31 protein-coding genes, 1 tRNA gene, 12 pseudogenes and 1 other annotated feature are annotated in these 49,717 nt (G+C 39.4%); of the genes and pseudogenes, 37 read left to right on the top strand and 7 right to left on the bottom strand.

All coding sequences use genetic code 11. The features are described from left to right. Positions 1-152 precede the first annotated feature (152 nt). The 7 genes from JCM21531_RS08115 to JCM21531_RS08085 all read left to right on the top strand — a co-directional run bounded on the left by JCM21531_RS08115 (position 153) and on the right by JCM21531_RS08085 (position 6,076). Positions 153-1,280: a P-loop NTPase family protein gene (locus tag JCM21531_RS08115; protein WP_038288939.1), complete on the top strand. Its 1,128-nt coding sequence runs from the start codon at positions 153-155 to the stop codon at positions 1,278-1,280. Then, on the top strand, positions 1,280-2,608 hold the full coding sequence (locus JCM21531_RS08110) for a TadA family conjugal transfer-associated ATPase (protein ID WP_243467425.1): 1,329 nt from the start codon (positions 1,280-1,282) through the stop codon (positions 2,606-2,608). Before JCM21531_RS08115 ends, JCM21531_RS08110 begins: the two co-directional genes overlap by 1 nt. Next, positions 2,542-3,348: a type II secretion system F family protein gene (locus JCM21531_RS08105; protein ID WP_038288937.1), complete on the top strand. Its 807-nt coding sequence runs from the start codon at positions 2,542-2,544 to the stop codon at positions 3,346-3,348. The genes JCM21531_RS08110 and JCM21531_RS08105 overlap by 67 nt, the downstream gene beginning before the upstream one ends. Positions 3,349-3,361: 13 nt before the next feature. Further along, positions 3,362-4,231: a type II secretion system F family protein gene (locus JCM21531_RS08100; RefSeq protein WP_038288934.1), complete on the top strand. Its 870-nt coding sequence runs from the start codon at positions 3,362-3,364 to the stop codon at positions 4,229-4,231. A 59-nt stretch (positions 4,232-4,290) separates the two neighbouring features. Beyond that, the gene (locus tag JCM21531_RS08095) at positions 4,291-4,512 is read left to right on the top strand and encodes a Flp1 family type IVb pilin (RefSeq protein ID WP_038288932.1); all 222 of its coding nucleotides are present in this window, start codon (positions 4,291-4,293) and stop codon (positions 4,510-4,512) included. Between the two features lie 181 nt (positions 4,513-4,693). Beyond that, entirely contained in the window at positions 4,694-5,395 is a 702-nt protein-coding gene (locus JCM21531_RS08090; protein ID WP_038288929.1) for a TadE/TadG family type IV pilus assembly protein, read from the top strand. 51 nt (positions 5,396-5,446) lie between these two features. Then, positions 5,447-6,076: a prepilin peptidase gene (locus JCM21531_RS08085; RefSeq protein WP_038288927.1), complete on the top strand. Its 630-nt coding sequence runs from the start codon at positions 5,447-5,449 to the stop codon at positions 6,074-6,076. Between the two features lie 32 nt (positions 6,077-6,108). On the opposite strand, the gene JCM21531_RS08080 is transcribed toward JCM21531_RS08085, so the two are convergent. Then, positions 6,109-7,674: a DUF6382 domain-containing protein gene (locus tag JCM21531_RS08080; RefSeq protein WP_038288925.1), complete on the bottom strand. Its 1,566-nt coding sequence runs from the start codon at positions 7,672-7,674 to the stop codon at positions 6,109-6,111. A 249-nt stretch (positions 7,675-7,923) separates the two neighbouring features. Next, positions 7,924-8,153 (top strand) — a binding site (T-box leader). A 70-nt stretch (positions 8,154-8,223) separates the two neighbouring features. Here JCM21531_RS08080 and hisS point away from each other — a divergent pair. From hisS to JCM21531_RS08060, 4 pseudogenes are all read left to right on the top strand, one after another. Then, a pseudogene (hisS, locus tag JCM21531_RS08075) lies at positions 8,224-9,476 on the top strand (histidine--tRNA ligase). Between the two features lie 52 nt (positions 9,477-9,528). Beyond that, positions 9,529-11,309: pseudogene (gene aspS, locus JCM21531_RS08070) on the top strand (aspartate--tRNA ligase). 320 nt (positions 11,310-11,629) lie between these two features. After that, positions 11,630-12,102, top strand: a pseudogene (gene lepB, locus JCM21531_RS08065) (signal peptidase I). Between the two features lie 247 nt (positions 12,103-12,349). Then, positions 12,350-16,647, top strand: a pseudogene (locus JCM21531_RS08060) (acyl-CoA dehydratase activase-related protein). Positions 16,648-16,749: 102 nt separating this feature from the next. On the opposite strand, the gene JCM21531_RS08055 reads toward JCM21531_RS08060, so the two are convergent. Continuing rightward, entirely contained in the window at positions 16,750-16,959 is a 210-nt protein-coding gene (locus tag JCM21531_RS08055) for a hypothetical protein (RefSeq protein WP_038288923.1), read from the bottom strand. A gap of 409 nt (positions 16,960-17,368) precedes the next feature. On the opposite strand from JCM21531_RS08055, the gene spoIIP reads away from it, so the two are divergent. The 18 genes and pseudogenes from spoIIP to JCM21531_RS07965 all read left to right on the top strand — a co-directional run bounded on the left by spoIIP (position 17,369) and on the right by JCM21531_RS07965 (position 36,008). Continuing rightward, positions 17,369-18,646, top strand: coding sequence for a stage II sporulation protein P (gene spoIIP, locus JCM21531_RS08050; RefSeq protein ID WP_038288920.1), 1,278 nt, complete (start codon positions 17,369-17,371; stop codon positions 18,644-18,646). A 61-nt stretch (positions 18,647-18,707) separates the two neighbouring features. After that, the gene (locus tag JCM21531_RS08045) at positions 18,708-18,989 is read left to right on the top strand and encodes a hypothetical protein (RefSeq protein ID WP_038288918.1); all 282 of its coding nucleotides are present in this window, start codon (positions 18,708-18,710) and stop codon (positions 18,987-18,989) included. A 155-nt stretch (positions 18,990-19,144) separates the two neighbouring features. After that, positions 19,145-20,953, top strand: a pseudogene (gene lepA, locus JCM21531_RS08040) (translation elongation factor 4). Positions 20,954-20,972: 19 nt separating this feature from the next. Further along, entirely contained in the window at positions 20,973-22,115 is a 1,143-nt protein-coding gene (hemW, locus tag JCM21531_RS08035; RefSeq protein ID WP_038288945.1) for a radical SAM family heme chaperone HemW, read from the top strand. A 143-nt stretch (positions 22,116-22,258) separates the two neighbouring features. Next, positions 22,259-23,313 (top strand): annotated as a pseudogene (hrcA, locus tag JCM21531_RS08030) (heat-inducible transcriptional repressor HrcA). A 100-nt stretch (positions 23,314-23,413) separates the two neighbouring features. Continuing rightward, a pseudogene (grpE, locus tag JCM21531_RS08025) lies at positions 23,414-24,069 on the top strand (nucleotide exchange factor GrpE). An 85-nt stretch (positions 24,070-24,154) separates the two neighbouring features. Further along, entirely contained in the window at positions 24,155-25,981 is a 1,827-nt protein-coding gene (dnaK, locus tag JCM21531_RS08020) for a molecular chaperone DnaK (RefSeq protein WP_038288916.1), read from the top strand. Between the two features lie 183 nt (positions 25,982-26,164). Further along, positions 26,165-27,319 (top strand): molecular chaperone DnaJ, encoded by a 1,155-nt coding sequence (dnaJ, locus tag JCM21531_RS08015; protein ID WP_038288914.1) that lies wholly within the window; start codon positions 26,165-26,167, stop codon positions 27,317-27,319. 17 nt (positions 27,320-27,336) lie between these two features. Further along, entirely contained in the window at positions 27,337-28,278 is a 942-nt protein-coding gene (prmA, locus tag JCM21531_RS08010) for a 50S ribosomal protein L11 methyltransferase (RefSeq protein WP_038288913.1), read from the top strand. Continuing rightward, positions 28,260-29,000 (top strand): annotated as a pseudogene (locus JCM21531_RS08005) (16S rRNA (uracil(1498)-N(3))-methyltransferase). Before prmA ends, JCM21531_RS08005 begins: the two are co-directional and overlap by 19 nt. Continuing rightward, positions 28,997-29,368: a response regulator gene (locus JCM21531_RS08000; protein WP_038288911.1), complete on the top strand. Its 372-nt coding sequence runs from the start codon at positions 28,997-28,999 to the stop codon at positions 29,366-29,368. The pseudogene JCM21531_RS08005 and the gene JCM21531_RS08000 overlap by 4 nt, the downstream one beginning before the upstream one ends. A gap of 243 nt (positions 29,369-29,611) precedes the next feature. After that, positions 29,612-30,499: a YicC/YloC family endoribonuclease gene (locus JCM21531_RS07995; RefSeq protein WP_038288910.1), complete on the top strand. Its 888-nt coding sequence runs from the start codon at positions 29,612-29,614 to the stop codon at positions 30,497-30,499. A 19-nt stretch (positions 30,500-30,518) separates the two neighbouring features. Further along, positions 30,519-30,797 carry an extracellular matrix/biofilm regulator RemA gene (gene remA, locus JCM21531_RS07990; protein WP_038288908.1) on the top strand — a complete coding sequence of 93 codons (279 nt, stop codon included), beginning with the start codon at positions 30,519-30,521 and terminating at the stop codon, positions 30,795-30,797. A gap of 12 nt (positions 30,798-30,809) precedes the next feature. Further along, positions 30,810-31,419: pseudogene (gene gmk, locus JCM21531_RS07985) on the top strand (guanylate kinase). 40 nt (positions 31,420-31,459) lie between these two features. After that, positions 31,460-31,696, top strand: a complete 237-nt coding sequence (gene rpoZ, locus JCM21531_RS07980; RefSeq protein ID WP_094184763.1) for a DNA-directed RNA polymerase subunit omega — start codon at positions 31,460-31,462, stop codon at positions 31,694-31,696. Between the two features lie 139 nt (positions 31,697-31,835). Further along, a pseudogene (coaBC, locus tag JCM21531_RS07975) lies at positions 31,836-33,030 on the top strand (bifunctional phosphopantothenoylcysteine decarboxylase/phosphopantothenate--cysteine ligase CoaBC). 93 nt (positions 33,031-33,123) lie between these two features. Beyond that, complete coding sequence (locus tag JCM21531_RS07970) at positions 33,124-34,512, top strand: glycine--tRNA ligase (protein WP_038288906.1); 1,389 nt, start codon at positions 33,124-33,126, stop codon at positions 34,510-34,512. 164 nt (positions 34,513-34,676) lie between these two features. After that, positions 34,677-36,008, top strand: a complete 1,332-nt coding sequence (locus JCM21531_RS07965) for a sensor histidine kinase (protein WP_038288905.1) — start codon at positions 34,677-34,679, stop codon at positions 36,006-36,008. A 79-nt stretch (positions 36,009-36,087) separates the two neighbouring features. Here the strand turns inward: JCM21531_RS07965 and JCM21531_RS07960 are convergent, their stop codons facing one another. Genes JCM21531_RS07960 through JCM21531_RS21380 form a run of 4 tightly spaced genes read right to left on the bottom strand, consistent with a single transcriptional unit; the run spans position 36,088 to position 38,022 of the window. Then, positions 36,088-36,315 carry a cyclic lactone autoinducer peptide gene (locus JCM21531_RS07960; RefSeq protein WP_243467422.1) on the bottom strand — a complete coding sequence of 76 codons (228 nt, stop codon included), beginning with the start codon at positions 36,313-36,315 and terminating at the stop codon, positions 36,088-36,090. Further along, positions 36,305-36,904, bottom strand: a complete 600-nt coding sequence (locus JCM21531_RS07955; RefSeq protein ID WP_038288902.1) for an accessory gene regulator AgrB — start codon at positions 36,902-36,904, stop codon at positions 36,305-36,307. The genes JCM21531_RS07960 and JCM21531_RS07955 overlap by 11 nt, the downstream gene beginning before the upstream one ends. 45 nt (positions 36,905-36,949) lie before the next feature. Then, on the bottom strand, positions 36,950-37,510 hold the full coding sequence (locus JCM21531_RS21385) for an SPASM domain-containing protein (protein ID WP_243467421.1): 561 nt from the start codon (positions 37,508-37,510) through the stop codon (positions 36,950-36,952). An 11-nt stretch (positions 37,511-37,521) separates the two neighbouring features. After that, positions 37,522-38,022 (bottom strand): radical SAM protein, encoded by a 501-nt coding sequence (locus tag JCM21531_RS21380; protein ID WP_243467420.1) that lies wholly within the window; start codon positions 38,020-38,022, stop codon positions 37,522-37,524. 489 nt (positions 38,023-38,511) lie between these two features. On the opposite strand from JCM21531_RS21380, the pseudogene ppdK reads away from it, so the two are divergent. The 5 genes and pseudogenes from ppdK (at position 38,512) to JCM21531_RS07930 (ending at position 45,177) form a co-directional block, all read left to right on the top strand. Continuing rightward, positions 38,512-41,160 (top strand): annotated as a pseudogene (gene ppdK / locus JCM21531_RS07945) (pyruvate, phosphate dikinase). A 209-nt stretch (positions 41,161-41,369) separates the two neighbouring features. Next, positions 41,370-41,879, top strand: a complete 510-nt coding sequence (locus JCM21531_RS23655; RefSeq protein ID WP_279379007.1) for an MFS transporter — start codon at positions 41,370-41,372, stop codon at positions 41,877-41,879. Next, positions 41,876-42,622 carry an MFS transporter gene (locus tag JCM21531_RS23650; protein ID WP_279379006.1) on the top strand — a complete coding sequence of 249 codons (747 nt, stop codon included), beginning with the start codon at positions 41,876-41,878 and terminating at the stop codon, positions 42,620-42,622. Before JCM21531_RS23655 ends, JCM21531_RS23650 begins: the two co-directional genes overlap by 4 nt. A 384-nt stretch (positions 42,623-43,006) precedes the next feature. Next, positions 43,007-44,929 (top strand): S-layer homology domain-containing protein, encoded by a 1,923-nt coding sequence (locus JCM21531_RS07935; protein WP_038288900.1) that lies wholly within the window; start codon positions 43,007-43,009, stop codon positions 44,927-44,929. 174 nt (positions 44,930-45,103) lie between these two features. After that, positions 45,104-45,177, top strand: a tRNA-Gln gene (locus JCM21531_RS07930). Between the two features lie 141 nt (positions 45,178-45,318). On the opposite strand, the gene JCM21531_RS07925 is transcribed toward JCM21531_RS07930, so the two are convergent. Further along, complete coding sequence (locus tag JCM21531_RS07925; RefSeq protein WP_243467419.1) at positions 45,319-45,717, bottom strand: hypothetical protein; 399 nt, start codon at positions 45,715-45,717, stop codon at positions 45,319-45,321. Between the two features lie 215 nt (positions 45,718-45,932). Between JCM21531_RS07925 and JCM21531_RS07920 the strand changes: the two genes are divergently transcribed. From JCM21531_RS07920 to JCM21531_RS07905, 3 genes and pseudogenes are all read left to right on the top strand, one after another. Continuing rightward, positions 45,933-46,280 carry a cupin domain-containing protein gene (locus JCM21531_RS07920; RefSeq protein WP_038288897.1) on the top strand — a complete coding sequence of 116 codons (348 nt, stop codon included), beginning with the start codon at positions 45,933-45,935 and terminating at the stop codon, positions 46,278-46,280. 417 nt (positions 46,281-46,697) lie between these two features. After that, a pseudogene (locus JCM21531_RS07915) lies at positions 46,698-48,070 on the top strand (PhoH family protein). Positions 48,071-48,284: 214 nt separating this feature from the next. After that, the gene (locus JCM21531_RS07905; RefSeq protein ID WP_038288892.1) at positions 48,285-49,511 is read left to right on the top strand and encodes a glycosyltransferase family 4 protein; all 1,227 of its coding nucleotides are present in this window, start codon (positions 48,285-48,287) and stop codon (positions 49,509-49,511) included. Positions 49,512-49,717 lie beyond the last annotated feature (206 nt).

Below are 49,717 nucleotides of genomic sequence, written 5' to 3'. Positions count from 1 at the left end.
ATATTTTATCTTAGTATTTTTCGCCTAATTTTAGACAAAAGTTTACAACCAATGATAAGATTACAATATACTTTAAATATAGAATCAGAAAGAATTGTACATTACTGCGAAGCGCATTAATTATTAAAAGGTAATAAAATGGGGGTAAATCGATGGCGGTAATTCATCTTGTAATTGCTGACAAGGATCGTGCTTATCTTGACAGTGTGGTCGACTTCATTTATTCAAAATACAATAACAGATTTTATGTCCAGGCTTTTTCCGCTGAAGAAACTTTTAATGACTTTTTTAATAAGACGGACAAAATTGACATACTTCTCATGAGTCCTGACTTTTACAGTGATGAGCTTGATTTGGGGAAGGTAGTTGCTCCTATTGTGTTATCGGCAGGTATTCTCACGAAGGATATAAAAAACTGCGAAATAATCAGTAAATACCAGATGGGTGACAAGCTTATCGGCAATATATTAAATATTTTTTCCGAGAAAAGCAACTGCGAGTTTATAACAGGGGACGGTAAAAAGAAGACTCGTCTTATTACCTTTTATTCTCCATGCGGCGGTGCAGGTACATCTACATTAGCTGCCGGCGTGAGCGCAAAATGTGTACAGAACGGATGGAATGCTTTTTATCTCAATTTTGAGAGGTTTCCTACCACTACAGCTTTTTTTGATGCCTATGGCAGCGGAGAGAATCTTTCGAATATTTTGTTTTTTCTAAAAGAGAACAATAAAAACCTGACACTTAAAATAGAAGGAAGCAGGTCCATAGACAGTTCGACAGGGGTACATTATTTTCTGCCTCCGGAGAATGTTTTTGACCTTGATGAGCTGACATCCGGTGAGATTATGAGGCTTATCGGACAGTTCAGGGCAATGGAGAGCTATGATGTTATTATAGCCGATATAGGTGCACAATTAAATGAAGTATGTATATCGCTGTTGGAGTGCAGTGATTTGGTTTTCTGCGTTTTGCCCTATGACACTACGTCGAAGATTAAGTTGGCAACACTCCAAAAGGCTTTTGAGATTCTTAGCAAAAGAAAAGGCTTGAACTTTATGGACAAGGTGGAGCTTATTCTAAATAAATGTTTGAGTTTTGGGCATCCCGATGTTGAAAATCTTAATTTTAACGGAAAAAACGCTTCTATCAGAATACCTTACATGAAAGGACTGGATGCGAGTTACGGCATAGAGCATATAATTGGAGATTCAACTCCCTTTGGACCTGCTGTAAGGCAGATAATTGGCATATTACAAGGAAGTACGGGTGATTGCTAGTGGAGATGGAAGAAAAAGAAAGGCTTATTGCCCAGATAAGAAAACATATAAGCGATAGCATAGATTTGAGAAAGGACTTTTCGGATGAAGAAATAAAAGATATTATCACAAACGTTGTATTTGAAAGGTCCAAAGATTATTACCTCAGTGTCGGAGAAAAGAAGGAAATTGCCGATGCAATTTTTAATTCCATGAGAAGGCTGGATGTTCTCCAACCCCTCATTGATGACAAAAGTATTACTGAAATAATGATAAACGGTCCTGATTCCATTTTTATTGAAAGAGACGGAAGAGTTTCCAGGATGGACGTTAAATTTGAAAGCCGCCGAAAGCTTGAGGACGTAATCCAGACAATTGTGTCGAGGGTGAACAGGACAGTAAATGAGTCATCCCCGATTGTTGATGCAAGGCTGGCGGACGGTTCCCGTGTAAACGTGGTTTTGCCTCCAATAGCCTTAAATGGGCCTGTGGTTACCATAAGAAAGTTTTCGGAAAAACCGATGACGATAGAGCAGCTTATAAAATACGGTTCGATTACCGAGGAAGTTGCCGACGTGCTGGAGAGGATGGTCAAGGCAAAATACAACATATTTATCTGCGGTGGTACTGGCTCGGGAAAAACCACATTTTTAAATGCTCTTAGCAATTTTATTCCCAAAGATGAGAGGATTGTCACAATAGAAGACTCTGCGGAGCTTCAGATTGTCGGGATAGAAAACATTGTCAGGCTGGAGACAAGGAATGCCAATACTGAGGGAAAAGGAGAGATTACCATTAGGGATCTCATAAAAACATCTCTTCGTATGAGGCCGGAGAGAATTATCGTGGGTGAGGTGCGCGGGAAAGAGGCATTGGACATGCTTCAGGCGATGAATACCGGACATGACGGTTCCCTTTCCACCGGACACGCAAACTCTACCAGGGACATGCTGTCAAGGCTTGAAACAATGGTATTAAGCGGCGCTGAAATGCCTTTAGAGGCAATAAGACAGCAGATAGCTTCTGCAATAGATATAATTATTCACCTCGGAAGGCTCAGGGATAAATCGAGAAGGACCCTTGAGATTACAGAGGTTGTGGGATATAAGGACGGACAAATTGTGTTAAATCCGCTTTATGAGTTTGTAGAAGAAGGAGAAACTCCGGAAAAACACATAATTGGTTCTTTAAGAAGGACAAAAAATGAAATGATTAGCAAGCTCAAATTCAAAATGTCAGGTATATCGACAAGTTTTAGATTTAGTACAAGGGGGCTGTACGAATGGATCTGGAGCTACAAAACAGCGAATTTGAAGAAGTGGTTGTTGAGAAAAATTATAGCGGCTTAATTGATTATGATATATATGTCATGAGTTTTAAAGAGAAATCTCTATATTTTTTGCTTGCAGCAGCGGTATTGTTTGTTATAGGGTATATTTTCTACCACAATATAATACTGTCATTGCTTCTTACGCCTTTTGCGCTTTTATATCCAAAGAGAAAAACGAAAGACATAATCGAGAAGAGAAAGAATGAACTTAATCTGCAGTTTAAAGATCTGCTTTATTCGCTTTCGTCTTCCCTTACTGCGGGAAAGTCGGTGGAGATGTCTTTTAAAGAAGCGCTTAAGGATCTGAGTATTTTATACCCGGATCCCGACACATATATTATTCGTGAAGTAGAGTACATAATAAGAAGACTTGAAATGAACGAAACTGTTGAAGATGTTTTGGAAGACCTGGCAAGGAGGTCGCATTTGGAAGATATACAGAACTTTACCGATGTTTTCAAGACCTGCAAGAGGACAGGCGGAAATCTGGTAAATGTAATAAGAAACTCAACTAACATAATCAACGACAAAATTGAGATAAAAGAGGAGATAAACACTTTGCTGGCAGCAAAGAAGTTTGAACAGAAGATTCTGTCTTTTATGCCTCTTGTTATGATAGTTATTCTATCTCTAACCACTGATGATTATATGGCTCCTGTGTTTGATACAATCATTGGCAGAATAGTGATGACTTTCGCAATTATTATTATAACTGCGGGATATTTTATATCGAAAAAAATTATGGATATAAAGATTTGACAGTGGAGGGCATATGATTATAGGTGTTATAGTTTTTGCTGTATTTTTGCTGCTTTTTATCCTGTTGTTTTTCTTGTCGAGAGGCAAGTATAGCGATTATATTGAGCCTTTGGATAGCAATGAGTACAAATTGAGAGGTTTGCTGCCCATAGGGCTGTTCATTCTTGATGCGGTGAAATATAAGTATTCTTCCAAGTATGACAGGATGCTTCAGGCAAAAATTGCCGAATTAAAGGGAATTAAGTATTCAATGTATTATTTGCAGATTCATCATGCCAACAAGATTGTTCTTATGTTTTTAATACTGCTTTTATTTACTTTGTTTTCTGCTGCAACACGGGATGTTGCAACCGTGGTGTTTGGAATTGTAATAATGCTTGCTATTCCGTTTTTTATGGACAGGGAGCTTAGAGAGAAGGTTAATAAGAGGAGACTTAGCATACAGATTGATTTTCCGGACTTTTTAAACAAGCTTATTTTGCTTGTAAATGCAGGTATGACAGTCTCGAGGGCTTTGGAGAAGTCCATAACCGAAAATGACAAGGATACTGTTTTGTATAGGGAGCTAAGGACGGTTTTGGCAGATATCCGGGGCGGCAAATCGGAGACCGGTGCATTTGAAGATTTTGCAAATAGGTGCAGAATTCCTGAGATAACCAAGTTTGTATCGGTTCTTTTGCAGAATTTTAACAAAGGCAATGCAGAAATGGTATCTATTTTAAGGCTTCAGGCTACAGAGTGTTGGGAAATGAGGAAGCATGCAGCCAAAAGGCTTGGAGAGGAAGCATCTTCAAAGATGTTGTTTCCGATGATGCTTATGTTTATAGCGGTGATTCTAATTGTTGCCACTCCGGCGATTTTGGCGCTGATTGATAGTATGTAATTTACTGCAGCAATGGACTGCGATAGTATAAAATTTACTTGTGAAAGGAGGTGAAATAGATGCTTAAGTTGATAAAAAACTTTATAAAAGAAGAAGATGGTTTGGGTACAGTTGAGATAGTAATAATTGTAGCTGTTTTGGTTGCAATTGCTCTTATCTTCAGAAAGGCTATATTTGGCTTTGTGGATAGCATGGTGAAGAAAATATTCAGCGATGAAGTTCAAAAGGAATCTACAAAGGGACTACCAGGGTCATCTTCACCAGCTCCAGGTCCTACATAATTTGTGTTGTAGTTTTTGGTTGTTGATTAGCCTCTTTAAGTGAAATGAAAGAGGCAAAAGCGAAGGGACTTGGTGTCCCAAGCTTCTAATGTTATTAGGGCATGGGCTTATGCCCTAATAGACTCTTTTTTTGCTTTATTAAATACTTTTTATTATACCATCGAACAAGAGGGCAAGTTGTATGAGCTGTAAGAAAAGTTGGAAAAACTGCAAAGGGTTTATTAAGGATAATAGAGGGAGTTTTACAGTTGAGGCGGCTATAATTGTTCCTACTGTCATTCTGACCATGTTTGCATTGATATTGATTAGCGAGTTTTTGTATCAAAAATCATGCATACAGGCTATTGCAGACAGGACGGCGCAGCGTGGAGCCGAAATCTGGAATTCTCCGTCCAAGGATATGATTTTCGGACAGATCACCCTGGATAATATGGATGACATAGATCTGTATTGGCGAATATGGGAGATGAAAAAACGTAAAAAGAAAAAGGAAGAAAAAATTGAAGGGTATGTAGGATACTTATTGAAAGATTCACCCGTCCTTGGTGAGCCCATTGATTTGGAAATAAATGCAGGTATAGTGGAAGATTATATAGTATATAAAAAGCTGAGGGTTAGCGTAGAAGCCAAGTATAAAAACCCTTTTTTGTCGCTGCTTAAAGTTTTTGGAATAAAGAACACCATAACAATTAAAGCCCATTCGGATGCTATAATAAACGAACCGGTTGAATTTATCAGAACAACGGATTTTGCTCTTGATGTGGTCAAGGAAGTGGACAACAAGCTGTTTGAAGGCAAGGGCGGCGAGATTGTAAAAGATGTAAGAGAGGGAGTATCCAATATTTTCTTAAAAGTTAAGGAGTTTTTAAACAATGAAAAGTAAGACGCCTATAAGAAAAATAGAGCTAAACACTGATAACGGGGAAATGTGCAAATGATATATGTATTATTGTTTATTTTGGGGCTTGTCTCAGCGGTTGTAATAAATCTTACTACAGATTTTGAAAAGTGTACGGATGCCAAAAGGCTGAAGTGGTTTGCCGGCTATATGTATAAAAAGCCCCAATACATAGCTGTAATGGTGCTTACACCCCTTACTTTTATGCTTTTATACCATAAATCCCAAACCAATCTTGAAGTGATTCGATATTCTGTTCTGTACATATTACTGGCATCTTCTTCTCTGAAAGACTACAATGAAAGGTTAATATCCAATAAGCTGGTTATTGCCGGAATCGTTTTGGGACTTATCGCAGCTGCTTTGGATGCCGAACCGGCAAAAATTATTCAATCTATAATTCTTTTTATTGCAATCGGTCTGATTATGTCATTGGTCACCTTTGCCACAAAAGGAGGAGTCGGTATGGGTGATACCAAACTTATTGCCGTATCAAGTCTTTATGCCGGACTTGCGGGAATAATATCCATTTTATTTTATTCTTTTATACTAAGCGGTATAGCAGGAATAGTGCTTCTTGCCTTAAAAAAGGCAAATTCAAAATCCAGAATACCTTTTATACCCTTCTTGACCTTGGGATTTTTGATTTACCTGTTGTTTTTGTAGTAACTCCTCCCGTGATCAATACAGCTTTTTCTTTACGGAATTATAAAAGTATATTCACTGTTGGCAAAAGTAATTTTGTCGTTGTTTTTAATTTCATGTTCTGTGTTTGCGGCAAGTCTTATGCCGTTTACAAATGTTCCGTTTCTGGAATTCAAATCTTTTACAAAGTAACGTCCGTCCCTTGATATTATCTCGGCATGTACCTTTCCCACTGCGTTATTTTGGCTTATATAGTCCACTTGGCTTTTAAGCCTTCCTATTACAAAGCTGGGCTTGTTGATTATTATTTGCTCCATCACACCGTTCATTGTTCCCTGCAAGTAGGGATATGAATTTGAGGTGCCCAGATAAACGGTTTCTTCAAGAGGAGATGGGAAAATTACGGTTGTTTCGTTTAAAGAATTGGGAGTACTTGCTGCGTTGTTGAAATTAGATTCCGGCTGCGAAGGCGCTTTATTTATTGGAGGAATGCTTTGATTGTTCGAAACAGTGGTAAAATTCCTTTTCTCCATATTTATTTGAGGTTTTGCAGCAGGTCTTTCCCTGACTGTGGAGACGGTCTCGACTTTGTTTTTTTCATTCAAGACTGTTTTCCAGACAGCATAGGATAAGGCTCCTGCCAAAATACCGATACCCAGCATGTTGACAATCGGTTCGTTTCCGAGAGAATCCATGGCTCCTGACGCTAAAAGGGCAATGGACCCAATAATAATAACTGCCTGCAATATAGCGCCGGCTATTAATACGCCGGTTTTATACTTTATCCTGACTACAGTTTTTTCTGCTGTATTTACTGCCGGTTTTGCAGGTGCTGCGGAAACAGGTCCCTGTGGAGCAGGACGAGGTACATTGGGTTTCGGTATGCCTGATTTTGGAACGTCCGGCTTTGAAACAGGCGCCTTGGGAATGTTCGGCCTTGGAGCACTCGCTTTTGGTGCTGCCGGTGCCGGTGCAGGCTGAACGGGTACATTATGTTCTTGAATAACCGGTTTTTGTACTTCCGGTTTCGGTATATCCGTTTCCAGCTTCAAATCATTTAATAATTTGCTAAATTCTAAAATACTAAAAGTATCGGATTTCAAAAGATTTAAAATCCTTTGAAGGAAGTTGTCGTTGTTGGTTTCATCTATATTTGCACTGAACATTATGAAGTTCATGGTGAAGTTTTTCAACTGGTCATTTACATTGATGTCAATGTTCAACGGCAGATAGGCCAGTGAAACTTCCATGGTGTTTGGAACTATGTAAATATAATCTTCGTTTAAAATGTATGATCTGTCTGACAATAAATAGTCTTTTGAGCTGAGTATCGTTTTTAGTATATCTTTGAATATGTTTATAAAGTCGTCCCTTTTTAGCTTGTTGCGCCTAAGGTACTGGGATAAAGCCAGTTTGGATGTGATATTGTAGTAAAAATTGTGCTTTGAATCTTTTTGTCTTATATCCAAGGGTAAAATATTCCTATTGGGATTGTTGGCAAGCATTTCAACCTGATATAAAAGCACATTCTCACCAGCATCTGTGCTTACAACAAGAAAGCTGCCTGTGGCACTGCTTTCGTAATTGAATTCAAATTTCTTGAGATAATCATTGACCATTGAATTATATCCCCCTTGTTTACCAAAAAAGTTGTTGTGATGATTATTTTGAATATTTTATCTTTTGTTTGAAGATTATTTTACATTTTTTATTAAAATTCTACATGGGCATATCACTATTTTATCAGTTGATTGGGTAATTTGGCAACTATTGATTTTTATTGTTAAATATTATTTAAACTATTGACAATTGGGCTTTGGGCAATTAAAATTAAATAATAAATTGTAAATTAGATGATTTAAAATACTGTAATGGCTATGAAGGGGAAAAGTAGCCAATACTTCCTTAAGGGAGAGAGTGTCGTGACTGAAAGCACTCTTAGGAAAAAGGTTGGTGAAAGGACACCTTGGAGCTGGCAGATTGAAAGTTTGCATGCGATTAGGTCTGTCCGCAGATTCTTGCGTTAAAGAATTAATAAGTGGGCAATTTTACTGCCTATTAGGGTGGCACCGCGGGAAAACAGCCTCTCGTCCCTGACACTGGTCAGACGGGAGGCTTTATTAATTTAATATATTTTAGGATAAAACATGGAAAACTGGAGGTTTATGATGTTAACACAGGCACCGAAAGGAACAAAGGATATTTTACCGTCAGAAATTCACAAATGGCAGTATATAGAAAAGGAAATAGCAAAGCTGTGTCATGACTTTGGCTATAAGGAAATTCGCATTCCTGTATTTGAACATACTGAATTATTCCAACGGGGAGTTGGGGATACTACAGATATTGTGCAAAAGGAAATGTACACTTTTCTGGACAAGGGACAGAGAAGTATTACATTGCGGCCTGAAGGGACTGCGGGCGTTGTGAGGAGCTACATTGAAAACGGCATGGCATCGCATCCTCAGCCCGTGAAGCTATATTACAACATTACGGCTTACAGGTATGAAAATGTGCAAAAAGGCCGTTACAGGGAGTTTCACCAGTTTGGGGTTGAGGCTTTTGGAGCTGCAGGACCTTCAATAGATGTAGAAATAATAAGCATGTTGAGGTTGTTCTTTGACCGGCTGGGGATAAACCAGGTTAGTCTTAATATAAACAGCATAGGTTGTCCTGTCTGCAGGGCCGAATACAATAAAAAGCTTAAGGATTATCTGAGTCCAAACCTTGATAAGCTGTGCGAGACATGCAATACACGGTTTGAAAGAAATCCCTTAAGGATTATTGACTGCAAGGAGGAAGCTTGCAAAAAAATTACTGCCGGTGCACCTGCGCTTATAGAGAATTTGTGCGGAGAATGCCACAGCCATTTTGAAGGACTCAAGGCAGGACTTGAAAACCTTGGTATTGATTATACTGTTGATAAAAATATAGTAAGAGGACTTGATTATTACACTAAAACCGTATTTGAATTTGTGTCGAGTAATATAGGCGCACAGGGACGGTATGTGGCGGCGGAAGATATGACGGATTGATTGAAGCATGTGGCGGCAAACCTACACCGGGAATAGGTTTTGCAATAGGACTGGAAAGGCTTTTGATGGTTATGGAAAACCAGGGTATTACATTCCCGGAACCGAAGGGTTTGGATATTTTCATTGCTACAATAGGAGAGAAGGCCGACAGGTATGCGGAGAAAATGGTTTATCAGTTGCGAAAAGAAGGCCTTAGCGCACAAAAGGATTTGATAGGAAAAAGTGTTAAAGCCCAAATGAAGTATGCGGACAAACTCGGAGCAAAGTACAGCATTGTTTTAGGCGATGATGAGATTGATTCGGGTAAAGCGGTACTTAAGAATATGGAGACAGGAGACCAAAAGGAAATAAGTCTTGATACTTTGATATGCAGACTAAAAATGTAATTACTTCGATTAATATAAATTAAAAGCAATTTTTAAGTGGAGGGTAAAATATATGGGAGAATCTATTTACGGATTAAAAAGGACACATATGTGTGCCCAGCTTAGTGTGGCCGATGTCGGAAAAACCGTTACGGTTATGGGATGGTGCAACAAAAGCAGGAATCTTGGAGGAGTAATTTTCGTTACATTAAGAGACAGGACCGGTATAATCCAAGTGGTGTTTAACGACACAACCGATCCCGAGATTTTTGCAAAAGCTGTGCCAATCAGAAGCGAATATGTGCTGGCCGTGGTGGGAGAGGTTGTAAAAAGAAGTCCCGAAGCAGTAAATCCCAATCTTCCCACTGGAGAAATTGAGATTATTGCAAAGGAATTGAGGGTTTTAAGCAGCGCTGAGACTCCTCCCATATACATTGAAGAGGATTCCGACGTAAACGAAGCTACCAGGCTTAAATACAGGTATCTTGATTTGAGAAGGCCCGATATGCAGAGAAACCTCATTTTAAGGCATAGGGTAGCAAAAATTGCCAGAGACTACTATGATGAGAACGGTTTTATTGAGATTGAGACTCCGATGCTTACCAAAAGCACTCCTGAAGGAGCAAGGGACTATCTGGTGCCTAGCAGGTTCATCCAGGAAAATTCTTTGCACTGCCCCAGTCACCCCAGCTTTTTAAACAGCTGTTGATGGTTTCGGGTTTTGACAGGTATATCCAGATTGTAAAGTGCTTTAGAGATGAGGACCTTAGAGCCGACAGGCAGCCTGAGTTTACACAGATAGACTTGGAAATGTCCTTTGTGAATGTTGAGGATGTACTTACAATAAATGAAGGGTTTATTAAAAAGGTGTTCAAGGAGGCTATTGATGTTGACCTCGAGACTCCTTTCTTAAGAATGCCGTACAAAGAAGCCATGGAGAGGTTTGGAAGCGACAAACCGGACATCAGGTTTGGATTTGAATTGGTAAACTTATCGGACCTTGTAGAAAACTGTGGATTTAAGGTATTTGCCGATGCCGTCAAAAATGGAGGAAGTGTTCGGGCAATAAATGCAAAGGGCTGCGGCAGCAAATTCAGCAGAAAGGAAATAGATGCCCTTGGTGAATTCGTAAAAACCTATGGAGCAAAAGGATTAGCTTGGATAGTTGTGGGAGAAAACGAGCTTAAATCTCCGATTACCAAGTTCTTCAGCGAGGACGAAATCAAGGCTATTTTGGAAAGGGTGGAAGCAGAGCCGGGAGACCTTATATGTTTTATTGCCGATAAGAATGAGATTGTGTTTGACTCATTGGGTCAGCTGAGGGTTGAGATAGCAAGAAAACTGGGCTTACTGGACAACAAGGAATTCAAATTTCTGTGGGTGACCGAATTCCCGCTTCTTGAATATGACGAAGAAGAAAAGCGCTATGTGGCAAAGCATCATCCTTTCACATCCCCTATGGATGAGGATATTGAATTGCTGGATACCGACCCGTTAAAGGTTAGAGCAAAGGCATATGATATTGTGCTAAACGGTACGGAAATTGGGGGAGGAAGCATCAGAATCCACAGTCAGGAGCTTCAGTCAAAAATGTTTAACCTTCTCGGCTTTAGCGAAAAAGATGCATGGGACAGGTTTGGATTCCTTCTTGAAGCTTTCAAATACGGTACACCTCCCCACGGAGGAATGGCCTTCGGACTTGACAGGTTGGTAATGCTTATGGCCGGAAGAAACAGCATTAGAGATGTTATTGCATTCCCTAAGGTGCAGAATGCATCCTGTCTGATGTCAAATGCGCCGGATGCCGTTGAACCGAAGCAGCTTGAGGAGCTCAAAATAAAATTGGATTTATGATATTATATGATATTATATGGTAAATGAAGTAATAAGAGCATGGGTATAAAAATGATTTATGTCCCATGCTCTTTTGTATTTATTTTTATTAAGTGGTATCATCGTAATATCGTCACTTGAAAAATCGGCTTAAATTATATACAATTTAATAATACGGTATTTTGAGAAATAACAAGGTAATAAATGACCCCTACTTATATTGGTGGTTATAACTATATATCAGCAAGGGAGGAATAATTACGAAAACGAATCCTTTTATTAGAGAAGTTTTAGATTGGACAGTTCACATAGTAATAGCCGTACTGATTGGTTTGTTTATTGTGACTTTTGTCGCACAGATAACTATTGTGAACGGAAGTTCCATGGAGACGACACTTCAGGACGGTGACCGTCTTATTATCGAGAAAATCAGTCCCAGATTTGGATGGCTGAAAAGAGGAGATATTGTAACTATAAACGATTATCCCGGACTGGACTCCGAGAGAAAGCCTATAATTAAAAGGGTTATCGGTGTGGAAGGAGATAGGATTGAAATCCGTGGCGGAAAAGTGTATGTTAATGGTGAAGCACTTGATGAAGATTATATAAACGTTGATGCGCAAGGTACCTTGGAAGTAAACGTAAAATTTAGTGAACTCAGTGTCCCCAAAGGCATATATATGTATTGGGGGACAACAGGCTTCCGGGTCAGAGTAAAGACAGCAGAACCTTTGGAACTGTAGAGATAAAAGATGTTGGCGGCAAAGCTATATTCAGATTTTTTCCTTTTAATAAAATAGGCACTCTTAAATGATATGGAATTATGTGTAGTTTTATAGTATATTTAGGGTATAATGGATAAAACGACCGTTTACTAATTATAAAATTTATTTAATAATACAATAGTATTGGGTATTTATCGATAGAGATAATTTTAGAGATAATATTGGATTTTTTTGTGTATATATAGTTTGAAGAGGTGAGTTTAATTTTGTTTATTTCGAGGGTTGAGGTGTAGATTGAAAGGGGCGTGAAAGTAGCTGTTACAAGCTACGTTAGCTATGAAAAGACTATTGAATGTAGGATTGGATGTTGGATCGACCACTGTAAAACTGGTTGTACTTGACAAACAAGACAGAATTATATTCAGTAAATATCAAAGACATTATTCGGACATAAAGAAAACGATATATTCTCTTCTTAGTGAAGCTTACGGTCTTTTTTCCGATGATGATATAACGATAATGGTTACGGGTTCGGGAGGTATTTCGGTTTCCGAATGGCTAGGACTTGATTTTATTCAAGAGGTTATTGCAAGCACGAAGGCCATAGAGACCTTTATTCCCCATACGGATGTTGTGATTGAGCTGGGTGGGGAGGATGCAAAAATAACCTACTTTGACGGCGGTATTGAGCAGAGGATGAACGGAACCTGTGCTGGAGGAACCGGTGCCTTTATTGACCAGATGGCATCGCTTTTAAAAACCGATGCGGCAGGCCTTAACGAACTGGCAAAGAACTACAAGGTTATTTATCCTATTGCGGCAAGATGTGGAGTTTTGCAAAACGGATATACAGCCTCTTATAAATGAGGGAGCTTCACGGGAAGATATAGCTGCATCTATTTTCCAGTCAGTGGTCAATCAGACGATTAGTGGGCTTGCATGCGGCAAACCCATAAGGGGTAATGTTGCGTTCTTGGGCGGACCGCTGCAATTTTTATCGGAGCTTAGGACCAGGTTTGTTGAGACTTTGAAGCTTGAAAAGCATCAAGTTATATCTCCTTCCAATGCACAGCTTTATGTGGCTTTGGGAGCTGCCTTGTCTTCGAAAAAATCCAAAGTGATACCCTTTAAATCTCTTGAAGAAAGGCTCTCGGTTTTAGACAGTGTAACAGTGCATGAAGTTGAAAGGCTTCAGCCTTTGTTTAGGGATGATAAGGAGCTTGAGGATTTCCGGGCAAGGCATCGGAAAAGTGCTATTCCAAGGCGGGATATAAAGAGCTTTGAAGGAAAGTGCTTTCTTGGCATTGATGCCGGTTCAACAACCACCAAGGCTGTGCTGATTGATGAGAATGGAGCTATTTTATACTCATATTACGGAAGCAATAATGGAAGTCCTTTAAAATCAGCGGTCAAAATATTAAAAGATATTTACAGTCAGCTTCCGGGTACCGCAGTAATTGCCAATTCGGCTGTTACAGGCTATGGGGAAGGGCTTATAAAAACGGCTCTTGATATTGATATTGGAGAAATTGAGACAATAGCCCACTATAAAGCTGCTGATGCTATTTTACCGGGGGTTGAATTTATACTGGACATCGGTGGGCAAGACATGAAATGCCTTAGAGTGAAAAATGGTGTAATTGACAGTATTATGCTTAATGAGGCTTGTTCTTCCGGTTGCGGGTCCTTTATTGAGACTTTTGCCCATTCTCTGAATATGGATGTAAAGGATTTTGCAAATGAGGCCCTCCTGGCCCAAAAGCCTGTTGACTTGGGTTCCAGGTGCACTGTATTTATGAATTCAAGAGTAAAGCAGGCCCAAAAAGAGGGGGCATCTGTTGGAGATATATCGGCAGGGCTTTCATATTCTGTCATAAAGAATGCTCTTCAGAAGGTTATCAAGATCAGAGACCCGAGGGAGCTGGGCGAGAAGGTAATTGTTCAGGGCGGTACGTTTTATAATGATGCGGTATTAAGAAGCTTCGAACTTATAGCAGGCAAAGAAGCGGTAAGACCTGATATAGCAGGACTTATGGGAGCCTATGGAGTAGCCCTGATTGCAAAGGAAAGATTTGTAGACGGACATTTAAGCACCGTTTTAAAGACTGATGAGCTTGATAAATTTAATATTGAAGTGTCAATGAGAAGGTGCGGCCTTTGCGGCAATAACTGTCTCCTTACGATAAATACTTTTTCGGGGGGCAAAGAGTTTATATCCGGAAATAGGTGCGAAAGAGGTGCGGGAATTGAGATAAAGAGGGATGATGTTCCCAACCTTTTCGACTATAAATACAGGCGTCTGTTCTCATACAAGCCGTTGGACAGAAGCCAGGCTACAAGGGGTACTTTGGGCATCCCAAGGGTGCTGAACATGTATGAAACTATCCTTTCTGGTTTACGTTTTTCACGGAGCTTGGGTTTAGGGTGGAGCTCTCTTCCAGATCTTCAAAGAAGATATATGAGCTGGGAATGGAGACGATACCGTCAGAGTCTGCGTGCTACCCTGCCAAGATTGTTCATGGGCATATAATGAATCTGATAAACAAGGATGTGGACATGATTTTCTATCCATGTCTGCCATATGAAGTGAAAGAGTACGAAGACTGCACAAATCACTACAACTGCCCTATGGTGACATCCTATCCCGAAGTAATTAAAAACAACATGGATGTCTTAGAAGAGCAGAATATACGGTTTATGAATCCTTTCCTGCCGTTTGATGACAAAAAGAGACTTGCCAAAAGATTGTATGAAGAGTTTAAGGACTTTGATATCAGTTGGCGCGAGATAAAGAGAGCGGTAGAAAAGGCTGTAGAGGAGGACGAAAAAGTTAAGGGGGATATAAGGCAAAAAGGGGAAGAGACACTTAAATACCTTGAAGAAACAGGCAAAAAAGGTATTGTGCTTGCCGGACGTCCCTACCATATTGACCCGGAAATCAACCATGGTATTCCAAATATTATTACGGGCTTTGGCATGGCGGTTCTTACAGAGGATTCAATAGCCCATTTGGGAAAAATTCAGCATCCTTTGAGGGTTGTTGACCAATGGACCTACCATTCAAGGCTCTATAGAGCGGCAAGCTTTGTGAAGGATAAGGCCAATCTCGAACTGGTGCAGCTAAACTCTTTCGGATGCGGCCTTGATGCCGTGACTACGGACCAGGTGGAGGAAATACTGTCCAGTTGCGAAAAAATATATACGGTTTTGAAAATAGATGAGATTGACAACCTTGGTGCAGCGAAAATCCGTATAAGGTCTTTAAAGGCCGCAATGGACGAAAGGGATAGAAACGGTTTTACGATAAAGAAGGGCGATGCAAGCTGCAAGAAAGTTTTATTTACCGAGGAAATGAGGAAAAAGCATACCATATTGGTACCGCAAATGTCTCCTATACATTTCCAATTATTAGAGGAAGCCTTTAATGTATCGGGATACAACCTGAAAGTGCTGCCTTACGTTGATAAGAAGGCGATTGATGAAGGCTCAAGCATGTAAACAATGACGCCTGCTATCCTTCTATAATCGTTGTGGGACAGTTGATGGAAGCACTGAAATCGGGAGAATACGACCTTAACAATACTTCCCTAATGATAACCCAGACTGCAGGAGGATGCAGGGCTACAAACTATATTGGATTTATAAGGAAAGCTTTAAAGGATGCCGGCTTGTCCCATGTTCCGGTAATATCCTTGAATTTTGCAGGTCTTGAAAAAAGTCCGGGATTTAAGATGTCTTTAGGGCTTATAAACAAGACTCTTATTGCCCTTGTTTACGGAGACCTCCTTATGAGAGTGTTGTACAGGGTAAGACCATATGAGAGAGTAAAAGGCTCCGCCAATGCGTTGTATCAATCCTGGGTGGAGAAATGTAAGGAGTCTATCAGAACAGGAAGTCATAGGAAGTTTAATGAAAATATTAAGAAGATAGTAGAAGATTTTGACAATCTGGATATTTGTGGAATAGAAAAACCCAAGGTAGGACTGGTGGGTGAGATTTTGGTGAAATTCCATCCTCAGGCAAATAACAACATTGTTGACATTATCGAAAGAGAAGGGGCAGAGGCGGTGATGCCGGATTTAACCGACTTTTTGCTGTACTGTGCCTACAACCAAAACTTCAAATACACCCATTTGTCGGGCAAAAAGATTGACTGCATGATTAACAATGCGGCAATTGCAGGAATTGAGTATTATAGGAAGACCATGAGAAAAGCGCTGAACCAAAGCAAACGCTTCCATGCTCCATGTACGATATATGAATTGGCCGATATGGCATCGGAAGTTTTGTCAATAGGTAACCATACGGGTGAAGGATGGTTCTTGACTGCTGAAATGATAGAGCTCATAAAGAGCGGCGCAAAAAATATAGTATGTATGCAGCCGTTTGCATGTCTTCCGAATCATGTTACCGGAAAGGGAATGATAAAAGAACTAAAGAGACGGTATCCGGATTCGAATATTGTTGCCGTGGATTATGACCCGGGAGCGAGTGAGGTAAATCAGCTTAACAGAATAAAACTGATGCTGTCTGTGGCATTTAAAAATCTCCAGAAGAGTGCATCGGATTCAAGAGATGAAGAAAATATACGTGATTACGATAGTGAAGAGAAAAAAATCAAGACTTATGTGTAAGGCCTTTTGGTGTAAAATTTAATAAAATATATAATTTTATAAAAAACTACTTTGGCATGACCAAAGTAGTTTTTTATGTAAAGTCCGCAATAAAGCAACCAGTTATAAAATCATAGAGTCCACGCTCAGAATATTAATATAGGGGTCATTGGTATTAATACTTTTAGAAAACTTGTTCTTCGTGAGAAGATTCTGATGTCCGCAACATTCACACATAAAATTCAATCCGTTTAGCTTTGAGATTTCCACTTCGGGAAGGTTTAGCATAACAGACTTACAGTTGTAGCAAATTAATGTTTTAAAGTTATACATGAGTATACCTCCTTGTTAGTATGTAGATTGTGTATTAAAAAGAAGTTAGGGCATAATTAGAAAAAGTAAAAAGGATTGCGACACTAAAGCTCCTTAACACAGATAATTTAAATTTTATAACGAACTTAAAGATATTTAAAGCATACGACTGCAATATTTATTAAACGACAAAAAGCCAAAAGAACAAACACTATTTTTATGCAAAATACATGAAAAAGTAAGATTGGAATCAATTCGTTTACATATTACTAGACTATATTTCCATTATATAATTATTGTGGATAAAAATCAATAGTTATCATTAAAAAACTTTTCATGAATATAATCAATATATGATATATGGGTTCTTTAAACATACAAAAAAATTTGCATTGTCTATACTAAAAACCTTGGATTAACGGAGGATAAGATGAAAGGATACGGTTTGAGAAAAAGAAAGCTTGTTTTTGGCAAGTTGCTTAAGATTGCCCTTATAATGTTGCTTTCAATTGGGGCAATAAAGATTGGAACAATTGCAGGGGATATGCTCTACAGGTCCGATAAAAAGATTATAGAGAAGATTGATGTTGAAACCTTAAGGGCCGCTCTCAATGTTTCAATGCCTATCATTGATACCATTTACAATAGCGGAAATATTAGTATTTCAATTTCGGGACAGATAAAAGAAATTGTCAATCTTGTTTTCTATTTTGATCTTAGCAATCCTGTTACCATTCTAGGAGCGCAATCACCGATATTCTACAGCTATTATACCGGTGAATACCAAAAACTGCTGGCCCAAAATCAGAACTGTGAACCTTATTTCTACATGGCAGATCTGGGAACTTCCGAAGAAAACAATGACAAAAGTAAAAAATCCGATAGTGCTGTACCTGAGCCTACATATCCTGCCAGCAGCATAACTTACAACGTAAACGAATTGGACAGAAATACCACTCCCGAGAATACTACCACCATTACGGCTGAGAAAATAGCAATTAACAGCCATGAAATTGAACGTGAAATTGATATTGAAAAGCTTCTTAATGAGCCTTTGAACATCAACTTTGACAAAAAGGGACCAAAGGTATTAATATACCATACTCACACTACAGAAGGATTTATTAAGGACCTTAGCGAGCTAGATAAAAGCGGTATTCCCAGCAGAACCACAGATAACAGATACAATGTGGTAAGAGTAGGAGAGGAGCTGGCCCAGACATTAAGGAAAAAGTACGGTATTGAAGTGATTCACAATGCCACTGTTCACAATCAACCTTCGGATACGGGTGCTTACGGAAGGTCCCTCAATACTGCAACCAATATTTTAAAAAGCTATCCTTCAATAAAAATAGTTTTGGATATCCACAGGGATGGATTGGGTGAAAGCAAACTAAGAGTGGCAAGTAAGATTAATGGCAAGGATACGGCAAAAATAATGTTTGTGGTGGGAACCGACGGAACAGGACTTGAGCATCCAAATTGGAGAGAAAATTTGAAATTGGCTCTTAAGCTTCAGCAAAAGCTTAATGAAAAGTACCCCGGTATCACAAGACCGGTTTATATGAGCCGAAACCGTTACAATCAGCATCTTACCAACGGTTCCTTGATTGTTGAAATTGGAGGAGACGGCAATACCATAAATGAGTGTCTGGAAAGCGCAAAATATCTTGCTGAGGTTCTCAATGAAGTGATTAATAATAAATGAGGGGATTTTGGGAATAATATTAATGGGTTTTTACAATTAATGCATAGGAAAGGACTTTTTAATGAACAGATTGGAAAAGTTTAGGTACATAAGAAGTGTAAGAAGAAGATACAAACTTGCCATTATTCTGTCATTTTTAATTTTGTTTTCGGGAATAATTGTTGCCGACAGCTCTATGAATAATCTTATGAACAGGAAAAGCGGTCTGGGTATGATTTGCATAACACCTTACGGGGACAACCATTATTATGTAAAATTTCTCAATGAGGACATTTATATTAATGTAAAGTATATAAAGGAAGATATTAAAAGGTTAAAAGATTGGCTGTCTCAGGTGCTTTAAAATTGCAAAATATTATTCACGGATTTCGAATAAAGTTTTATTCCTGCCAAAAAAATTCTTCTGTTCACAAAAAAAGTGTGTTATAATTATATGCTGATAATTTATATGCTGCTTGGAAGACAAATGACTTCCTAATTTTGCAGGAGGATGGATAAATGGCAAGTGAAAGACAAAAGAAGATTAGAAATTTTTGCATTATTGCTCATATAGATCATGGCAAGTCGACCCTTGCAGACAGATTGCTGGAGATGACCGGTGTTCTTACCCAAAGGGAGATGGAAGACCAGGTTTTGGATACCATGGAAATTGAGCGTGAGCGGGGTATAACAATAAAAGCCCAGGCTGTAAGAATGGTTTACAAGGCAAAGGACGGGGAAGAGTATATTTTAAACCTGATAGATACCCCCGGGCATGTGGACTTTAACTATGAAGTTTCCAGAAGTCTTGCGGCATGCGAAGGAGCAATACTGGTGGTTGATGCTGCCCAGGGAATAGAAGCCAGACCTTGGCCAATGTTTATCTTGCTTTGGAGCACAATCTGGAGATTCTGCCGGTTATTAATAAAATTGATTTACCCAGCGCCCAGCCGGATGTAGTTAAAAAAGAGATTGAAGACGTAATTGGGCTGGATGCAAGCGAAGCACCTTTGATATCGGCAAAAAACGGTATTAATATTGAAGAGGTGCTGGAGAGCGTTGTAAAGAATGTTCCGCATCCTGAAGGGGATGAAAATGACTCCCTTCGTGCACTTATATTTGATTCGTATTATGACAGTTACAAGGGTGTTATTGTATATATCAGGGTTAAAGAAGGCAGCCTCAAATTGGGCGACAAGGTCAGAATGATGTATACCAACAAGGAATTCATGGTTACCGAGGTTGGTTATATGAAGCCCGGAGGACTTGTTCCTTGCTCGGAGCTTTCTGCCGGTGAGGTAGGTTATTTTGCGGCAAGTATTAAAAACGTAAAGGATACAAGAGTGGGTGATACCGTTACACTGTCGGACAATCCTGCAGATGAGCCTCTGCCGGGCTATAAAAAAGTAAACCCCATGGTATTCTGCGGAATTTATCCTGCCGACGGTTCCAAATACGGGGATTTGCGCGACGCATTGGAAAAGCTTCAGTTAAATGACGCATCCCTTACTTTTGAGCCCGAATCTTCGGTGGCTTTGGGATTCGGTTTTAGGTGCGGATTTTTGGGATTGCTTCATATGGAAATAATTCAGGAGCGCCTTGAAAGAGAATATGATTTTGACCTTGTAACTACTGCTCCAAGCGTTATATACAAAGTTACAAAGACAGACGGTGAGATGTTATACATAGACAACCCTACCAATTTGCCGCCGACAGCGAAATTGAAATTATGGAGGAGCCTATTGTAAAGGCTACCATAATGTCTCCAACGGAGTTTGTTGGAAATATAATGGAGCTGTCCCAGGAAAGAAGGGGTATTTACAAGGATATGACCTATATCGATGAAGAAAGGGTTATGCTTACTTATGAGATGCCCCTCAACGAAATAATTTATGATTTCTTTGATGCTTTAAAATCAAGGACAAGGGTTATGCTTCATTGGACTATGAGATTTTAGGATATAGGGAGTCGGATCTTGTTAAACTGGATATTATGTTAAACGGAGAGATTGTTGATGCTCTGTCCTTTATAGTTCACAAAGATAAAGCATATGCAAGAGGAAGAAGAATTGCGGAAAAACTTAAGGAGACTATTCCAAGGCAGCAATTTGAGATACCGATTCAGGCATGTATAGGCGGTAAAATAATTGCCAGAGAAACAGTTAAGGCTTACAGGAAAGACGTTCTAGCAAAGTGTTATGGCGGAGACATAACTCGTAAGAAAAAGCTTTTGGAAAAACAAAAAGAAGGTAAAAAGCGTATGCGTCAAATAGGAAGCGTTGAGGTTCCTCAAGAAGCATTTATGAGCGTTTTAAAACTTGATACTTAAAGTTAGAGATGGTGTTGCAATGCAAAGTCAAAAAGATTTGGGATTATATATTCATATACCGTTTTGCAAAGCAAAGTGTCTATACTGTGATTTTAATTCCTTTGCCTGCAGGGATGATTTTGTCCCTGCATATTTTAATGCTCTGAAAAAGGAGATTTGCCTTTATTCGGACATTATTAAAGGGCACAGGATAAAGACGGTATTTATTGGAGGAGGAACACCTTCATATGTCGGCGCACATAATATATATGAAATTGTTTCGCTGCTAAAGCAAAGGTTTGATATGGACAGTTGTTTTGAACTTACCATAGAGGCCAATCCCGGAACGATGGATCTGGAGAAGCTCTCGGTTTACAGAAATGCGGGAATAAACCGACTGAGCATCGGGCTTCAGGCATGGCAGAATCATCTTCTTAAAAATCTGGGGAGAATTCACACGGTAGAGCAATTTGAGGAAAACTATCACCTTGCAGTGAAGGCAGGATTTGACAACATAAATGTGGATCTGATTTTTGCAATTCCGGGGCAGAGTTTTGAGAATTGGGAGGAGACTGTAAATAAAGTAGCGAAGTTAAATCCGCGGCATATATCCTGTTACAGTCTTATAATTGAAGAAGGTACGGTTTTCGGCACAAGGTTTTTAGAGGGAGAGCTGACTCCTGTGGAAGACGAACTTGACAGGAAAATGTACTGGTATGCCGTGGAAAAATTAAAGACCATGGGGTATAAGCACTATGAGATATCAAACTTTTCGAAAGAAGGATTTGAGTGTGCTCATAATTTGACTTATTGGAAGGAGCGGGAGTATATAGGTATCGGAGCCTCGGCCCATTCTTATTTTAACGGACAGAGATTTAACAATACTTATAATATTGAGGAATATGTGAAAATATTAAATTCTGATAGGCTTCCTGTGGAAAATCAGATTACCGTCGAAAGGAAAGATGAAATTTCCGAATTTATGATGCTGGGATTAAGACTTGTTGACGGAGTGAATGTCCGGGAATTTAAAGAGAGGTTTGGAGAGGATGTTTTGGAGGTGTTCAAAGGGCAGATAGAAAGCTTATTGAAAAGGGGACTTATTAAGATAGAAAAAGGTTTTATAAAGCTTACCGAATTGGGGTTTGATCTTGCAAATCAGGCTTTTATGGAGTTTTTATGATTGGATTTTGCAATAAGAATATCCTTTTGTGTAAAAGCAAATAATATCCACAAAAATATCTTGACAAAAGAAACATAGGGTGGTATTTTAAAAATAGCATTAGCACTCAACGAGTTAGAGTGCTAACAAAAGGGGTGAGGAGGATGTTCTTGGACGAAAGAAAAAAGAAAATTCTGCAATCGATAATTGATGATTATATAAGCACTGCAGAGCCAGTAGGTTCAAGAACTGTTGCAAGGAAGCATGAGCTTGGCTTAAGTTCGGCCACTATCAGAAATGAAATGGCCGACCTTGAAGAAATGGGTTATCTCACACAACCTCATACTTCTGCGGGACGTATTCCTTCCGATAAGGGGTACAGGTTTTATGTGGATCAGCTTATGAAGCAGAGTGAGTTGACTGTAGATGAAATTTGCAGTATTAAGTCTGCTATGGATACAAAAATAAATGAGCTGGGACAGCTTTTGAGACAGGTATCGGCTGTGATGTCAAAAATCACCAATTACACCTCGATGGCTGCTATACCGGAGAGAAAAAACAGTGTTCTGAAGGCTGTACAGGTTGTTCCCGTGGAAAGGGGAAAAGCCCTTGTAGTTGTTATTACCAACTCAGGGACTATAAAGAATAGTCTTATAAATATATCTGAGTCGATTTTGCCGGAATACTTGATTTCCGTTTCAAATATTTTTAATGAAAAACTGTCGGGGCTTACAATTGAGCAGATAAATATGCCTGTTATAAGGGAAATAGAGCTTCTTATGGGCTCTTCCCAGGAAGTATTAATGCCCATACTGAACGGCGTAACCGATTGTATAGAACAGATTGACAGTGCGGAGGTCTTTCTTGAAGGTGCGATAAATATGCTCAATTATCCGAATTCAGGGATGTTGAGAGGGCACGAGAGTTTCTTAAGCTTATGGTTGAAAAAGATTTAATCAACAGAGTACTAAGAGATATCTATTCGGAAAAAGATGAAATTGTAATTAAGATCGGTCATGAAAATGATATTGAAGAAATGAAGGAATGCAGCCTTGTTACGACCACATATACTGCGGGCAATGTTGTAATAGGCACAATAGGGATTATTGGCCCGACAAGGATGGAGTATTCGAAGGTTCTGGCAGCAGTAAACTTTATGAAAAACAAGATGAAAGAACATGTAGAAAAACTGATAGGAAAAGATCTTGCCGGAACTTAGAGATTTTAAGACTGTCTTTGGATAATAAAATGCGGCGCGGAGCAATCGGGTGTATTAAAATAAATCAATAAGAGATTATAGGGAGGGTTATACGGTCTTGATGAAAAACGAAATTAACAATGAGATTAAAAAGGATAACGAACAAAGCAAAAATAATGAAGTAATTTGCGAAGATGCGGCAGATAACGGAGAAGCTGCTCATGGAACTATTGATGAAGCCGCAAATGAATCTAAAAATGGAGCTTCACAGGAAGCTTGCGATGAGGCTTCTTGTGAAGCTTCAGTGAATGAAGAAATAGAAAAGCTTAAAAGTCAACTTAATGAAAAGACAAAGCAGTGCGAGGAGTACTTTAATATGCTGCAGAGGACTGCGGCAGAGTTTGACAATTACAAAAAGAGGGCTATTAAAGAAAAGGAAGCCATCTACACTGACGCCTTAAGTGACGTGGTTGCATCTTTTCTCCCTGTAGCCGACAATATGGAAAGGGCGCTTCAGGCATCGGCGGGCGATGCTGATTTTAAATCCCTTAAGGAAGGTGTAGAATTGGTTCACCGCCAGTTTAAAGAAATCATGCAAAACTTGGCGTTGAGGAGATAAAAGCTTTGGGTGAAAAATTCGACCCGAACTTACATAATGCGGTTATGCACGTTGAGGATTCCGAGTTCGAAGAAAACGTTGTTGTTGAGGAATTCCAGAAAGGATATAAATTTAAAGACAAAGTGATAAGGTACAGCATGGTAAAGGTGGCAAATTGATAGTGCATTAAGTAGGGGATTCTACTGGTGCTTTTAAAATAAATCACAGGATTTATTTGAATATTTAAAGGAGGATGTATTTTTTATGGCAAAGGTTATTGGTATAGATCTTGGAACGACAAACTCATGCGTTGCAGTTATGGAAGGTGGAGAGCCTGTTGTAATCCCAAGCTCCGAGGGTTCTAGGACCACACCATCGGTGGTGGCTTTTTCAAAAACAAATGAAAGACTTGTGGGACAGGTAGCTAAGAGACAGGCTATTACAAACCCTGAGAGGACTATTATTTCCATCAAAAGGGATATGGGAACAGATAGAAGAGTACAAATTGATGATAAGAGCTATACTCCTCAGGAAATTTCGGCGATGATTCTTCAAAAAATAAAAGCAGATGCCGAGGCATATCTTGGAGAGAAGGTTACCCAGGCTGTAATAACTGTGCCTGCATATTTCAGCGACTCTCAAAGACAGGCAACAAAGGATGCCGGTAAGATTGCAGGTTTGGAGGTTCTAAGAATAATCAACGAACCTACGGCAGCAGCTTTGGCATATGGACTTGACAAGGAAACTGACCAGAATATACTTGTATTCGACCTTGGCGGAGGTACTTTTGATGTATCCATTCTGGAGATTGGAGACGGAGTTTTTGAAGTACTTGCAACCAGCGGAAACAACAGATTGGGTGGAGACGATTTTGACGAAAGAATAATAGATTATTTGGTAGATACATTCAAGAAAGAAAACGGTATTGACTTAAGAAACGACAAAATGGCAATGCAGAGGCTCAAAGAAGCGGCAGAAAAAGCTAAAATCGAGCTTTCCGGCGTTACCACAACAAATATAAATCTTCCTTTTATCACAGCTGATGCAACAGGTCCGAAACACCTTGACGTTACATTGACAAGAGCAAAGTTTGAAGAGTTGACAGCCGACCTTGTGGAAAAAACAATGGAGCCGACAAGAAGGGCTATGCAGGACGCTGGACTTACACCGGATAAAATAGACAAGATTCTTCTGGTGGGTGGTTCCACAAGAATACCGGCTGTACAGGAAGCTGTTAAGAAATTCTTTGGAAAAGAACCTTTCAAGGGAATAAACCCTGACGAATGTGTTGCCATAGGAGCGGCTATTCAGGCAGGAGTGCTCACAGGTGAAGTAAAAGACCTTCTGCTTCTTGACGTAACTCCTCTTTCCCTTGGAATTGAAACATTGGGCGGAGTGTTCACAAAGCTTATTGAAAGGAACACTACAATACCGACCAAGAAGAGCCAGATTTTCTCAACAGCTGCAGATGGGCAGACAGCTGTTACCGTAAGGGTATTCCAGGGTGAAAGAGCTATGGCTGCCGACAACAAGCTTTTGGGAGAATTCAACCTTGACGGTATACCACCGGCACCGAAGGGTGTGCCTCAAATCGAGGTAACCTTTGATATAGATGCCAACGGTATCGTGCATGTTTCGGCAAAGGACCTCGGTACAGGAAAAGAGCAACATATAACCATAACTGCTTCTACAAACCTGTCGGATGCTGAAATAGAGAAAGCTGTTAATGATGCTAAGAAATTTGAAGAAGAAGACAAAAAGAGAAAAGAAAGTGTTGAGATAAGAAATAATGCCGACTCAATGGTTTTCCAAGCGGAAAAGACATTGAAAGATTTGGGTGATAAGCTTGGCAGCGAGGACAAATCAAAGATTGAAGCTGAAATAGAGAAGGTTAAGGAAGCACTGAAGGGAACAGATACCGAGGCAATCAAAAAGGCTACAGAAGATTTGCAGCAGGCATTTTACAGCGTATCGGAAAAAATTTATCAGCAGAATCAAGCGGCCGGTGCAAATCCAGGTGCCGAAGGAACTGCCGGAGGACAGGAAAATGTGTATGATGCAGAGTACAAGGTAGTGGATGACGACAAATAATTTATGTTCTCTGTTCAAATTACAAAAGAGTATAAGGCCAAAGTCATGGTGAATATGGCTTTGGCTCTTCTTTAATTTTACTTTTATTGCAGTGACATATTGCACTGTGGTATAATCTGAAAGAAGACTTGGAGATATTCGAGATTTAGATAGATTCATATATGATATGGAGGAGTTGATTGGATGGCAGGCAAAAGGGATTATTATGAGGTCCTTGGAGTTGACAAAGGCGCATCCGATGCAGAAATTAAAAAAGCTTATAGGAAGCTTGCAAAGCAGTATCACCCTGATATGAATCCCGGTGATAAGGCTGCCGAAGCAAAGTTTAAGGAAATTAACGAAGCCTATGAGGTTTTGAGCGATTCGCAGAAAAGAGCACGTTATGACCAGTTTGGTCATGCCGGGACAGACCCCAACGGTTTTGGAGGTTTTGGCGGTGGCTTTAGCGGCGGATTTGGCGATTTTGATTTTGGCGGATTTGGTGATATTTTTGAGACATTTTTCGGAGGTGGATTTGGGACCAGAACCTCCAGCACAAGGAGAGGGCCTCAAAAGGGTGCGGATCTTAAGTACTCCATGGAAATCACTTTTGAAGAGGCGGCTTTCGGTACTGAAAAAGAAGTCACAGTCAGCAGGATGGAAATATGTCATACATGCAGCGGTTCCGGAACAAAACCGGGTCATCAGCCTGTTACATGTAAACAGTGTAACGGTACCGGACAGGTGCAGTATAAGCAGAGGACACCTTTTGGACAGATTGTCAATGTTAGAACTTGTGATGTTTGCCATGGTGAAGGCAAAATTATTGCAAATCCGTGTGAAACTTGCGGGGGCAAAGGAAGGGTAAGAAAACATACCAAACTGCAGGTTACTATACCCGCAGGTATTGACAACGGTCAGACAATATCAGTAAGAGGCGAAGGTGAGCATGGAATTAAGGGTGGACCATCCGGTGACCTTTTCATAACCCTCAGGGTGAAGCCGCATCCTATTTTCAAAAGACAGGGTAATGACGTCAATTGCGAGATTCCTATAACCTTTACTCAGGCAGCGTTAGGGGCAGAGATTGAAGTTCCGACCTTGGACGGAAAAGATAAGGTTGTTATCCCCGAGGGAACTCAGACCGGGACCGTATTTAAGCTCAAAGGCAAGGGAATACCTTTCTTAAGGGGCAGCGGCAGAGGAGATCAACATGTAAAGGTAAATGTTGAGGTGCCCAGGAAGCTCAATGAAAAGCAAAAGGAGGTTCTAAGGCAGTTTGCCGAACTGGTGGGAGACGAGGTACACGAACAGAGAAAAGGATTTTTTAACAAAATGAAGGATGCTTTGGGCATGTAGTATTGGAGGAAAAATAGGTGAAATGGATTGAAATCAAGATAAAAACAACAGAGGAAGCATATGATGCCATATCGTATATGCTGACTTCAATTGGAGCGGGAGGGGTTGCTATTCATGACCCCAACGACATAAAAAGAGAGGCTCAAAAGCCCAATTCCATCGACTATGTCGATGAGGAGTTTTTAGATTCCCTGGGAGAGGATGTTATTATTAAAGCATACTTTCCGGGTGAGACTAATGTATCGGAGCTTATATCACTGATAAATGAAAAGCTTGCTTTTATCGGTGGTTTCTTAAATGTAGGTGAAGGGTACTGTGGGTATGAGGAAATGGATGAAGAAGATTGGAGCACTTCGTGGAAAAAATACTACAAACCGTTTCACCTTACAGACAGATTGGTTGTTAAGCCTTCCTGGGAAAATTACGATATTAAAGACGGTGAAATAATTATTGAAATGAATCCGGGTATGGCTTTTGGCACCGGCACCCATGAAACGACCAAAATGTGTGCCGCTTTGCTTGACAAGTATATAAAGTGCGGGCACAGAGTTATCGATGTTGGCTGCGGTACAGGGATTTTGTCCATAATAGCCGGCAAGCTGGGAGCAGCGGAGGTTACTGCCGTAGATATTGACGAGGTGGCGGTAAAGGTTGCAAAAGAGAACCTTGAGATAAATAAAGTCGATAATGTATGTGTCTTTAAAGGTGTTTTGGACGATATTGAAAGAGAAAAAAGAGATATTGTCGTTGCCAATATTATAGCCAATGTTATAATTGATATATCCTCAAGCGTACCGTACTATTTGAAAAAAGACGGCTTATTTATTGCGTCTGGGATTATCAAGGAAAGAAAACAGGAAGTATTGGATGAGTATTTAAAGAAAGGTTTTGAGTGCGAGGAAATTATTGAGCTTGGAGAATGGGTGGCGATTGTTTTAAGATGCCTAGATTCTTTGTAGGAAAAAGTGATGTATCCTGTGATTTCATCGATATATCCGGTGAAGATTATAACCATATTAGAAAAGTTCTCAGGCTTAAAAGCGGAGACAGAATAACTGTATGTGACGGGGAAGGAACGGACTATCTTGTTGAGATAGTAAATTTTGAAGATGCTGCGGTGAAAACCAGGATTGTCGAATCGATTAAAAATTCTACCGAACCTCCTGTTCAGATTACTCTTTTTCAAGGATTGCCGAAATCCGATAAAATGGATTATATTATTCAGAAGGCTGTGGAGTTGGGTATTTGTGAAATTGTTCCCGTTATTACCGAAAGGACTGTGGTGAAGACGGACAGGAAAAACAGCGATAAAAAATGTGAGCGCTGGAACAGGATATCCATGGAAGCAGCCAAACAGTGCAATAGAGGTATTATTCCGAAAGTGGAATTTCCGGTAAGCTTCAAGGAGGCTTTAGACGCTGCAAAAGGGAGCTCACTTTCCCTGATACTATGAAAAAGAGACGGGAATAAATTTGAGGGAAGTTCTTACAAACAGGTCTTCAAAAGGGAAAGTGTCTGTATTTATTGGGCCGGAAGGGGGCTTTACGGAAACGGAAATTGAAGCGGCTCTTTCATGCGGTATACAGCCTGTGACACTGGGACCAAGGATATTGAGAACCGAAACTGCGGGATTGCTGTTTTGGCAATATTAATGTATGAACTGGGGGATGTGGGGGCATGAAGAATCTCTCGTTTGTTGTTGTTGACGATGCAGTTTTTATGCGAACACTTCTAAAGAAGATAATAGAAGAAGTTGACACGTACAAGGTGGTGGCAGAAGGGGCAAACGGATTTGAGGCAATTCAAAAAGCACAGGCTTTTAAGCCTGACATTATGACTCTTGACATAACCATGCCCGATATGGACGGTTTAACTGCAGTAAAGGAGATAGTAAAATGCAGTCCGGACACCAAAATTATTATGGTTTCGGCAATGGGCCAACAGTCAATGGTGATTGAGGCAATAAAGCTGGGGGCAAAGGACTTTGTGGTAAAACCCTTTGAAAAAAGCAGAGTATTGCAGGCTATCAGAAATGTAACGGAGGACTGATTTTCTAACGGACTGATTAAGATAAAAAGCAAAAAATTTGACGGGAATACAGAGGTGCGTATAGAAGCACCCTGTTTTAGTAAACTAAAGTATAAGGGAAAGATTTTTTATATATTAAGCAAATAGGAGATAATACGAAAAAACTTATAAAAATTAAAGGAAAAGCCTTTTAATTGTTTAAAATTATGTTATAATACGAAGTGAATAAAAATGTTAATAAACCATAAAGAGGTTGGCAAATTTATGATAAGAAGTATGACTGGTTTCGGAAGAGGAAAATCTCAGGCTGACGGCAGAGAGTTCCTTGTTGAGATTAAGACTGTAAATCACAGATATTGCGATATTTATATAAAATTACCAAGGCAGATATCCTTTCTTGAAGATAAGGTAAGAGAAGTAATAGGAAAAAGTATTTCAAGGGGGAAGGTTGATGTCTTCATTAGCTATGACGATTTTAGTGAAGATTCAAAGAATATTTTGATTGATGAAGGCCTTGCCAAAACATATATTAAAAGTGTGGAGTATTTGAGAGATAAATACGGATTGAAAGACGATATATCCGTATCTCTCATAGCAAAGTTTCCCGATATCCTAAAGGTGGAAAAATCCGAGCAGGATGAGGATAAAATTTGGGTCCTTCTTCATGAGGCTTTAAGTCAAGCTCTTGATGCGCTGATAAATATGAGACAGGTTGAGGGCGAAGGCTTAAGAATTGATTTACTTGAAAGGGCGGATGTTATTGAAAAAGTTGTCCGGGAAATAAGCATAAGAGCACCCGAAGTTGTAAAAGAATATAAATGTAAACTTGAAAACAGGATAAAGGAAATACTGGAACAACAGGTAATAGATGAAAACCGTATGGCTATGGAAGTTGCTATTTTTGCTGACAGATGCAACATTGACGAGGAGCTGGTTAGACTTGGAAGTCACATAAAGCAGCTACGTCATACCCTAAACAACAATGACTCCGATCAACCTGTGGGGAGAAAATTGGATTTTCTGCTTCAGGAAATGAATAGGGAGATTAATACTATAGGTTCAAAAGCAAATGACTTAAGCATAACTCAGAATGTTGTAGAGATAAAGAGCGAATTGGAAAAGATTCGAGAGCAGATTCAAAATATTGAGTAATGTGGGAGGAAGAGATCTGATGAAACTTATAAATATTGGTTTTGGTAATATTGTATCGGCAAACAGACTTGTCGCCATTGTAAGCCCGGAGTCCGCACCGATAAAGAGGATAATACAGGAAGCCAGGGAGAGGGGCATGCTTGTAGATGCTACCTATGGCAGAAGGACTAGAGCGGTGATTATTACAGACAGCGATCATATCATTTTGTCTGCCGTTCAGCCTGAAACTGTGGCACACAGGTTGAATACAAAGGAAGTAGAGGAAGTTGAAGTAGACGAAGAAGATATTGATGAATAGGAGTGGCTTATAATGTGCTGTGAGGGGCTGCTGGTTGTCGTATCCGGTCCGTCTGGAGCAGGAAAGGGTACACTTTTGAATTTGCTGAAGGATTCCGGTGACGACAGTATAAGGTTTTCGGTTTCGGCTACCACGAGGACGCCAGAAAAGGCGAGGTGGACGGACAGAATTATTTTTTTAAAACCAAAGATGAATTTAAGCTTATGATTGAAAATGATGAACTTTTTGAATGGGTGGAGTATTGTGACAACTTTTACGGGACCCCGAAAAAATATGTCGAGGACACCGTAAAAGAGGGCTATGACTGTTTGCTTGAGATTGAAGTGGAAGGCGCGGCAAAGGTAATGGAAGCTTATCCCGAATGTGTTTCGGTTTTTATCCTGCCGCCTCATTTGAAGAATTGCGAAGAAGGATTGAAAAAAGAGGTACCGAAGATATTGAAGTGGTAAATAAGCGCCTTGACAGAGCCAGAAAGGAAATTGCTTATGTTTCAAACTATGATTATATTATAGTTAATGACAATCTTAAAGAAGCAGTAGAAGGTCTGCGCAGTATAATCAAGGCAGAAAAGTTAAAGCTCAAACGAAACAGAGAAATACTCGTTAAATTTCAAAAGGATTGATAATTCATTTAATAGTTAAATTAAGGGAGGTTTTGCTTCTATGAAGGAAAAGAAAGATAAAACCACAAGTATGATTGAACCGGGAATAAACTCTCTGCTTTCAAAGGTCGATAGCAGATATACTTTGGTAGTTGCTACTGCCAAGAGGGCAAGACAGCTTACCGAAGGTGCCAACAAGCTGACGGACTGTGAGTCGGATAAGCCGGTTACAATAGCAATTAATGAGATTGATGAAAGCAAAATAACATACATAAGGACCAAGAGCGGAATAAAATAAGTATTTTTTATAAATATAGATTTGCTTCTTGGAAGAATGGAAGCTTTAAAAAGGTTGAGATAGCGATTGAATCAAAATCGAAATCTTAATCTTATTTTTTAGCCTATTACAAGGCATTGTTTAAATTGGGAGGTGGATTATGTTAAAAGGAAAAACCGTAGTAGTTGGTGTTTGTGGCGGAATAGCTGCTTATAAGGCTGTAGAGCTTGTCAGCAGATTAAAGAAGCTTGGTGCCGATGTGCATGTCATTATGACGGCAAATGCTGTAAAATTTGTTGCGCCCCTCACCTTCCGTTCCATATGTCACAATCCCGTAATAACCGATATGTTTGAGGAGCCAAAGATGTGGGATATTCAGCATGTTTCCCTGGCACAGAAGGCAGACCTCATTGTTGTGGCACCGGCAACAGCCAATATTATAGCAAAGTTGCCGGAGGTATTGCGGATGACATGCTTTCTACAACTATTATGGCAGCAAATTCTCCTGTTTTATTTGTACCTGCATGAACGACAAGATGTATGAGAATCCCATAGTTCAGGGAAACATCAATAGGCTTGCTTCTTTGGGCTATCTCTTTATGGAGCCGGATACGGGGCTTATGGCCTGCGGCACCAACGGAAAGGGAAGGTTTCCTTCGCCGGAGGCGATTGTGGATTATGTGAAGGGGATTTTAAGCAAAAAAAGCGACTATGAAGGCTTAAGAATTCTAGTGACTGCGGGGCCTACAAGGGAGCCGATTGATCCTGTGAGATATATTTCGAATCATTCATCGGGGAAAATGGGATATGCGGTTGCAAAGGCAGCTTTAGAAAGAGGCGCTTTTGTAAAACTGGTTACCGGTCCTGTAAATATCACTCCGCCATCCGGGGCTGAGGTTGTTTGTGTTACCAGTGCTATTGATATGTACAATGAGGTAATGAAATCCTATGAAAGTTTTGATGTATTGGTCATGGTAGCGGCTGTGGCTGATTATAGATGTGCATCGGTTTCCGAAAGCAAGATTAAAAAGTCGGGGGATAGATTTACCGTCGAACTGGTAAAGAATCCCGATATAGCAGCAGAGCTTGGAAAAGTAAAAGGTGACAGGGTATTGGTGGGATTTAGTGCCGAGACGGATAATCTCCTTGAAAATGCAGCTTTGAAGCTTGCATCAAAAAATATGGATATGATAGTTGCCAATGATGTTACCGTGGAAGGTGCTGGATTTGGTGTTGATACAAATATAGTAAAGTTTATAAAAAGGGACGGCAGCAGCATTGACCTGCCCATAATGAGCAAGGAGGATGTTGCCCATCGGATTTTGGACGAGGTTCTGTCGATTGGGAAAGGATAAAAGATTTTTATAATTATAAGCTGTTAAAGTGCGAGATACTGGTATATAATTTAAAATAAATAATTTCTTATAGTATTCTAAGGAGGCATTCTAATGGAAGTAAAAAAGACAATGGAGAAAATTGTGGCCCTGGCTAAAAACCGAGGTTTTATTTATCCTGGCTCTGAAATATACGGAGGTTTGGCCAATTCATGGGATTACGGACCTCTTGGAGTAGAACTTAAAAACAATGTAAAGAAGGCATGGTGGAAAAAATTCGTTCAGGAAAACCCCTACAACGTTGGGGTTGACTGCGCTATACTGATGAATCCGCAGGTATGGGTTGCATCGGGACATGTGGGCGGTTTCAGTGACCCTCTTATTGACTGTAAGGATTGTAAGACACGCCACAGGGCGGATAAAATGATAGAGGACTGGAATCTTCAAAACAACATGGATGTCAAGGTTGACGGCTGGACCAATGAAATGCTTATGGAGTATATCAGGGAAAAGAATGTAACCTGTCCTGAGTGCGGTGGAAAGAATTTCACCGATATCAGAAAGTTTAATCTCATGTTTAAAACCTTCCAGGGGGTAACTGAGGATTCAAAGGCTGAGATATATTTAAGGCCGGAAACAGCACAGGGTATATTTGTAAACTTCAAAAATGTTCAGAGGACAACGAGAAGAAAGATACCTTTTGGTATAGGACAGATAGGAAAGTCCTTCAGAAATGAGATAACACCCGGAAACTTTATTTTTAGAACCCGTGAGTTCGAACAGATGGAGCTGGAATTTTTCTGCGAACCCGGAAAGGATCTGGAGTGGTTTAATTACTGGAAAAACTTCTGCTTCAACTGGTTACTGAGTCTTAACATTAAAGAGGATAATCTGAGAATGCGTGACCATTCAAAAGAGGAACTGTCCCACTATAGCAATGCCACAACGGATATTGAATACCTGTTCCCGTTTGGTTGGGGAGAATTGTGGGGAATTGCCGACAGGACCGACTTTGACTTAAAACAGCATGCAGAGCATTCAAAAGAAGATTTGTCCTACTTTGACCCGAATACCAATGAAAAATACATACCGTACTGTATTGAGCCTTCTCTTGGTGCCGACAGGGTTACTTTGGTATTCCTTTGCGATGCATATGATGAAGAAGAGGTGGCAGAGGGAGATGTAAGGGTAGTACTGCGTTTCCATCCCGCCATTGCTCCGGTTAAAATAGCTGTGCTTCCTCTCTCTAAAAAGCTCGGGGATGACGCATACAAGGTTTATGAGATGCTTATCAAAAAATACCCGTGTGAATACGACGAGACAGGAAGTATCGGAAAGAGATACAGAAGACAGGATGAGATAGGCACACCTTATTGCATAACCTTTGACTTTGATTCTTTGAATGACGGGAGTGTTACAATAAGAGACAGAGATACCATGCAGCAAGTGAGAGTTAAAATCGATGAACTTTACTCCTATTTTGAAGGAAAGTTTGATTTCTAGATTTCAAAAATATTATTAATTGAAGGATATTACTGGGATTGTAGGTAATATCCTTTTTTATATAATTATGTTTTGCGTTTGGATTAATTTAATTGTATTATATAAATGGAAGGATATTTTGACAATTTTGAACGATGTAAGTCTACAATCCGGGGGGAATCTATTTGCAAGGAATAATAAGATTTATCATTGACAATTTTGTAACAGTATTCGGTGCTGCCATTTTAACTGCATTTACAGCTCAACTTATTTTTAATACGAAGTTTAATGCAAGGATCTTGTTATTGTACGCTTTATCATTTGTCGTTATTTCAGGGGCAATTGTAGCATTTGCAAATTACGGTTTGGTAAAGTTTTCTCCCAATATTGCGATGGTGTTTAAAACCATTTTTACTACTCTGACATCAATATTGCTGCTTAAGTTTTTTTTCAACTTGAGCATCCATAAAGGCATTATTTCCGAGTTTATTTACAATTTATTTCTTGCTATAGGAAACTATGTTGCTCTTTTTACCTTTAAATCCTTTAAAATCGAGCTAAATGAGATTAAAAGCTCATTGATGTATACAGTTATTGCTTTTGCAATAATCAATATGATAGTAATAATTATGTTAGGGTTAATAAAATCCTTTAAAATGTTTTCTTGTTTTCCGCCGGAGATTAAGACAAAGGCATACAAAAACTATTTGATTTATATATTGCTTGTGTTTACTATAATAATGTTAAACTTTAATTATTATGTAGAGTTTGGCGAAGCGGCAGACGGCTTGACAATTATGCTAAGTGTGCTGATGCTTGTTGTTTTTTTCATGTTTTCAATATTTTATACAAATACTCTTTTTATGCTTGAGGAAAGTACCCAGGAGCTTGAGTACCAAAAATTCTACAACAAGGCATTGCAGTCTATAATAAATGACTTGAGAAGATTTAAGCATAATTACAACAACATTCTTGCGGTATTTGGAGGTTATATAAAGAACCAAAAATGGTCCCAGGTAGAGAAATATTACAACGAAATATGTTCTGAAATCGGTAAAGTAAGCTTTTTGGATAATTTGACTTCGCTGAATATCAAGAGTGCCGGTGTTTTGGGGCTTATAATGGCGAAATACAATTACGCAAAAGAAATGGGTGTTGATTTCAGAGTAGTTACCGATGGAGAAATTGATGAGGTAAAAATGAAAATATCGGAGTTTTGTGAGGTTCTGGGAATTCTTTTGGATAACGCCATAGAGGCTGCCAAAGACAGTAAAGAGAAGAAGGTTGAGGTTTTTATGAAAAGGGGAGAGAAAGCCCTGAGTTTTATTGTATTGAACGGAATCAGCGAGCAGGTTGATGTAACCATGATTTATGAGAACGGATACTCAACCAAAGGAGAAGGAAGGGGCTTGGGACTTGGAATTGTTAACAGCATAGTTTCAAAATATAAGCACGTAATGCTAAATACCTTTGCAGATGATTCAAAATTCAGACAAGAATTAATTATTAATCTATAATTTTATGTCTCGTTGAAACACTGTTGCTGAAAAAAGCTCGGGAATGCAGTATCCCGAGCTTTTAAGAGTTGGTCTTATATTAGTCTTCTTTTATTAATGCCTTTGGAATTTTTGGCTGTTCTATTGCCCACGAAGTGCAGCTGTTTGAAGAGGCCTGCGCAATGAAGATTGCAAATATTGATATCCATCCCAACAACAGAGCCAACATGTCGCTTTTTGTCGATGTCTTTAATGTTCTTAACATACGAATCACCTTTCCTTTCCTTTTAATTTCGTTTATTGCGTTGGTTGTCCGTTTAAAGCCCATTTCCATGACGTGCTCCCATTATTTTATATGTAGCGGGGAGCATGCCTAAGCATACGAACAAAGTTGAAAGAATAATTGCATTGGAAAAAACGTTTTGAGTTATTGATGCAGATATTAGATATTCAAGGATAAGTACTATATAGGCAGCGGTTTTTAATTTCTTCTTTTGCTTTTTGCTTACTATAGGCTTGTTTTCATGGTCTGCCGGTGCATAAAGGTATAGTATTGCGGCGCAAAACGGCATAATGGGCAAAATTAGAACAACCGGTTTTATAAATGACAGCAGCAGGGATAAATAGACTGAACCAAAGGTGATGGCACTGTTGGTAAAAAGGCAGCCCCAAAAGGTTTTGGCATGCGATCCCCCTGCAAAGACTCTGAGCAATCCAAAAGAAAGAATAAAGACAATTGTGAGTCTGAAAACTCCCAGAAAATAAGCCGTTGACAATATTATTGTCATCTTTATAATATCCGCAATCCATAGATACAGACCGTAATTTATGATTTCGGCTTTGTCGTCATCTATATCCTTTACCCTTTTTTTAATGGCATTGGTGATATTGTTGCATAACTTTTTGAGTAACCACATAATTTCTTACCCCATCTATTAAATTTTTACCTCGTCCATTAAATTCTATAGCCAGCAGCCCGGGTCTTCGGCAAAGTAGTCTCCATAACAGGCATAGGCGATGGCTCTACACCCTCTGCAGTTTTCAAGATTTTTACAAGAGCCGCATTTTGAAAGTCTGTTGTTTCTTTTTAGTTTGTTTAGAACCGGTGATTTATAAAATACTTCCCGAAGGCTTTGCTCCGGAAGCTTGCCCACAATCACCGGAAGGCGCCTGCAGGCCATTACATTGCCGTCGGATAATATGCAAAGTCCGGCTTTGCCTATAAGACAGCCTCTTTTTAGGCTGTAGCCTTCGGGCACCAGGTTTTGGGTTGAAGATAGGGTTTCTTTGTCCAATACCAACCCCCACAGGTTGTCCTTGTATCCGAATTGAGTACGGCAGCCTTTTGCACGAAGTTTTTTATACTCATTATCAACTTCCAGTAAAAGCTCTTTGTATTCTAGAGGATCAATTATTTCTTCCTTCATGTTTTTAGCGGATCCCACCGGCACAATTCTGTCAAAATCGAAACCGTCAAGACCTATTTTAGCCGCCAGTCTGACTACCTCAATTAGCTGGTTCATATTTTTTCGGCTTAAGGTAAACATGCACATTGCACGTATGCCGGCATTTTGAGTACCTCAAAAGCTCTTAAAGCGTCATCAAAACTTCCGGGCTTTCTAAAATAATCATGGGTTTCTTTAAGTCCGTCAAGACTTATCTGATACATGTCTACTCCGTATCTTTTAAGATGCAGAGCAGTTTCCAAATCAAGGTGATATGAGTTTCCGGCCATGCCTAAAGGATAGATGTTTTTTTTGGCTGTATATTCAAGAATTTCAAAAAAGTTGTTACGAAGCAGGGGATCACCGCCTGTAAAATAGATGCTTCCTTTTCCCGATCCTACAGTATCGAAAAAATCATCGATTATTGCTTTACAGTCCGTCAATAACAGCTCATTGTCCTTTTCCGATTGGTAAAAGGGAGAGTCATACATATAGCAATGCCTGCATTTTTGATCACATTTAGCCGTAATATGCCATTGAAGAAAAAAGTTTGGTTGTCCGGTTTTTGAGTTTACAAGACATACGCACAAAATGAACCTCCTTTCCTTTTTACGACATTGTTAAGAATTATCTTTGGTGTTTGCCAAATATACTGTTGGTGAATTTAAGTGCCGCAAGAAAAGGTCTCAGAGCTAGTGATAAAGCAATGTATATACGGAAGTTCTCGTATGAAGTGATAATATTAAAGTGAAATTTATATCTATTTAATGTTATTATATAACAATATTTTGATTTTGTAAAGATGTTTAGTCAAATTTCAAATCCCTGTATGAAATGATATTTTTTGGGTAATTTATTAACATGGTTCAAATTGGCAAGCTTATTAAAAGAAATGCTGCATATTTTAACAAAAATATAATGAAAAATATTAATATTATGTTATAATTAGATAGGTTGAGGTGAATTATTCCTGACAAATCTATTTTACAACCTTCAAATGCTTATTTGGGAAAGTATTGCTATTTATGTGCTTTCCTACACACATAAAGAAAAAGTAAATAATAATAGGAGGTTATTTTATGGCAAAGTATGTGTATTTATTTAGTGAAGGCAATGCATCAATGCGTAACCTGCTTGGAGGAAAGGGTGCTAACCTTGCTGAAATGACAGGTTTGGGACTTCCGGTACCTAGAGGCTTTACAATTACCACAGAAGCTTGTACACGTTACTATCAGGATGGAAAGATCATTGCCAAGGAAATAGAAGATGAGATATACAGCACTATGGCAAAGGTCGAAGAGATTGTCGGGAAGAAATTCGGTGACCCATCAAATCCATTTCTTGTTTCTGTTCGTTCCGGTGCCAGAGCATCTATGCCGGGTATGATGGATACCATATTAAATCTTGGACTTAATGATGAAGTTGTTGAAGGACTTGCAAAGCTTACCAATAATGAAAGGTTTGCATATGATAGCTATAGAAGATTTATTCAAATGTTCAGCGATGTTGTTATGGAAGTTGAAAAGTCGAAGTTTGAGGCTATTCTTGATTCCGTAAAGGAAGAAAACAATAAAGAAAATGACTGTGATCTTACTGCTGAAAACTTAAAGGAAGTAGTAAAAAGATATAAAGAGCTCTTTAAAAAGGAAAAAGGTTTTGATTTTCCTCAGGAGCCGAAAATGCAGTTAATGGAGGCAGTTAAAGCTGTTTTCCGTTCATGGGATAATCCTAGAGCTATTGTATATAGAAGATTGAATGACATCCCTGGCGACTGGGGTACTGCAGTTAACGTTCAGGAAATGGTTTATGGAAATATGGGTAACGATTCCGGTACGGGAGTTGCCTTTACAAGAAATCCATCAACAGGGGAAAAGAAACTCTATGGAGAATTCCTGATGAATGCTCAGGGAGAAGACGTTGTTGCAGGTATTAGAACTCCTCAATCAATTGACCAGTTGAAGGATATAATGCCCGATGTGTACAACCAGTTTGTGGAGATAGCACAAAAGCTTGAAAAACATTATAGAGATATGCAGGACATGGAGTTTACGATTGAAAGAGGAAAACTCTTCATGCTCCAGACAAGAAACGGAAAAAGAACTGCAGCAGCTGCTTTAAAGATAGCTGTTGACTTGGTAAACGAGGGAATGGTCACAAAAGAAGAAGCGATTATGAAAGTTGACCCAAAACAGCTTGATGCACTGCTTCACCCGAATTTCGACCTTCGGCGCTGAAAGCTGCAACACCTGTAGCAAAGGGATTGCCTGCTTCACCGGGAGCAGCAACCGGAAAGGTTTACTTCAGTGCTGAAGATGCAGTAGAGGCAGCTAAGAGCGGAGAAAAGAACATTATTCTTGTAAGGCTTGAGACTTCTCCCGAAGATATTGAAGGTATGCATGTATCAAAAGGAATACTCACAGGCCGTGGAGGTATGACATCTCACGCAGCTGTTGTTGCGCGCGGCATGGGTACCTGCTGTGTTGCAGGCTGCAGCGAAATCAGAATAAATGAAGAAGAAAAGTACTTTATTGATAAAAACGGAAAGAAATATGTGGAGGGAGACTGGATTTCCCTTGACGGTTCTACAGGTAATGTTTACGGTCAAAAGCTTCCTACAGTAGAGCCTGAAATGACAGGAGATTTTGCTACACTTATGCAGTGGGCAGATGAAATCAGGACTCTTAAGATTAGAACCAATGCCGATACTCCGGCAGATGCTATTCAGGCTAGAAAGTTTGGAGCTGAAGGTATAGGACTTTGCCGTACAGAGCATATGTTCTTTGATTCCGACAGGATTCCGGCAATGAGAGAAATGATAGTATCAAGAAATGAAGAGCAAAGAAGGAAGGCTCTCGATAAGCTCCTGCCTATGCAAAGAGGAGACTTTGAAGAACTGTTTACCGCAATGGAGGCTATCCTGTGACAATCAGATTCCTGGATCCTCCGCTTCATGAGTTCCTGCCACAAGAGGATGAAGACATTGAAGCTTTGTCAAAAGAAATGGGAATCTCTTTTGACGAACTCAAGCAATAGTAGCCGAACTTCACGAATTTAATCCTATGATGGGACACAGGGGATGCCGTCTTGCGGTCACATATCCGGAAATTGCGGAAATGCAGACAAGGGCGGTTATTGAAGCTGCAATTAACGTAAGCAAGAAGAATTTGAAAGTTGTGCCTGAAATTATGATTCCATTGGTTGGTGACGTCAAGGAGCTCAAATATGTTAAGGACGTAGTTGTTAGAACTGCCAATGAAGTGATTGAAAAATCGGGCGTCAAGTTAGAATATAAAGTTGGAACAATGATAGAAATTCCAAGGGCAGCCATCACTGCGGACGAAATTGCAAAAGAAGCGGAATTCTTCTCCTTCGGAACCAACGACTTGACTCAGATGACCTTTGGATTCAGCCGCGACGATGCAGGCAAGTTCCTCGAAGAATACTACAACAAGAAGATATACGAGTCCGATCCTTTTGCAAGACTGGATCAGACAGGTGTAGGAAAGCTTGTTGAAATGGCTGCAAAGCTTGGAAAGCAGACAAGACCGGATATTAAACTGGGTATATGCGGTGAACATGGAGGAGATCCGTCATCTATTGAATTCTGTCACAAGACCGGGCTCAATTATGTATCATGCTCACCGTTCCGCGTGCCGATTGCAAGGCTTGCAGCAGCTCAAGCAAGAGTGAATGAGAAAAACGGTACTAAGGATTTGGGACAGAAGTAATGAAATAATTAATATATAAAAATATAAAAAATGCTTGACGTAATGTCGAGCATTTTTTAACGTTTTTTTACCTGTATGGGGAAGGATTTTTACGCTTTTTTATCTTTCTATTCATCCTAATTGTGTAAGAAACATAATTACTATATAATTTGATTGTGTATCTTTAAAGAAACATTTAGAAAAAGAAAATTTTGTAGAGGGGAAAGAGTATGGAAAAAAGTAGTGTAGCTTCACCAAAATTTAATCGCTGGATTCCTGTAATTGCGAGTATAGCAATTCAGCTGTGTCTGGGTACAGCGTACATTTGGAGTGTATTCCAGTCATACCTTATCATTAGTGAAACAACACCCAATGCTTTGTTTAACTGGCCGGCAACTCACGGTACATTAGCTTATTCGCTGCTATTGGGAATGTTGACGGTCGGCAGTACACTCGGAGGAAAATTGCAAGAGAAATTGAAACCAAGGACAGTAGTTATTGCTGCAGGAGTTGTACTGGGGATAGGTTTTTTTCTTGCCAAGTATACTACTGAGGCAAACCCATGGCTTTTATGGCTTACATACGGTATTTTAGGTGGTTTGGGAATGGGAATGGCTTACACGACTACAATTGCCTGCTGCCAGAAATGGTTTCCTGACAAAAGAGGCTTGGTAACGGGAATTATCGTTTCGGCTTTGGGATTTGGAGGTCTTTTGTTTACTCCTGTAGCTGAAGCTTGATTAAAGATTATGGTGTTCTGAACACATTTGCCATATTGGGAATTGTGTTTTTTGTGGTGAATTTGGTAGGAGCATTTTTTATAATTACTCCTCCCGAAGGTTTCAAGCCTCAAGGCTGGACACCGCCGGCTACAAAAAATGGAGTTGCTGTAAGGAGTTTTACTCCGTCCGAAGCTTTAAAAACACCTCAGCTATATATGGTAATTGTTGCATTTATGTGTGCAACTGCTGCAGGTTCAATGATGATTCCTATGGCGAAAATTCTTGGTCTGCAGCCGGGTAGCGGCTTGACAAAAGAAGCAGCTGTTGCGGGAGTTATGATTATCAGTGCATTCAATTCTTTCGGTCGTCTTTTCTGGGGAGCAATTTCAGACAGACTGGGAAGAAAGAGGACACTTTTAATACTTCTTGTTATCGCAGCAGCGTCAATCCTAGGAGTATCATTTACGAAAGCATATTTAATGCTGGCATTTATTGCAATCATCGGATTTTCATATGGAGGTTTCCTTGGAGTCTTCCCGGCATTGACTGCTGACTTCTGGGGAACGAAAAATGTCGCAACAATTTATGGCCTTATTCTTCTTGGTTTTGGTGTCGGAGCGGTAGCTTCTTCATACATTGTTGCTTATTTCAGTGCATCAAAGGCATTTTTGACGGCATTTGTTATTGCCGGTGTTGCAGCAATTGTGGGATTTGCAATAATTGCCTTTTTGAAACCTCCGAAACATGCGTCTGAAAAGTAAACAATAACACATAGATTTTTATATGTTCAGCTCAAAATTACACGTTATAAGGCTTGGTGCAGGGATATGCATCAAGCTTTATATGTTTATTGTAGAACCTTTAGAGATTTACATTGAATGATAGAAATGCTATAATTTATTTGTACTTCTGTCAATTTTATCGTTCAATACAGCATTTTACAAAATTCTTTACACTTAGTCTTTACACTTAATACGAACTTTCTCCAAATCTAGTTTTTTGGGGTCAAATTTTTGATTTTTTACACTAATTTTCGTAAATTATACGAAGCAAAGGGTGAGGGGGTCTGAATAAAAGCAGATAAAAAGCAGAGTTTGGCAATAGCAAATCAAATATCGAATTTTAATTGAGGAGGCAAATTATCAATGAAGAAAAAAAGACTGATATCATTACTGCTGGCGGTATTTATTGCTGCTATATGCCTGCCGACAGGATTTGCGCAGGCGGAAAGTGTGCCGAGTATTGAGCTTGTGTTTGACCGCAATACGGGAGAGATTGGAGATATACTGATTGGTACTGTCAGGATAAACAACGTAAAGAATTTTGCGGGATTTCAAGTAAATATTGTATATGATGCAAAAGTATTAATGGCTGTGAATCCTGAGACAGGAAAAGAACTGGGGTCCTCAGAATTTCCTTCGGGACGCACTTTGCTGAAAAATAACGATTTTGGACCTTTGCAGATGGTCTCGAATAATAAGGAAGAGGGAATACTGAACTTTGGAGCTACATATACATATTTGAATGAGTACAGGGAAGCGGGAGCAGCAGAGGAAAGCGGTGTAATTGCAAAAGTTGGATTTAAGATACTCCAAAAGAAAAATACTGCTGTAAAATTCGAGGATTCTGCAACTATGCCCGGAGCTGTTTCTGGAACATTTTTATTTGACTGGAACGGAGAAAATATTACCGGATACAAAGTAATACAGCCGGATGGGCTGAAGTTTGGTGGCAGTTCCGAGCCTCAAGAAACACCGGGAACACAAATTCCGGGTTCTGAGACTCCTTCGGTAACTCCGTCGGCTACACCGGAAGTTACACCACAAATTACGCCTAGTATTGTTCCTTCACCGACAGTTAAACCAACTGAGACACCTTCATCGACAGGACATGCTGTGAAAGTAGAGATTGAGCCTGTGATTGATGAGACTACAGGGGCAGCAAAGGCTGTAATAGATGATGAAAAATTAGGCAAAGCTATTGATGAAGCAGAAAAATCGGAAGGTGAAAAAACGGTTGAGCTGAGCATAAGGAAGGCTGAAAATGCCGATACCTATATACAGGAACTTCCGGCTAAATTCCTTCTTAGCAATAGTGCCGAATACAAATTGAAAGTAGCAACAGAGCTGGGAACTGTAGAGGTTCCTGCCAACATGCTGGACAACCCGAGTATATCAAAACTTATTAAAGAAGATTCCGTTGTTGAACTTGTTGTTAAAGAAGTAAAAATCGAGGAATTGAGTGCAGAGCTCAGAGAAAAGATAGGCAACAGGCCGGTAATTGATATAAGCGTGGTTGTGGACGGCAAGAAAGTTGAATGGAGCAATTCTAAGGCCAAGGTTAGGGTATCGATACCTTATAAGCCTGATGCAAAAGAGCTGGAAAACCATGAGCACATTGTTGTACTTTATATTGATGCTGCAGGCAAAGCAGTTTCTGTACCTAGCGGAAGATATGTGCCTGATTTGGGTGTAGTGACATTTGAGACAAATCATTTAAGCATTTATGCAGTTTCATATGTTCACAAGACCTTTACGGATATCGGTTCCTATGCTTGGGCTAAAAAGCAAATAGAAGTTTTAGCTTCTAAAGGAGTAATTAACGGTACATCGGATACCACCTTTACACCTCAGGCAGATATAACAAGGGCGGATTTCATGATACTCCTTGTAAAGGCACTGGGATTAACTGCTGATGTTACTTCTAATTTTGACGATGTGTCCGAAAAGGATTATTATTACGAATACGTGGGAATTGCAAAAGAGCTGGGAATTACAACAGGAGTTGGAGACAACAAGTTCAATCCGAAAGCAAAAATCACAAGACAGGATATGATGGTACTCACAACAAATGCCCTCAAGATAGCAGGAAAAATTTCAAGCCCGGGAACGAGTGCCGATGTTGAAAGATTTTCAGACAAAGCTCAGATAGCTTCATATGCGGTTGAGGGTGTAGCAACCTTGGTTAAAGAAGGTATTGTTGTGGGAAGCGGCAATATTATAAATCCAAAGGGAAATGCTTCAAGAGCCGAACTTGCAGCAATTATATACAAGATTTACTACAAGTAAAATTTTCTCCAACATTGTTTGACATAAAATAAGTATGGGGAGCGGCCTTTTGATGGGTCTGCTTCCCTTATTTACGCCACAGGTAAAATATTCTTTTATATTTTTATTAATTTTTGATAAAAATATCGTTGCATTTAAAAAAAATCTGTGTTATAATACTTTTTGCAAAAGCGTTGCGGGATTGTGTAATGGTAGCACGAATGACTCTGGATCATTTTGTGAGGGTTCGAATCCTTCTCCCGCAGCCAATAATAAATATGAAACGTCTATGTTTTGCACATAGGCGTTTTTTATATTCTAAAAAAGAATATTAAGCCTTGAAGATTTTAATGTTTACTCAAAAAATAAAAGGGCGCCAAGGCCCTGTTATTTACGAATAAAACTTTGTCTTACGGCTTTACAGGGAGATTGTCAACAATTATAACGGTACTTCCTGTAGGTTCAAACCCTGTTTCGGTAGCCAGATAAAATGTAATAGTGTGCTCACCGAGCATTTTAAAGTTTACATTGTTCCAAATCAGGACATTGGAAAATGCATTGTCCTTTACATCCACTGCATTTATTTTTGTCTCATGCATTAGCTCGTTCATCGGGTCCGTAAGCCGGAACTTAAAATTGATTATACCGTTTGGAATATTTGAAACCATTGTATAGGTAACAAAAGACAAAGTAATGGGCGGAGCTTTAAAAAAAGGGTTGAACAAAAGGTCCCGTCCATGAAGCTTTGTTATTTCATCAAATACCAGAATATTTACAATCGCCGGAGATATATTTTTTATGTTAATCACCACCTTTACATACAGCTCTTATCTATTTTACTCCATGAAATGGCATTATTCAACAGGCATGAATAATGAAACATGCAAAAACGGAAAAAGTCAGGCTTGCAACAATGGCTTTGGAATAATCGTATTGTAATGTTTAATGCAATATAATAAAATAATATATATTGAAAATGTAGAAAGTTTATCTGTTTAATATTTTATAAGAGGTGATTAAATAAATGATTAAAAGAGAAAAGGATATGATTAAGGAAATAAAGGAGCAAATGAGGGGCGGAGAAGGCTCGGTTGAGCTCTTGCATATTTTCAAACAGGAAGAGCTTAGGGGAAAAGCCAGACTCTGCGCTAAAATTACTATAAATCCCGGTTCGTCAATTGGTCTTCATGAGCATGTTGGTGAGGAAGAGATATTTTATATAATAAGCGGAAAGGGTTCGGTAAACGATAATGGAACTATCACTGAAGTTGGGCCCGGTGATGCGGTGATTACAGGCAATGGAGCTTCTCATTCTGTGGAAGCTGTCGGAGATGAGCCCCTTGTAATGATGGCAGTGATTCTCCTTTACTGATTGTATGGAAAGCCCGGTGCGTTGAAAAAAACCGGAAAGGGTTCTGGTTCAGAACCCTTCAATGTTATAAAAAGCTTTAATTTTTTATCCGGGTTAAAAAAGAGAATCATTTTGCAATATCAAATGGTTTAATTGTACTTTAATTTTACTTTTATTTTTTTCCCTCGTCAAGCATAATTACCTATCAATTCCAGCAGTTGCTTACGATTTTTGGAGTTTGTGTTTAAAAATCGATAAAAAACACAAATAATATCGTGATTTATTAGGAATGTTTATTTTTCATGTGATTTGAATGTTGAGGTAAAATATTATCTACTAAGGTTATTTACGGCATGCGCCCGACATATTTTATTATAGGCTTATTTTGCCGATATTTATTACAAATACAAAAATTCAATAGAATGGGAGCGATCAACATTGAAAAAAACCTTCGTTCTTGACACAAATGTATTGCTGCAAACTCCATTTGCGTTGTATTCCTTCGGGGACAACAATGTTGTAATACCCGAAGTGGTACTGGAGGAACTGGATAAGTTTAAGAAGGACAACACCGAATTGGGTGCCAATGCACGGCATGCGGCAAGGATTCTGGACGATTTGAGGGCAAAGGGAAAGTTAAATGAAGGTGTAAGGCTTGAAAATGGAGGACTGTTAAGGGTTGAATTAAACTGCAACAGTGTTAAGCTTCCGGAAAGCTGGGATGATTCAAATAACGACAACAGAATACTGAAAGTTTGTAAGGGCCTGCTCGAAAAAGGCGAAAATGTTTTTTGGTTACAAAGGATATATTTGAGAGAATAAAGGCAGATATTCTGGATATTGTAGCCCAAGACTTTTTTGCAGAGCAGGTCCCTGTATTTGAGGAGCAATATAAAGGAAGGATGGATGTATATACCACAGAGGAGAAATTGAATGAATTTTACAGTAAAGGGTTCTTGGATCAAGAGGACATTTTCCTGTTTAACGCCGATTTCAGCAAAAAGAAACCGAGCTTGATTGTAAATCAGTTTCTTTTGATACAATCTTATATAAATAAAAAACATACTGCTCTTGGGCGCTTTGACGGTAAAAAAATAGTACCGCTGAATTTTTTGAATGAACATCCTTTCGGAGTTACCCCGAGAAATGCAGGACAGAAATTTATGCAGGAGGCCTTGATGATGGATGCAGACAAGGCGCCCCTTGTAATAATCAAGGGGCCGGCAGGGACGGCAAAAACTTTCTACTCCCTTGCAGTAGGGCTGCACAAATTATTGGATGATCCGAACAAGCTGTACAGGAAGATCCTTGTGTGCAGACCAAATGTGAGACTGGATGAGGATATAGGATATCTTCCGGGGACAGAGCAAGATAAAATTGCTCCGTTTTTAAGACCTGTTATAGACAATTTGGAGATATTGATTGACAACGACGATAAAGAGAGGTATTCCAGTGAAAAAGAGCTAAAGGACAAGATTGACGAATTGTTTGACAGAAAAATTATCAATACGGAGGCCATTGCTTTTATAAGAGGAAGATCCATAGTTAAGCAGTGGATAATAATCGATGAGGCTCAAAACCTCACTCCCAAGCAAGTTAAAGGTATCATAACAAGAGCGGGTGAAGGAACCAAGATAGTACTAATTGGGGACCCGGAGCAAATAGATCATCCTTTCCTTGATATCAGAACAAACGGTTTGTGCTATGCATCTGAAAGGATGAAGGGAAGCAGCCTGTGTTTCCAGGTTTCTTTGTACGACGAGGAATGCGAACGTTCCGAACTTGCTTACGAAGGTGCAAAAAGAATGTAAGACATAAAGGAAAAAAGCAGGAATTTTAATTGGCTTGACGAATAATAATAGACTTATATATAATAATTTTGGTTTTTGTATCTAAGGTGGTTGAATTTACCAAATATTTTTTCGCTTAAGTTGAAATCTTTCTCTATAAAAAAGAATATATTGCGTATACTAGTATATAGACAACACAGTAACAATTGCAGAATTTCCGGTGGAGGAGAGTTATATGCGGATTTTAATGCTTTCATGGGAGTATCCCCCTAGAATTGTCGGAGGGATATCCAGAGTTGTTCACGGCTTGGCGCAAAAGCTTGGAGCGCGGGGCTGTGATGTTCATGTTATAACATGCTGGGAGATGGGAACTCGGGAGTTTGAGAGGGATGAAAATGTCAATGTACACAGGCTCCATTCCTATGACGTAACTCCGAACAATTTCGTTGACTGGGTTCTTCATTTAAATTTCGCTATTGTGGAACATGCTACAAAGCTTATAAATGAAACGGGTAAGTTTGATATTATCCATGCACATGACTGGCTGGTTGCTTTTGCAGCGAGAGTTTTAAAGCATGCCTATTCTACACCTCTTGTTGCAACGATACATGCTACAGAGCATGGCAGGAACTGGGGTATACATAATGACACCCAGCGGTATATAAACAATGTGGAGTGGTGGCTTGCTTTTGAGGCCTGGAGGCTTATTGTCAATAGCGAATATATGAAGAATGAAGTTATGTCCATATTTAAAATTCCCAATGACAAAATAAATGTCATTCCCAATGGGGTTGATCTGGATAAATTCAGAGGCTATAAGAAAGATATGGATTTTCGGAGAAAGTTTGCACAGGATAACGAGAAAATTGTATTCTTTGTTGGAAGGCTGGTAAACGAAAAAGGTGTACATGTACTGATAGATGCACTCCCAAAAGTATCCCACTTCTATAACGATGTTAAGTTTGTGATTGCAGGAAAAGGTCCGCAGCTTGATCATTTGAAATGGAAGGCTGAGAGTATGGGCGTATCCCACAAAGTGTACTTCACCGGATACATAAGCGATGAAGAGCTTCTTAAACTCTATAAATGTGTTGATATTGCAGTTTTCCCAAGCCTTTACGAACCTTTTGGAATTGTAGCTTTGGAAGGTATGGTTGCAAATGTTCCGGTTGTCGTTTCCGATACCGGAGGGCTTGGAGAAATTGTAGAACATGGCGTTGACGGTATGAAGTCTTACACGGGAAATGCCAATTCCCTTGCAGACAGCATATTAGAAATACTTCATAACCCGGAAAAAGCGGAGAAAATGAAGAAAAAAGCATTGGAGAAGGTTAATTCGATTTACAATTGGGATGCAGTCACAGAGAAGACGTTGGGTGTATACAAAGCTATTTTGGATGAAAGCAAGCATGTACAATGGGGAACCCCGATAATGAGGGGGGAAGTGGAAAGGCTTAACTGATTTGGTAAACGGAAGTTTCTTAAAAAGGAGCTGGCATGACATCTGCCGGTTCTTTTCATATATGTTTGCCGCCGTTTGATATTTGAAAGTTTTAGCTCTTTTTAAGTAAAATATTGTTTATAATAATTAGAAATATGCTATAATAATAAAGGCTTAGATTAATTATGAAATATATACGGTATGTTTTAAATATATTTAAAAAATAG

Origin of the sequence: Acetivibrio straminisolvens JCM 21531, from assembly GCF_000521465.1 — a bacterium.
In the GTDB taxonomy this organism is placed as follows: domain Bacteria; phylum Bacillota; class Clostridia; order Acetivibrionales; family Acetivibrionaceae; genus Hungateiclostridium; species Hungateiclostridium straminisolvens.
The sequence above is the reverse complement of the archived record's forward strand: the minus strand, read 5'-3'. Positions and strand labels throughout refer to the sequence as shown.

What these genes read in the sequence shown, in the direction of transcription:
- JCM21531_RS08115 (WP_038288939.1), top strand. Translation starts at nt 153, where the DNA reads ATGGCGGTAATTCATCTTGTAATTGCTGACAAGGATCGTGCTTATCTT.
- JCM21531_RS08105 (WP_038288937.1), top strand. Translation starts at nt 2,542, where the DNA reads ATGGATCTGGAGCTACAAAACAGCGAATTTGAAGAAGTGGTTGTTGAG.
- JCM21531_RS08100 (WP_038288934.1), top strand. Translation starts at nt 3,362, where the DNA reads ATGATTATAGGTGTTATAGTTTTTGCTGTATTTTTGCTGCTTTTTATC.
- JCM21531_RS08095 (WP_038288932.1), top strand. Translation starts at nt 4,291, where the DNA reads ATGCTTAAGTTGATAAAAAACTTTATAAAAGAAGAAGATGGTTTGGGT.
- JCM21531_RS08090 (WP_038288929.1), top strand. Translation starts at nt 4,694, where the DNA reads ATGAGCTGTAAGAAAAGTTGGAAAAACTGCAAAGGGTTTATTAAGGAT.
- JCM21531_RS08085 (WP_038288927.1), top strand. Translation starts at nt 5,447, where the DNA reads ATGATATATGTATTATTGTTTATTTTGGGGCTTGTCTCAGCGGTTGTA.
- JCM21531_RS08080 (WP_038288925.1), bottom strand. Translation starts at nt 7,674, where the DNA reads ATGGTCAATGATTATCTCAAGAAATTTGAATTCAATTACGAAAGCAGT.
- JCM21531_RS08055 (WP_038288923.1), bottom strand. Translation starts at nt 16,959, where the DNA reads ATGTATAACTTTAAAACATTAATTTGCTACAACTGTAAGTCTGTTATG.
- spoIIP (WP_038288920.1), top strand. Translation starts at nt 17,369, where the DNA reads ATGAAAGGATACGGTTTGAGAAAAAGAAAGCTTGTTTTTGGCAAGTTG.
- JCM21531_RS08045 (WP_038288918.1), top strand. Translation starts at nt 18,708, where the DNA reads ATGAACAGATTGGAAAAGTTTAGGTACATAAGAAGTGTAAGAAGAAGA.
- hemW (WP_038288945.1), top strand. Translation starts at nt 20,973, where the DNA reads ATGCAAAGTCAAAAAGATTTGGGATTATATATTCATATACCGTTTTGC.
- dnaK (WP_038288916.1), top strand. Translation starts at nt 24,155, where the DNA reads ATGGCAAAGGTTATTGGTATAGATCTTGGAACGACAAACTCATGCGTT.
- dnaJ (WP_038288914.1), top strand. Translation starts at nt 26,165, where the DNA reads ATGGCAGGCAAAAGGGATTATTATGAGGTCCTTGGAGTTGACAAAGGC.
- JCM21531_RS08000 (WP_038288911.1), top strand. Translation starts at nt 28,997, where the DNA reads ATGAAGAATCTCTCGTTTGTTGTTGTTGACGATGCAGTTTTTATGCGA.
- JCM21531_RS07995 (WP_038288910.1), top strand. Translation starts at nt 29,612, where the DNA reads ATGATAAGAAGTATGACTGGTTTCGGAAGAGGAAAATCTCAGGCTGAC.
- remA (WP_038288908.1), top strand. Translation starts at nt 30,519, where the DNA reads ATGAAACTTATAAATATTGGTTTTGGTAATATTGTATCGGCAAACAGA.
- rpoZ (WP_094184763.1), top strand. Translation starts at nt 31,460, where the DNA reads ATGAAGGAAAAGAAAGATAAAACCACAAGTATGATTGAACCGGGAATA.
- JCM21531_RS07970 (WP_038288906.1), top strand. Translation starts at nt 33,124, where the DNA reads ATGGAAGTAAAAAAGACAATGGAGAAAATTGTGGCCCTGGCTAAAAAC.
- JCM21531_RS07960 (WP_243467422.1), bottom strand. Translation starts at nt 36,315, where the DNA reads ATGGGCTTTAAACGGACAACCAACGCAATAAACGAAATTAAAAGGAAA.
- JCM21531_RS07955 (WP_038288902.1), bottom strand. Translation starts at nt 36,904, where the DNA reads ATGTGGTTACTCAAAAAGTTATGCAACAATATCACCAATGCCATTAAA.
- JCM21531_RS21385 (WP_243467421.1), bottom strand. Translation starts at nt 37,510, where the DNA reads ATGAACCAGCTAATTGAGGTAGTCAGACTGGCGGCTAAAATAGGTCTT.
- JCM21531_RS23655 (WP_279379007.1), top strand. Translation starts at nt 41,370, where the DNA reads ATGGAAAAAAGTAGTGTAGCTTCACCAAAATTTAATCGCTGGATTCCT.
- JCM21531_RS07935 (WP_038288900.1), top strand. Translation starts at nt 43,007, where the DNA reads ATGAAGAAAAAAAGACTGATATCATTACTGCTGGCGGTATTTATTGCT.
- JCM21531_RS07920 (WP_038288897.1), top strand. Translation starts at nt 45,933, where the DNA reads ATGATTAAAAGAGAAAAGGATATGATTAAGGAAATAAAGGAGCAAATG.
- JCM21531_RS07905 (WP_038288892.1), top strand. Translation starts at nt 48,285, where the DNA reads ATGCGGATTTTAATGCTTTCATGGGAGTATCCCCCTAGAATTGTCGGA.